The 57,671-nt window shown below is 46.9% G+C and carries 51 protein-coding genes (1 of these 51 cut by a window edge); 39 read left to right on the plus strand and 12 right to left on the minus strand.

Annotation, left to right across the window (positions count from 1 at the left end):
- Together DESLBE_RS00535 and DESLBE_RS00540 are read left to right on the plus strand one after the other, a co-directional pair.
- Nucleotides 1-442 carry the end of a M56 family metallopeptidase gene (locus tag DESLBE_RS00535; RefSeq protein WP_144674805.1) on the plus strand. Its footprint begins 1,805 nt before the window's first position, so only the last 442 of its 2,247 coding nucleotides appear in the window; its start codon lies beyond the left edge, outside the window; it ends in the stop codon at nucleotides 440-442.
- A gap of 63 nt (nucleotides 443-505) precedes the next feature.
- Nucleotides 506-733 (plus strand): tautomerase family protein, encoded by a 228-nt coding sequence (locus tag DESLBE_RS00540; RefSeq protein ID WP_144674806.1) that lies wholly within the window; start codon nucleotides 506-508, stop codon nucleotides 731-733.
- A 140-nt stretch (nucleotides 734-873) separates the two neighbouring features.
- Here DESLBE_RS00540 and DESLBE_RS00545 read toward each other — a convergent pair whose 3' ends face one another.
- Nucleotides 874-1,323 carry a putative toxin-antitoxin system toxin component, PIN family gene (locus DESLBE_RS00545; protein WP_144674807.1) on the minus strand — a complete coding sequence of 150 codons (450 nt, stop codon included), beginning with the start codon at nucleotides 1,321-1,323 and terminating at the stop codon, nucleotides 874-876.
- The gene (locus tag DESLBE_RS00550) at nucleotides 1,307-1,501 is read right to left on the minus strand and encodes a hypothetical protein (protein WP_144674808.1); all 195 of its coding nucleotides are present in this window, start codon (nucleotides 1,499-1,501) and stop codon (nucleotides 1,307-1,309) included. The genes DESLBE_RS00545 and DESLBE_RS00550 overlap by 17 nt, the downstream gene beginning before the upstream one ends.
- Nucleotides 1,502-1,748: 247 nt before the next feature.
- Here DESLBE_RS00550 and DESLBE_RS00555 point away from each other — a divergent pair, with 247 nt between their 5' ends.
- The 12 genes from DESLBE_RS00555 (at nucleotide 1,749) to DESLBE_RS00605 (ending at nucleotide 13,065) form a co-directional block, all read left to right on the plus strand.
- Nucleotides 1,749-3,710, plus strand: a complete 1,962-nt coding sequence (locus tag DESLBE_RS00555; protein WP_144674809.1) for an ABC-F family ATP-binding cassette domain-containing protein — start codon at nucleotides 1,749-1,751, stop codon at nucleotides 3,708-3,710.
- 35 nt (nucleotides 3,711-3,745) lie between these two features.
- Nucleotides 3,746-3,898: a hypothetical protein gene (locus DESLBE_RS26410; protein ID WP_015944478.1), complete on the plus strand. Its 153-nt coding sequence runs from the start codon at nucleotides 3,746-3,748 to the stop codon at nucleotides 3,896-3,898.
- Between the two features lie 70 nt (nucleotides 3,899-3,968).
- The gene (locus DESLBE_RS00560; protein WP_005812681.1) at nucleotides 3,969-4,481 is read left to right on the plus strand and encodes a VUT family protein; all 513 of its coding nucleotides are present in this window, start codon (nucleotides 3,969-3,971) and stop codon (nucleotides 4,479-4,481) included.
- A 43-nt stretch (nucleotides 4,482-4,524) separates the two neighbouring features.
- Nucleotides 4,525-5,226 carry a 7-cyano-7-deazaguanine synthase QueC gene (queC, locus tag DESLBE_RS00565; protein WP_144674810.1) on the plus strand — a complete coding sequence of 234 codons (702 nt, stop codon included), beginning with the start codon at nucleotides 4,525-4,527 and terminating at the stop codon, nucleotides 5,224-5,226.
- A gap of 14 nt (nucleotides 5,227-5,240) precedes the next feature.
- Nucleotides 5,241-5,834: an HD domain-containing protein gene (locus DESLBE_RS00570; protein ID WP_144674811.1), complete on the plus strand. Its 594-nt coding sequence runs from the start codon at nucleotides 5,241-5,243 to the stop codon at nucleotides 5,832-5,834.
- Nucleotides 5,831-6,262, plus strand: coding sequence for a DUF188 domain-containing protein (locus tag DESLBE_RS00575; RefSeq protein ID WP_144674812.1), 432 nt, complete (start codon nucleotides 5,831-5,833; stop codon nucleotides 6,260-6,262). The genes DESLBE_RS00570 and DESLBE_RS00575 overlap by 4 nt, the downstream gene beginning before the upstream one ends.
- An 88-nt stretch (nucleotides 6,263-6,350) precedes the next feature.
- The gene (locus DESLBE_RS00580) at nucleotides 6,351-7,862 is read left to right on the plus strand and encodes an IMP dehydrogenase (RefSeq protein WP_144674813.1); all 1,512 of its coding nucleotides are present in this window, start codon (nucleotides 6,351-6,353) and stop codon (nucleotides 7,860-7,862) included.
- Between the two features lie 229 nt (nucleotides 7,863-8,091).
- Complete coding sequence (locus tag DESLBE_RS00585; protein ID WP_144674814.1) at nucleotides 8,092-8,430, plus strand: iron-sulfur cluster assembly accessory protein; 339 nt, start codon at nucleotides 8,092-8,094, stop codon at nucleotides 8,428-8,430.
- Nucleotides 8,431-8,480: 50 nt separating this feature from the next.
- Nucleotides 8,481-9,056: a hypothetical protein gene (locus DESLBE_RS00590; protein ID WP_243131200.1), complete on the plus strand. Its 576-nt coding sequence runs from the start codon at nucleotides 8,481-8,483 to the stop codon at nucleotides 9,054-9,056.
- A 214-nt stretch (nucleotides 9,057-9,270) separates the two neighbouring features.
- Complete coding sequence (locus DESLBE_RS00595; protein WP_144674816.1) at nucleotides 9,271-11,109, plus strand: LTA synthase family protein; 1,839 nt, start codon at nucleotides 9,271-9,273, stop codon at nucleotides 11,107-11,109.
- A 271-nt stretch (nucleotides 11,110-11,380) separates the two neighbouring features.
- Complete coding sequence (locus DESLBE_RS00600) at nucleotides 11,381-12,295, plus strand: N-acetyltransferase (protein WP_144674817.1); 915 nt, start codon at nucleotides 11,381-11,383, stop codon at nucleotides 12,293-12,295.
- Nucleotides 12,296-12,408: 113 nt separating this feature from the next.
- Nucleotides 12,409-13,065: a hypothetical protein gene (locus tag DESLBE_RS00605; protein WP_144674818.1), complete on the plus strand. Its 657-nt coding sequence runs from the start codon at nucleotides 12,409-12,411 to the stop codon at nucleotides 13,063-13,065.
- 146 nt (nucleotides 13,066-13,211) lie between these two features.
- Here the strand turns inward: DESLBE_RS00605 and DESLBE_RS00610 are convergent, their stop codons facing one another.
- Entirely contained in the window at nucleotides 13,212-13,625 is a 414-nt protein-coding gene (locus DESLBE_RS00610; RefSeq protein WP_018306166.1) for a type II toxin-antitoxin system death-on-curing family toxin, read from the minus strand.
- Between the two features lie 2 nt (nucleotides 13,626-13,627).
- On the minus strand, nucleotides 13,628-13,798 hold the full coding sequence (locus tag DESLBE_RS26415; RefSeq protein WP_018306165.1) for a hypothetical protein: 171 nt from the start codon (nucleotides 13,796-13,798) through the stop codon (nucleotides 13,628-13,630).
- A gap of 338 nt (nucleotides 13,799-14,136) precedes the next feature.
- Between DESLBE_RS26415 and DESLBE_RS26420 the strand changes: the two genes are divergently transcribed.
- From DESLBE_RS26420 to carB, 6 genes are all read left to right on the plus strand, one after another.
- Complete coding sequence (locus DESLBE_RS26420) at nucleotides 14,137-14,865, plus strand: hypothetical protein (protein ID WP_243131201.1); 729 nt, start codon at nucleotides 14,137-14,139, stop codon at nucleotides 14,863-14,865.
- A 120-nt stretch (nucleotides 14,866-14,985) separates the two neighbouring features.
- On the plus strand, nucleotides 14,986-15,318 hold the full coding sequence (locus DESLBE_RS00625) for a hypothetical protein (protein ID WP_144674820.1): 333 nt from the start codon (nucleotides 14,986-14,988) through the stop codon (nucleotides 15,316-15,318).
- Between the two features lie 17 nt (nucleotides 15,319-15,335).
- Nucleotides 15,336-15,968, plus strand: a complete 633-nt coding sequence (locus DESLBE_RS00630) for a hypothetical protein (protein ID WP_243131202.1) — start codon at nucleotides 15,336-15,338, stop codon at nucleotides 15,966-15,968.
- Nucleotides 15,969-16,224: 256 nt separating this feature from the next.
- Nucleotides 16,225-16,725: a hypothetical protein gene (locus DESLBE_RS00640; protein ID WP_144674822.1), complete on the plus strand. Its 501-nt coding sequence runs from the start codon at nucleotides 16,225-16,227 to the stop codon at nucleotides 16,723-16,725.
- 251 nt (nucleotides 16,726-16,976) lie between these two features.
- Complete coding sequence (gene carA / locus DESLBE_RS00645) at nucleotides 16,977-18,083, plus strand: glutamine-hydrolyzing carbamoyl-phosphate synthase small subunit (RefSeq protein ID WP_144674823.1); 1,107 nt, start codon at nucleotides 16,977-16,979, stop codon at nucleotides 18,081-18,083.
- Nucleotides 18,073-21,312: a carbamoyl-phosphate synthase large subunit gene (gene carB, locus DESLBE_RS00650; RefSeq protein WP_144674824.1), complete on the plus strand. Its 3,240-nt coding sequence runs from the start codon at nucleotides 18,073-18,075 to the stop codon at nucleotides 21,310-21,312. Before carA ends, carB begins: the two co-directional genes overlap by 11 nt.
- A 177-nt stretch (nucleotides 21,313-21,489) precedes the next feature.
- Here the strand turns inward: carB and DESLBE_RS00655 are convergent, their stop codons facing one another.
- Nucleotides 21,490-22,014, minus strand: a complete 525-nt coding sequence (locus DESLBE_RS00655; RefSeq protein WP_011460015.1) for a CarD family transcriptional regulator — start codon at nucleotides 22,012-22,014, stop codon at nucleotides 21,490-21,492.
- A 244-nt stretch (nucleotides 22,015-22,258) separates the two neighbouring features.
- Here DESLBE_RS00655 and glgB point away from each other — a divergent pair, with 244 nt between their 5' ends.
- The 7 genes from glgB to DESLBE_RS00690 all read left to right on the plus strand — a co-directional run bounded on the left by glgB (nucleotide 22,259) and on the right by DESLBE_RS00690 (nucleotide 35,951).
- The gene (glgB, locus tag DESLBE_RS00660; protein ID WP_144674825.1) at nucleotides 22,259-24,205 is read left to right on the plus strand and encodes a 1,4-alpha-glucan branching protein GlgB; all 1,947 of its coding nucleotides are present in this window, start codon (nucleotides 22,259-22,261) and stop codon (nucleotides 24,203-24,205) included.
- 58 nt (nucleotides 24,206-24,263) lie between these two features.
- Nucleotides 24,264-26,699, plus strand: coding sequence for a glycogen/starch/alpha-glucan phosphorylase (locus DESLBE_RS00665; RefSeq protein ID WP_144674826.1), 2,436 nt, complete (start codon nucleotides 24,264-24,266; stop codon nucleotides 26,697-26,699).
- Nucleotides 26,700-26,736: 37 nt separating this feature from the next.
- Nucleotides 26,737-27,933 (plus strand): glucose-1-phosphate adenylyltransferase, encoded by a 1,197-nt coding sequence (locus tag DESLBE_RS00670; protein WP_018306154.1) that lies wholly within the window; start codon nucleotides 26,737-26,739, stop codon nucleotides 27,931-27,933.
- 14 nt (nucleotides 27,934-27,947) lie between these two features.
- Complete coding sequence (gene glgD / locus DESLBE_RS00675) at nucleotides 27,948-29,066, plus strand: glucose-1-phosphate adenylyltransferase subunit GlgD (protein ID WP_015944465.1); 1,119 nt, start codon at nucleotides 27,948-27,950, stop codon at nucleotides 29,064-29,066.
- A 4-nt stretch (nucleotides 29,067-29,070) separates the two neighbouring features.
- Entirely contained in the window at nucleotides 29,071-30,507 is a 1,437-nt protein-coding gene (gene glgA / locus DESLBE_RS00680; protein WP_144674827.1) for a glycogen synthase GlgA, read from the plus strand.
- An 11-nt stretch (nucleotides 30,508-30,518) separates the two neighbouring features.
- On the plus strand, nucleotides 30,519-34,160 hold the full coding sequence (locus tag DESLBE_RS00685) for a bifunctional glycogen debranching protein GlgX/4-alpha-glucanotransferase (RefSeq protein ID WP_144674828.1): 3,642 nt from the start codon (nucleotides 30,519-30,521) through the stop codon (nucleotides 34,158-34,160).
- Nucleotides 34,161-34,358: 198 nt separating this feature from the next.
- Entirely contained in the window at nucleotides 34,359-35,951 is a 1,593-nt protein-coding gene (locus DESLBE_RS00690; protein ID WP_144674829.1) for a glucose-6-phosphate isomerase, read from the plus strand.
- Between the two features lie 217 nt (nucleotides 35,952-36,168).
- Here DESLBE_RS00690 and DESLBE_RS00695 read toward each other — a convergent pair whose 3' ends face one another.
- From DESLBE_RS00695 to DESLBE_RS00715, 5 genes are read right to left on the minus strand one after another with little or no spacing between them, the layout of a single operon-like run.
- Nucleotides 36,169-37,185 carry an ABC transporter ATP-binding protein gene (locus tag DESLBE_RS00695; protein WP_144674830.1) on the minus strand — a complete coding sequence of 339 codons (1,017 nt, stop codon included), beginning with the start codon at nucleotides 37,183-37,185 and terminating at the stop codon, nucleotides 36,169-36,171.
- A complete protein-coding gene (locus DESLBE_RS00700) occupies nucleotides 37,185-37,973 on the minus strand; it encodes an ABC transporter permease subunit (RefSeq protein WP_144674831.1) in 789 nt (262 codons plus the stop codon). Before DESLBE_RS00700 ends, DESLBE_RS00695 begins: the two co-directional genes overlap by 1 nt.
- Complete coding sequence (locus DESLBE_RS00705; protein WP_144674832.1) at nucleotides 37,966-38,820, minus strand: ABC transporter permease subunit; 855 nt, start codon at nucleotides 38,818-38,820, stop codon at nucleotides 37,966-37,968. The genes DESLBE_RS00700 and DESLBE_RS00705 overlap by 8 nt, the downstream gene beginning before the upstream one ends.
- A complete protein-coding gene (locus tag DESLBE_RS00710) occupies nucleotides 38,810-39,640 on the minus strand; it encodes an alkaline phosphatase family protein (protein ID WP_144674833.1) in 831 nt (276 codons plus the stop codon). Before DESLBE_RS00710 ends, DESLBE_RS00705 begins: the two co-directional genes overlap by 11 nt.
- Nucleotides 39,637-40,740, minus strand: a complete 1,104-nt coding sequence (locus tag DESLBE_RS00715) for an ABC transporter substrate-binding protein (protein ID WP_144674834.1) — start codon at nucleotides 40,738-40,740, stop codon at nucleotides 39,637-39,639. The genes DESLBE_RS00710 and DESLBE_RS00715 overlap by 4 nt, the downstream gene beginning before the upstream one ends.
- Before the next feature lie 576 nt (nucleotides 40,741-41,316).
- Here DESLBE_RS00715 and DESLBE_RS00725 point away from each other — a divergent pair.
- From DESLBE_RS00725 to DESLBE_RS00780, 12 genes are all read left to right on the plus strand, one after another.
- The gene (locus DESLBE_RS00725; RefSeq protein ID WP_144674835.1) at nucleotides 41,317-42,828 is read left to right on the plus strand and encodes an L-lactate permease; all 1,512 of its coding nucleotides are present in this window, start codon (nucleotides 41,317-41,319) and stop codon (nucleotides 42,826-42,828) included.
- A gap of 204 nt (nucleotides 42,829-43,032) precedes the next feature.
- The gene (locus DESLBE_RS26845) at nucleotides 43,033-43,206 is read left to right on the plus strand and encodes a hypothetical protein (RefSeq protein ID WP_243131203.1); all 174 of its coding nucleotides are present in this window, start codon (nucleotides 43,033-43,035) and stop codon (nucleotides 43,204-43,206) included.
- 264 nt (nucleotides 43,207-43,470) lie between these two features.
- Entirely contained in the window at nucleotides 43,471-43,671 is a 201-nt protein-coding gene (locus DESLBE_RS00735; RefSeq protein ID WP_144674836.1) for a hypothetical protein, read from the plus strand.
- Nucleotides 43,662-44,636, plus strand: a complete 975-nt coding sequence (locus DESLBE_RS00740; RefSeq protein ID WP_172625340.1) for a polyprenyl synthetase family protein — start codon at nucleotides 43,662-43,664, stop codon at nucleotides 44,634-44,636. The genes DESLBE_RS00735 and DESLBE_RS00740 overlap by 10 nt, the downstream gene beginning before the upstream one ends.
- A complete protein-coding gene (locus DESLBE_RS00745) occupies nucleotides 44,623-46,992 on the plus strand; it encodes a sensor histidine kinase (RefSeq protein WP_144674837.1) in 2,370 nt (789 codons plus the stop codon). Before DESLBE_RS00740 ends, DESLBE_RS00745 begins: the two co-directional genes overlap by 14 nt.
- Nucleotides 46,993-47,034: 42 nt before the next feature.
- Nucleotides 47,035-47,676, plus strand: coding sequence for a response regulator transcription factor (locus DESLBE_RS00750; RefSeq protein WP_144674838.1), 642 nt, complete (start codon nucleotides 47,035-47,037; stop codon nucleotides 47,674-47,676).
- Nucleotides 47,677-48,335: 659 nt separating this feature from the next.
- Nucleotides 48,336-48,701: a lactococcin 972 family bacteriocin gene (locus DESLBE_RS00755; RefSeq protein ID WP_041272354.1), complete on the plus strand. Its 366-nt coding sequence runs from the start codon at nucleotides 48,336-48,338 to the stop codon at nucleotides 48,699-48,701.
- 114 nt (nucleotides 48,702-48,815) lie between these two features.
- Entirely contained in the window at nucleotides 48,816-51,140 is a 2,325-nt protein-coding gene (locus DESLBE_RS00760) for a DUF1430 domain-containing protein (protein WP_172625341.1), read from the plus strand.
- Entirely contained in the window at nucleotides 51,137-51,787 is a 651-nt protein-coding gene (locus DESLBE_RS00765) for an ABC transporter ATP-binding protein (protein WP_202980541.1), read from the plus strand. Before DESLBE_RS00760 ends, DESLBE_RS00765 begins: the two co-directional genes overlap by 4 nt.
- A gap of 51 nt (nucleotides 51,788-51,838) precedes the next feature.
- On the plus strand, nucleotides 51,839-53,815 hold the full coding sequence (locus tag DESLBE_RS00770; RefSeq protein WP_144674840.1) for a hypothetical protein: 1,977 nt from the start codon (nucleotides 51,839-51,841) through the stop codon (nucleotides 53,813-53,815).
- Nucleotides 53,812-54,420 carry an ATP-binding cassette domain-containing protein gene (locus DESLBE_RS00775; RefSeq protein ID WP_144674841.1) on the plus strand — a complete coding sequence of 203 codons (609 nt, stop codon included), beginning with the start codon at nucleotides 53,812-53,814 and terminating at the stop codon, nucleotides 54,418-54,420. The genes DESLBE_RS00770 and DESLBE_RS00775 overlap by 4 nt, the downstream gene beginning before the upstream one ends.
- A gap of 167 nt (nucleotides 54,421-54,587) precedes the next feature.
- Entirely contained in the window at nucleotides 54,588-55,058 is a 471-nt protein-coding gene (locus DESLBE_RS00780; RefSeq protein WP_144674842.1) for a hypothetical protein, read from the plus strand.
- A gap of 224 nt (nucleotides 55,059-55,282) precedes the next feature.
- On the opposite strand, the gene DESLBE_RS00785 is transcribed toward DESLBE_RS00780, so the two are convergent.
- Both DESLBE_RS00785 and DESLBE_RS00790 read right to left on the minus strand, forming a co-directional pair.
- On the minus strand, nucleotides 55,283-56,431 hold the full coding sequence (locus DESLBE_RS00785) for a glycosyltransferase (RefSeq protein WP_144674843.1): 1,149 nt from the start codon (nucleotides 56,429-56,431) through the stop codon (nucleotides 55,283-55,285).
- Between the two features lie 91 nt (nucleotides 56,432-56,522).
- Nucleotides 56,523-57,191, minus strand: a complete 669-nt coding sequence (locus DESLBE_RS00790; RefSeq protein WP_144674844.1) for a VTT domain-containing protein — start codon at nucleotides 57,189-57,191, stop codon at nucleotides 56,523-56,525.
- Nucleotides 57,192-57,671: the final 480 nt, after the last annotated feature.

Consider the following 57,671-nt stretch of genomic DNA (forward strand, 5'->3'; position numbering starts at 1 on the left):
AGCAGTTGATTTTGTGGGGCTTGATGCCGAGGGCAAACTGATCATTGGAACTATGAATGTTGCTGAGATTAAAGAGAAGAACATCCAAGAAGGGGTAGGATTTTCCTCACCCTTATACAATATGGGGACGCCTTTAGTCAGGAATGGACAGCCTGCCGTCTCCGGGAACGGCGGCTGGGGGATAGCCCCTCGCACCGGAATCGGCCAGCGTGCTGACGGGACCCTTATTTTGCTGGTGATCGATGGACGTGATCCTGACTGGAGTATCGGAGCAACCCTAAGAAATATGGCGAATGTCTTTTTAGAGTATGGTGCTGTGGAAGCGGTTAATTTGGATGGCGGCTCCATGGTGGAGATGGTTTATGAGGGCAGGGTTTTGAATAAGCTTAGGAATATTTTCGGCGAGCGACCTATCCCCACCGGATTTGTGGTGATGCCTTAATTGAAGAAAGTTACAAATATTGTGTTCATTAACACTCAATAACATGACAAAGGAGGATGTATTATGCCCCATATCGCAGTCAGCCTTTATCCCGGACGGGATCGTGATACCAAGCTGGAGATTGCCAACAAGCTGAAAGACTTGATGGTAAGGGAACTCAATTTTCCACCTGACTCGATTTCAGTGTCGGTTGTAGAAATTGAACCGGACAGTTTCGTGGATACCATTCAACAAAAATATGATGGCAAGGATTTATATATCTCTTCTCGTGCTGTGAAAACATCGACATAGCCAATTGCATTTAATAAGCTGTTTGAAGAGCGGACCGACTTCCTGTAAAAGATTCGGTCTGCTTTTTCGATGGATGGACTTGATCTTTAAGATTTGCAAAAAAAGCAATAAGAAAAACCTCCGTATTGGAGGTCCTGGTCTTATTTAATCAAACCCTCATAAATAGAAATAAAATCTTCAGCAGATAAAATTCTTAATCCCTTGATTTGAACAGCATGAATACCGCTTCTAAAGTCGTTACTAACAAGAAAATCGGCTTCGCCTTTAATTGCTGTCTTTAAAAACATTTCATCAAATACATCATTAAGTGCTGGACACTCAGCTTCTAATGTATTTACGGAAATAGCATCCAGGAAAATATCTGAAAGATCGTGTAGATAATCATATCGCTCTTGTTTATCATCAATCAAAAATGTTACTGCATTTTTAATGACATAGAATAATTCACCGATAGTTTCCTGAGAGAAAAGTAAGGTAATTTTATTATTGTTAACTAAATCCATTACAGCATCACAGTAAAAATATTTGTTGGAGAACCAGGAATTAATGAATATATTAGTGTCAATAACAGCTCTAATTTTCCTTTTCATACCTCTTAATACCTGTTATCTTTCTAACATCTTCAATTGTTAATCCTTTTTTTGTCATGGCTTCCTGAAATCCTTGTTTCATCTTTGCCATAGGTGGAAGGTTTACTTTCGTATCAGGTTTTGCTAAGGGCTTCATTTCTGTAGCCTCCTTACCCTTACGTTCATCTTTCTTGCCCATATATTACCACCTTCCAAGTGTTTCTACAAGACTTTATGTCTAGTTTTCCCAACGTAGAAGAGTGTAATCCGTTTAATAGCAAAATGAGAAAAAATGAAATTGCTTGTGTTTTTATGATTGGTGCAATGGGATGGATTTGCAGTTCACTGGAGCTCATAGAAATGATATACTTAAAATTAGTGTGTATAAAACATGGCTCGGTATATCTGCTGCCTATTTATATTATTAAACTATAAGGGGAATCAAAATGAATCTGTTAACTGCTGAGTCCCTAACCAAGAGTTATGGAATTAAGCCTTTATTCCAGGATATTTCCTTAGGCATAGAGGAAGGTCAAAAAATTGGTATTATCGGGGTCAACGGAACAGGGAAATCCACCTTGCTGAAGATTCTGGCCGGCTTGGAGCAGCCGGATCAAGGGCAGATCACGACCAATAATGAGCTGCAGTTGGAATATCTTCCCCAAGAGCCCGACTTCGATCCCGAGGCTACGGTATTGCAGCAGGTTTTTAAAGGCAATTCCCCGCTCATGAAGCTGCTTAGGGACTATGAAACGGCCCTGGAGCAGCTGAATCAAGATCCCAACAGCGAAAGTTACCAAAATACCCTGCTCCAGCTAGGGCAGAAGATGGACAGCCACAATGCCTGGCAAATCGAGAGTGAGGCTAAAGCCGTTCTCACTAAGCTGGGGATAACCCAGTTTGATATTCCCGTCGGGACACTGTCCGGAGGACAGCGTAAACGGGTGGCTTTAGCCGGTGCACTGATTCAGCCTTCAAATGTATTGATTCTGGACGAACCTACCAACCATATCGATAATGAGATGGTGGATTGGCTGGAGAATTACTTGCATAAGCTTAAGGGTGCTCTTTTGATGGTCACTCATGATCGCTATTTTCTTGATCGGGTGGCGAATCGAATTTTTGAACTGGATCGGGGAAAACTTTATGCATATCCAGGGAATTACAGCCGTTTTTTAGAATTAAAGGCAGAGCGGGATGAGCAGGAGGAAGCCACTGAAAGGAAACGGCAAAATATCCTGCGCAATGAGCTGGCCTGGATTCGCCGGGGAGCCAAAGCACGCACCACCAAGCAAAAAGCACGCATTGATCGGTTTGAACAGCTTCAAGCTGATCAGCCTGAAGAGAAGACCGGAAAAGTGGAAGTTTCTGCAGGAGCAGCCCGGTTGGGAAAAAAGGTCATCCAGTGTTCTCATCTGCGTAAATCATATCCCGGCTCAGGGACGGTTATTGATGATTTCAGCATCATCCTGGCTAAATATGATCGCATCGGAATCATTGGCCCCAACGGCAGCGGCAAGTCAACCCTGTTAAATATTTTGGCTGGGCGGATGCCAGCCGATGCCGGAGAGATCGAATGGGGACCCACAGTAAAGCTGGGGTACTTTGCTCAGGAATACCGGGAGTTTGAACCACAGACCAAGGTCATCGATGTGATTAAAGCCGTGGCGGAAGTGCTGCCAACTTCTGATGGAGGGGTCCTGACGGCCTCGCAAATGCTGGAACGCTTCCTTTTCACTCCTGCCCAGCAATGGACTCCCGTTGAAAAGCTCTCCGGAGGAGAGAAGCGGAGACTTTATCTGCTGCAGGTTTTGATGAGCTCCCCTAATGTGCTGCTGCTGGATGAGCCGACCAATGATCTGGATATTCAAACCCTTAGTATTCTTGAAGATTATTTGGAGGATTTTCCCGGAGTGGTGATCACGGTATCCCATGACCGCTTTTTCCTGGATAGGGTGGTAGATCAAATTCTGGCCTTTGAGGGCCAAGGAAAAACCCATTCCGCCATCGGGAACTATACAGACTATAGGGAACAGCTGGCCAGGCGGATTGCGGAGGAGCAGTCCTCAGGAGAAGCCCTCTCTAAGACGCAGAAGCTGAACGGCCAGAACTCGAGGCTGGGTGAAGCTGAGGCTGCCGGGCATCAGGCCAGGCCAAAAGAGCGCCCGGTGAAAATGAGCTATAAAGAGCAACGGGAGTATGAGCAGATTGAAGACAGAATTGCCGGTCTTGAGGGTCAATTGGAACAAGTGGATCAAGATATGGCGGAAGCGGGAAGCAATTACGGTAAATTGAATGAGCTGATGAAAGCAAAGGAAGACCTGGAGAAGCAGCTGGAAGAATCTCTGGAGCGCTGGACCTATCTCAGTGAACTTGCCGAGGAGATTGCGGGCCGTAAAGCCCCCTAAGAGTAATGGAGCAAAAAAACCGGAGGTATATGGCAATGGATAAAAATATAGAGCTAATGAAAAAGCTCATCGAAGAGAAGAAGAAAAAAAGTGCTCAGCAAGGCGGACCCAATAAGGCTGCTGCTAAGTTAGGGCAAGCCCGCGGCGGGATCAAGAGCCATAAAAAAGGCGGGCTTTTTGATAAGTAGATCTGGATATTGCCCGTGGATTGACATAGGGTTTATAATAGTTTGATAGAAAAATGGAGGAGTGGGTATCATGCTCATTGTACTAGCATATTTGGCGGCCAATGTAGCAGCTAATTTGTCGGTAACCTATTTTGGCCCGATCTCAACACCGATTAATGCATTTTTGCTGATTGCGTTTGACCTGGTCGCCCGGGATAAGCTCCATGAGCAATGGAGCCGCAAGCATCTCTGGCCGAAAATGCTTCTTTTGGTGGGAACCGGTGCTTTATTGTCCTGGTTTATCAATCGCAATGCCGGGCCCATCGCCGTGGCCTCGTTTATCGCTTTTTTGCTTACCGGTATTACGGACACTGCCGTTTACCAGGCTTTAAGGAAGCATCCCCGCTTTGTCAAAGTCAACAGTTCCAATGTTGTTTCCGCGGCGGTGGATTCCATCGCTTTTCCGACCTTGGCCTTCGGGATGTTTATTCCCTATGCTGTGTTTGGGCAATTTTTTGCCAAGGTTTTCGGGGGTTACATTTGGTCCCTGATTCTGTTCAGAAAAGACAGGCCAAAATTGGATGATGGCTTAAAGACTACCTGATCTTAAAAGCCACTTGAATTATAAGGAGAGAAGGAGCTCAGTCATGAAAAAAGCGGTAGTATTGCTCTCAGGCGGTTTGGACAGCACGACCTGTATGAGCGTTGCCCATAAGGCCGGGTATGAGTTGTATCCTTTATCCTTTGATTATGGACAAAGGCATCAACGGGAATTGGAGGCAGCCAAAGCGGTCGCCCAATACTATAAGGTCAAAGAGCATCGGCTCATTAAGATTGAACATGTGGGAGGCAGCGCCTTAACGGATGCCTCCATTCAGGTTCCTGATTACGCAGAAGATGGCCAAATCCCCGTGACCTATGTTCCCGCCCGCAATATTCTTTTTTTAAGCTATGCCTTAGGTTACGGAGAGGTTATCGGAGCGGAGGCCATCTTTATCGGGATCAGTTCCGTGGATTACAGCGGCTATCCGGATTGCCGGCCGGAGTTTTTGCAGGCTTTCCAGAAGGTTGTGGACGTAGGAACGAAAGCAGGGGTGAGCGGCCAAACCATTGCCATCAAAGCGCCGCTGCTTTATCTTTCCAAAGGGGAAACCATCCAATTAGCTGCGGAGAATGGCGCTCCCCTGCATCACACCACAAGCTGTTACCGCGGCGGCGAAAAGGCCTGCGGAACCTGTGACAGCTGTACCTTAAGACTCAAGGGATTTGCTGAAGCAGGTATCAAGGACCCCATAGACTATGTGAATCAAGGGGACAGGTCCTGTTTTTCAACACCCCTGGAAGATTAAGGAGATGCAGTGCAATGATCAGCGAAAGAATGGAAAGGCAGCTGGATTTCATAGTAGCCATCGACGCCTTAAAGGATATAACCCGGCAGAGCATTACCACCGGCAGCAGGCGCCAGGAGAATGATGCGGAACATTCCTGGCATTTAGCGGTGATGGCGATGATTCTCTCCGAATATGCCGAGGATCAGACCATCGATATCGCCAAGGTGATCAGCATGGTGCTGATTCATGACCTGGTGGAGATTTATGCCGGAGATACTTATTGTTATGATGAGAAAGGGTATGAAGATAAGGCAGAAAGGGAGCAGGAGGCGGCAGACCGCTTATTTAATATGCTTCCCGAGGATCAGGCCCAATGGATGATGAGCCTTTGGCAGGAGTTTGAAGAGATGGAAACCAAGGAAGCGGCTTTTGCAGCGACTTTGGACCGTTTCCAGCCCTTATTACTGAATTACAATACAGAGGGTCACACTTGGCAAAGACCTGGAATCACCAGTGAAAAAGTATTAAAGCGCACTGAGATAGCCAAGGAAAAAGTCCCCCAACTCTATGAATATATCGAAAGATTGATTCAGAGGTCTATTGAAAGAGGAATGCTCAAACCATGAAGATTCTGATCGATGGTGATGCCTGCCCGAAAGCTGTTCTGCAGATCTGCCTGAAAAAGGGCCGTCAATATGGTATCCCCGTGTGGACGGTGGCTAGTTTTAACCACGAGATTGCCTCGGATCATCATATTGTCGTCGGCAACGCCCCCCAGGAAACGGATCTTAAAGTAGTGAATTTGAGTGAAGCGGGGGATATTATCGTGACTCAGGATATCGGTCTGGCAGCCATGGTATTGGGCAAAGGAGCCAGAGCCTTGAGTCCAACCGGTAAGGAATACCGCCCTGAATCAATAGCTGATTTATTGGAAGAAAGAGAGCTAAAGGCTAAATACCGCCGCTCAGGAGGAAGAACTAAAGGTCCCGGCAAACGAACTCCTGTTGAAGACCAGCTTTTTGAAGAAATACTGCTCAGGTTGCTGCAGGGATAATGATATTTTTTCGAAAAAGTACTTGTTTTTATTCAGTTGATAATGATAAGATAAAAGATAAAAGTTTTACGAATCAGGAGTGATAGAAATGGCATTATTTTTTGACGAACCTTCACGGACTTTTGGAGAATACCTCTTGGTCCCAGGATATTCCTCTACCGCTTGCGTACCTGCCAATGTAAGTTTGAAAACACCGGTAGTTAAGTTCAAAAAAGGGGAACAATCCTCCATCATCATGAATATTCCCCTTGTCTCGGCTATCATGCAATCCGTCTCCGATGATAAAATGGCTATCGCCCTGGCGAAAGAGGGAGGGATTGCCTTTATTTATGGCTCCCAGACCATAGAAAACCAAGCCCAAATGGTATCCCGGGTAAAGAACCATAAGGCCGGCTTTGTCATCAGCGATTCCAATGTGAAGCCGGAGGATACTTTGGCAGATATTTTAGCTTTAAAAGAAAAAACAGGCCATTCAACCGTTGCTGTCACCGATGACGGCACTGCCAACGGCAAATTAGTAGGTCTTGTAACCAGCCGCGATTACCGGGTGAGCCGGATGCCCACCGATACCAAAGTCGGAGAATTTATGACCAAATTCGAGGATCTGATCTGTGCTGATGAAAAGACTACTCTTAAAGAAGCCAATGATATTATTTGGGAACACAAATTGAACTCTTTGCCTCTCATCGACAAAGACCAGCATTTGAAAACCATGGTTTTCCGCAAAGACTATGATTCCAATAAAGAGAATGAAAATGAGCTTTTGGATGACTCCAAACGCTATGTGGTTGGTGCCGGGATCAATACCCGGGATTATGCTGAGCGCATTCCTGCTTTAGTCAACGCCGGAGCGGATGTTTTGTGTATTGATTCCTCGGAAGGCTTTACAGAATGGCAGAAAATAACCATCGACTGGGTACGTGAGCATTACGCCGATCAGGTTAAAGTGGGTGCCGGCAATGTGGTGGATCGGGAGGGCTTCCTCTTCCTGGCCAAGGCTGGGGCTGATTTCGTTAAAGTCGGCATTGGCGGCGGTTCTATTTGTATAACCCGGGAGCAAAAAGGAATTGGCCGCGGGCAAGCCACAGCCGTGATTGAAGTGGCCAAAGCCCGGGATGAGTATTTTGCAGAGACAGGGATCTATGTCCCGATCTGCTCCGATGGCGGAATTGTTCATGACTATCATATGACTTTGGCTCTGGCTATGGGGGCCGACTTCATTATGTTGGGACGGTACTTTGCCCGCTTTGATGAAAGCCCGACCAATAAAGTCAATATCAATGGCAGCTATATGAAGGAATACTGGGGTGAAGGCTCTAACCGGGCCAGAAACTGGGAGCGTTACGACATGGGCGGAGACAAAAAACTTTCCTTTGAGGAGGGCGTCGATTCTTATGTGCCATATGCCGGCAGTTTAAAAGACAATGTAACCCTCTCCTTAAATAAGGTTCGCTCCACTATGTGCAACTGCGGCGTTCTAGCGATCTCTGATCTGCAGGAAAAAGCGAGAATTACTCTGGTTTCGGCGACCAGCATTGTGGAAGGCGGCTCCCATGATGTGGTGCTCAAAGATAATAATATGGTGGAATATATGAAATAAACACAAATACTCCGGCAACGAACTTCGGATGGCTGATCATCCGAAGTCCGTTTTTATGTAAAGGGTATCTTTAAAACATCCTTTCCCTTTGCTGGTTAGAAATGCTATAATTAACCTAAGACATAATGGAGCTGTATTATACATGGCTTAATCCGCAATCTACAAGCACAAAGCTTAAAAGCGTATAATAAGGAAGTTCGTCCCCAGCGATCATAAGGAGGTTGTGAATATGGTTAAGATTTCAGAGCTTGCGGCTCAGAAAGTTAAGGAAGTGCAGAAGACACAGAATAAGGAGAAGTGCTATCTTCGTCTTTACCTGGCGGGATTTGGCTGCGGTGGCCCAAGTTTTGGGATGGCCTTGGAGGATGCCAAAACCGAATTGGATGTTCTGGATGAAGAACATGGGGTATCCGTTATTACAGCCAGCTCTCTTTCCGAATATCTTGAAGATGCTTTCATCGATTTTGTGGAGAATGAAGAAGGCAGTGGTTTTGAAATCCGCTTGGCGAAAGATTTTGGCGGTCAAGGCTGCGGCAGCAGCTGCGGTGGTTGTGGCGGAAGCTGCTAAGCAATTAAAGTGCATGAGATGTGAAGAGAGCTCTATGTGGGGCTCTCTTTGTGTTTATTGCTGTTGAGAAAAGGAGCAGAAATATGAAAAAAGCAATAGTGTTTATAACTTTATCACTTATAATTCTTCTTTTAGCCGGTTACCAACCGAATAAGTCAATAGGTGTAAGTAATATTGAGGGGCTCCTTCTGGAGCTTTATCAGGTTGAAAACACGAAAGATTATCAGGAACTCCGTGAAAAGCAAAACCAGTATTTGCAGGAAGTAAGCGAATTAATGCCAACAAAAACAGGAATACTGACAATGGCCCCGGAGGACTTTGAGGAATTATTTAAACCCTATCTCGCAAAGTATAAAAGATACTGCACGGAAGCTGCCTGGCAGGGGTTGCTTAAAAACAGATATATAAGCAAATTTGACCAGCTGGCCTGGGAAGAAGAGTGCCGGTTCTATGTGAAAGATATTGAGATTAAGAAAGACCAGGGCAGACAATATTACTACACGGTAGAAGTCGAGAAAAGAGCAAAGGATGGAACCAGTCAGGAGAAGAATGGCGAAGGAATTGTACAGCTGAATGAGGAAGGGTACGTAGATCTCTTTAAGGTGACGAAGAGAGTCGATTTTTAGGCGTTGCGGGGCAAGATTGGCATCTGCCTGGCCGAAGCCAAATAGTACGTTATTGCTAATAATCGGCTGGGAGAGGGCGGTAGGATTTGATATCTGGACGAGAGCCAATTTTAACTGACCGGGAGGGTATGCTATAATGTTAACTGTCTTTACATTTTCGTTACACTGTTTTTAAGATATGTTTACACAATAAAGTTTATTATAAGGTGATGCAATGCCCGTTCTTCAATACGAATCCATCAAGAGAAACCTCCGCCCAATTATAGACCTTGTACCGGATCCTTTTTGGTGGGGATCCTTTATTATTGGCTATATTAAAGTTATTGCTTTTATGGGATTGACCACATCATGGAACAACTCCTGGGAATTTTACTTTGTGAATAATTACGCAGTATCCAGCGTTATTGCTCTTTGCTTTACCCTCTTATTCTTTTCCGCCCCGTTGCTTTTCAAGGGAAGAAGCCGTCTCTGGGTAACCTGGGTCTTCAGCGCGATTCTGGCCTTTTTGTTGTTCGCTGATTTAGTTTATTATCGGGGATATGGTGATTTTCTTACCTTTCATCTCATTGCCCAATTGGCCAATCTTGAAGACCTGGGCGGTTCAATTGTATCTCTGATTTATTTACCCGATGCTCTTTTTTTCATCGATTGCTTAGTGGGCCTCCTCCTGCTTATCGTGAAAAGAGAGCTAGGAAAGGAAATCAGACGGCAAACCCCCTGGTTCCTGCTTATCTGTGTACTTGCTGTGGGGTTCATTTATTCAGCTCATTATCGCTATGACCGGGTGGAGAATGGACAAAACCAGATTGTTTTCCGCATCTGCTGGACTCCCACCGATACGATGAGAAATTTATCGCCTGTGGGCTATCATTTCTATGAGGGCTATGTTTATTTTAAGGAAAATCAGGTCATTGAGCTGACTCCTGAACAGGAGGAAGAGATCGAAAATTGGTATGTACAGCATCAGGAAGATTCACCTGCTGATCAGTATCAAGGAATATTTGCGGGGCAAAACCTTATCCTCTTACAGGTGGAATCCTTAGAGAATTTTGTCATTAATCAAAGCTACAATGGTCAGGAAATAACTCCGACGCTGAACCGGCTTTTGCAGGACAGCATCTATTTCCCCAATTTCTATGAGCAGGTATGGAATGGAACCACTTCTGATGCTGAGCTCCTGACTAATGCCTCCGTATATCCGGTAAGGCGGGGGAGCACCTTTTTCAGATATCCGCTCAACGAGTATAATTCCCTGCCTAAGCTGCTTGCTGAAAAAGGATACACTACCCAAGCCAGCCACCCCGATAATGCCGGTTACTGGAATTGGGTTCAGGCTTTAAGCGCCATGGGTTTCGCCAATACATTGGATATTACGGATTTTGTTATGGATGAGAAAATCGGTCTGGGATTAAGTGACGGGAGCTATCTCCGGCAAATGCTTCCTATCCTTGAGCAATCTGGGCAGCCTTTCTATGATTTTATTATTACCATGACCAGTCACGGCCCCTTTGATCTGCCTCAAGAGTATCGTGAACTGGAAATTGAGCCACAGCTTGACCGGACAAAATTGGGGGGGTATTTCCAGAGCATCCGTTACGTAGATAAGCAGATCGGCATGTTTATAGAATCCCTTGATCAAAAAGGACTTCTGGACAACACTGTGATTGTGATCTATGGCGATCATGAGGGGATTCATAAATATTACAATGATGAGCTTGCCGGTATCCAGCCTCAGGAAGATTGGTGGATGGCAAACGATCGCAAGGTACCCTTAATTATCTACAAAAAAGACATGGGCCCCAAGATTATTGAGACCACAGGGGGGCAGATCGATGTTTTGCCAACGGTCGCCTATTTGATGGGCATAGAAGAAGAAAAGTACGCAGGGACGGCACAGGGCCGCAATCTGCTCACGACCCAAAGAGATTACGCCGTTTTGGCCGACGGAACCTTTGTCGGCACCAGCAAGGAACTTGAGGACCATGCCATAAAAGGACTGTCCCTTTCTGATTTAATCATTCAAAGCAATTATTTTGACCAAAAGGAAAAATAAAGAATTGCAGTTTATTGATAGAATCAGTTCAGGAGGAAAACAAATGGACATTCACAATGAAGTTCTCCAACAGGATATAAGTAAAGGGGAAAAGCCGTAGAATTTTAGTGTTCTACGGCTTTTTCCATGATTAAAACTGAGTTTGGGGATGATTGTTTGTCGGCCTTTCAAATATATGGATAATTTAGAGGAGTATTTAGGAAAATGTTGAATTATAAAATTAAAAGATAAGGCGTGGTGGGAATAGCTTAAGATGAATAGGAGCTGTACTATGAGTGAGATAATTATCAGAAACCTAAGCGAGGAATCGATGGAGGAAACGGTGAAATTTATCTCGTCGTGTCAGACGCTTGACGAGAGTTTTATTGCCTGGTTGGGCTATTCACCTGAAGAAATCAAATCACAACTAATGGACCTCACGCCATCGTTTACAGATAGTTGTTTGATAGCCATAGACGGAGGTGTAATCTGTGGTTTCTTAGGAATTTATATATCGGAAGAACAGTCTGCTCTTAGATTATTGGGGCCGTACGTATCCAAACAAAAAAGCTGGACTGAAATTGCTTTAAATCTGTTAGCTGCCTCTAAGACCAAAATACCCACAACTATCAATCTGGCAAAGGTAGCTTTTTATGAGGCCAATGTGAATTGCAAGCGAGTGTACGAAGCAAACCATTTTAATGTATATAATGCAGAAAAGACTTTAATAAGGGATAAAAAAAGCTTGAGCAATGTATCGGAAGTGGGCAATCAAAAGATAAATATTCGTTATTATACATCAAGTGACTTTGACGATTTTATTAAGCTTCATCCTGAAACCGCCTATTTTACCGGGCCAGAGGTAGTTAACAGGTTAGACGACTATAATCAGTTGATTGTGGCTGAGACGGACAATCATGTCATTGGCTATGTTTATTTGGAAATGCTTAGAGGGGATGGATATGCAGAAATCTGTTTCCTGAATGTTTCTCCTGAATTTAGAAGCAGGGGAATCGGCTCGCGATTAATTAACCAAGTAATACGGGAAGCTTTTAAAAATGATTGGGTTAACCACATTCAGATATCTGTTCGTGTCAACAACAAAGAGGCCGAGCGACTTTATACAAGAATGGGTTTTAAAGAAGAAAATGTAATCATAGCCTTGCAAAGGGAGCTGAACGTATACCCTTGGGGCGAATTTGCATAAGGAGTATTTCCGAGATTATCTTTGTCACGGCATTTGCAAAGGGTGAATTTTCAGGACCCCTCTATCTGCTGGTTTTTGCAGGCAGATAGAGGGGTGGAGCATGGGTAAAACAAATGCAAACGAAAAAAGTTGTAGTATTACCTATTTACTATAGAGAATGTCAAATGCCATTTTTCCTGATTGACCGGAAATACGCCGATTTTAGAGTTGATTATGAGCAGGGGTTTAATGAATTAGCTTCAATATTTGGGATTAAAGAAACACGAGCAATAACACAAGATAATTGGAGAAAGTTTACTAAAAATAGAAAGGTCAATTGGAAATTATATAAAACAAGAGAATTTGAACAGTTAGTGACCGCATTAGTGGATAGAGCTTATGATTATAATTGGTCTGCTTGGGTTGGTGGTACTTCAAATGAATACTCTATAACTCTATATTGCTCTGTTAAACAGGAAAATGAGTATATACACAAACATATTTCAATTAAACTACTTGGTGAAAATAATGCTTATATGGCCAGCTTCAAAAATCAAGCAAACCCCAACAACATTAAAGTAAGTGATTTTGATACTTATATTGGTAACTCCGTAAATGCATGTGATGAATATGTATGGAGATTTATGGATGATTTTAATTCTGCATTTGGGATTCCTCAAGAAAGACCTAGTTATTTTACTGAACGATTTTCTAGAGGAAATGAGATTCATGAAGCAGCAAAAGAAATGATTAGAAAATTCAATTGGTACAAAGGAGATAAGTTGTATTAATTAAAAGCAGAAAAACTTCCGCTAACACAGCATTTTTTAACACTTTGAAAGTGCTGGACGCATCGGGGTTACCTAAACGTTAACTGAAAGTTCCTAACATGGGTTTTCAGGTCAATAAAAATACAGATCTCTATAATGAGATCTGTTTACTTAGAAAATCGCTCTTTTAGCCAATGTGACAGTTCGAGGATATAGGTGTCTAGTGCCTCGCCGGCTAATTGGGAACAAGATATCTGAATAGCCTTATCATATGCTTCGTCATCATCGATATAATCTGAGTATCCATTGATTTTTAGAAGGATTGTGGCTGCATAAAAGCCAACTCTTTTATTACCATCTACAAAACAATGATTTTTCGTGAGGAAATACCAAAGCATCGCTGCCTTTTCAAATACTGAGGAGTATTTGTCATGATCGAAATGGGGGTATTGCTGGTCAAGGATACTCCGGATTTTTGACACAGAATCCCCGTACAGTTCAAAACTCCCGCCAAAGGATTTAATGGCCTCTTCGTGAATTGAGAGGATATCCTCTATATAAAGGAGTTCGATGTCATTCATAACTATTCCGCAAGTTTCTTAAGTAGCTTGGAATGCTGTGATGTAACTTCCTTAAGTGACTTAGCAATTTTTCGTTTATGCTCACTTGAAGAGTTTGGCTGTGCGCCGTTTTTAGGTTCTTTTGGAATAGCCATATCAACATCTCCCTCAGATTTAGCTCTATCTTTATCCATATTGTACCACCTTTCGTGATTTGGAACAATTATTAGTATTATTATTCAAACTAAGGGGATATAGTCTTAAGACTATAAAACATAATGTCACATGGAGCATATACAAGGCGTTTGAAAGGGGGAACTTTTCATAGGCGATATCATCATGGTTTATATTATACCTATGATCATCTTGTTTATAATTTACTATAAGGTGTTTCGTATTGCAGACGATGTGAAGGAAATTAAAAGAATGCTCGAAAATAGTGGCAAATCCGAAGCAAATAAAAAAGAGCCTGAATAGACCCCTTTAATCTTTTTTACTCTACTGATTGCTCATGCAGTGGGAGGCGGCAATAATGAAGCCAAAACAAGGGCTAAAACCCACAGGGACGTTTTTTAATTCTTGCCGAAAAGGCATAGGAAGTGTTTTGAACTACAAAAGGTCGGCTTTGGGGATCATGATTGCTACGGCTTTCATCTGTATAGGAGTGTTGGGAATTTATGCTGTAAATCCCAAGGTACATAACAATGCTGATGCTTCCGATGAGATGGTCGGCTCAGCACAGCAGATATATCAAAACCGGACAGAATATGCCGGTTCTGACAGCGGCGAAGTAGCAGAAGCAGCAGTCCCCGAGTCTGCCATTTATTCACCGGACGGTAATTGGGCGGTATGGCCAAATGTCCAGGAAGATTTGAAGGATGAGAACGGGCTGCTCTACAGCATCCACCAAGTCCTGCTTTATCATACCCAAACCGGAAAGGTCACAGTATTCGTCGATATTGCCGGGCGGGATTTTGACTTTCTCTGGTCAGGGAACAGCAGATTTCTGGCCGCAACCTACTCAGGAAGGGAATGGAAGCATTTCAGCATAGTGGATACTACAACGCTTACCGAGGGGCCAGGCCCTCATATGGCCTTTGTCATGGAGCAATTTAAAGCACAGGGGGAGAGATTGGATTATACGGTTAACGAAGCCCGTCCTGATCCCAGCCGAATGGTTGCAAGGCAGCTTAGAAATCCTCATTTCCTACCAATGGCGCGATACATCTTACATGACACAAAGCGGCACCTTTGTTTATGACGTTGAATCAGGCCAAATATTCGGCCTAATCCAAAACGCCCCATTTCAAGCCGGCTAAGGAGACTTATGCACTGCAGCAGATTATTTTCCAAACGGGAATTTAGGTAGGGGGATGTTAGTGTGTTTGTAGTGAACGGTGCTGATTATACTATCCTTGTTAGCGGAGCTATGGGAGCATTATTGTTTTTCGCCATTCAATTTATTCTCTGCTTCAAGGCAAAACGCATTACTGTGAAGTGCATCCCTATCTATTTGGCTCTCTTAGGTGGAGCATTTTGCTTAGCTCTTTGGGCTGGGCTATTGGATTCTTATTCAGCCGGAGCAATATCGGGCAATCAGCTTGCAGCATATATCTGTGGCATTGTGGTTGGAATAGCCTCATTAGGAATAGTTATAGCATGGATATTATACGGAGTTATTTCCCGAGCTCGCAATAAGCGAGAGATTAGGTAGGAATGGAGGGGAAAGATTTGAAAGCTAGATTATTTTGGGCCATCCTCATTGGCATTGCGTTTTTCACGACGGGATGCACTAAATCAACGGATCTAGATGACCTAATTGGCATGAGCAAAGATATCCAAGAGCTTTATTACGAAGAGCGTAATTCTGGAGAAATCATTTTTGACGGCAAGGTCTGGGCTAAAGATAATCAATTTAAATATGAAGTAACGGTCTACGACAATAATAAAAAGATAGACACTCTCGGCTTGCTGACGGATAATTCGGGTAAGAGGACAACATATCGGATTCCAAACCCAAATGCATCCAGTGCCCCATCAACGGGAATATCGGGAACATTTCAGGGAATAAGAGAGGATTCGTTTTTAAGATATATCGATAGGATCGATCTGGAAAAGGCAGAAATTGTGGGGGCGGAAGAAGTAGAAGGAAGGCAAAGTGTCATTGTCAAGACAAACACAGCTAATGGAGTAGATCCATCTAAACTATGGATAGATAAAAAAACAGGAGTCCCAACTAAGATCGAATTCGCGGAGAATGAGAAGATGGTGACCTCATTGACGTATAAGAACATAAAAATAGGTCCCGGCTCGGTTTCTGATCAAGAATTTGCGGTTCCTGAGTCGGCAATGATTTTAGAATAAGAAGGAAACTTACAAAGTAATTTAGATAAAGAGAGGGGAAATCGAGATGAACCCGATACACACGGATTTCACATTATTAATACAGACGATTTCTTTCCTGGTCCTTGTGTTATTCACTGGCTTGTTGATTAGCATTCCATTCGTTTTAAGGAAAAGAAAAAAGGATCAGGATATCCTTGAGAAGCTGGATAGGGTTATAGACATCCTGGAAAGAGAAAAGAACAACAGCAATCACCATTAGAGATTCAGGGGGGAAATGGTGAAAAGAAGCAAAGCTTTTATGCTTTTTCTAAGTGTGTTGGTGATTGCTTTCAGCCTGGCTCTGTATAAATTCTATCCTGTCTCAGAGGCTCTTTATTATAATGAGAGTATTTCCGTTTCCGCAGTCAAACTTTTTATGACGGAAGAGGAATTGCTCAATACCATGGATGAAAAAGCGGAGTTTGTCTATGGAATGGGAGGGAATGGCTGGAGATTCAGCGATAGCGGGATTTTTGTGATGACATCATCCCTTGGATTATTCAAGAACAGAGTAGCATTGATTGATACGGAGAATACCTCACATAGCATCTTGGGAATTAAAGCAGGCGACAATTGGGATTCGGCTGTAACCTGCTTGAAAAAGCGCGGATTCAAAGAGTTCAGCCATGACATCTATACAAAGGGTAATGCGGAGATTCAACTTTCTGGAGGAAGTAAAATCAGTGGATTAAGGATTAGAATCGCAGACCCGGCCTATAAAGGTGTACAGTTTTAGCAAAGAAGTAGTTTAAGAGTGTGAGGTTTCGTTGCACTCCGGCTAAAGAAAAAAAGAACCGTGACAAAGGCCTGATTCCTGTTCAGCAGGGATTAGGCTTTTGTGTTGCAGCCAAGTCTATCCTATCCAATCAGGACCCAAGGGAAATTTCTTTAAAGCCATTGAATAATTATACGTTGAAAAGTATAATTATTAGGTAAAACATTGAGAAGCCAAGGGGGAGCGCAGGAATTATCTGAGGAGGGGTTAGATTGCAGGCTGCATTAGTATTAGAAAACGGAAAAATATTCATGGGAGAGTCCTTTGGCGCCGGTGGTGAAATTCGGGGAGAGGTGGTTTTCAATACAGGAATGACCGGCTATCAGGAAGTCCTCACTGATCCTTCCTATAAGGGACAGATGGTATGCATGACCTATCCGCTGATCGGCAACTACGGCATCAATGCCTTGGATCATCAGTCCTCCCAGATCCAGGTCCAGGGATTTATCGTGAAGGAAGCGGCGCGCAATCCCAATCATTGGCAGCTGGAAAAGAATATCTCCAGAGCCTTGGCTCAGGCAGGGGTTGTCGGAATCAAGGGTATTGATACCCGGGCCTTAACCCGCATTATCCGGGAGCATGGCGTGTTGCGGGGAATGATTACCACCGAGCTTGGGGAACTGGACCAAAAAGCTCTGGAGTTGAAGAATTGGAAAATTCCTCAGGACGCAGTGGCTCAGGTGAGCACCAGAGAGACCTATACGTTGCCGCCACTGGGCAAAACAGACCCGCAGAAACCTTTTCAGGTGGTGGTGATAGACTTTGGCATTAAAGGCAGTATTCTCAGAGCCATGCAGGAAGAAGGCTATGCCCTGACCGTGGTGCCTTACTCTGCTTCAGCCCAGGAGATTCTTGAGCTGAAACCGGATGGGGTGTTTCTCTCCAACGGTCCCGGGGACCCTAAGGATGTGGCCGTTGGCATTAAGACCATCGATGGATTGGTGAATAAGCTCCCTGTCTTTGGTATTTGCCTGGGGCATCAGCTCCTGACCTTAGCTTTAGGCGGGGACACCTATAAACTGAAATACGGGCACCGGGGAGGGAATCAGCCTGTTCAGGATTTACGCACCCAAAAAGTCCATATCACTTCCCAAAACCATGGCTATGCCGTGGCGGCAGAGAGTTTGGCCGATACCCCTTTGGAGGTCACCCATCTCAACCTGAATGACCAGACCGTAGAAGGTGTCCAGCACAAGGAGCTTCCCGTATTTTCCGTGCAGTATCACCCGGAAGCCGGGCCAGGCCCCAACGACTCACTCTACCTCTTTAAAGAATTTACCACCCTGATGACAGAATGGAGGATACATCATGCCACTTAATCCAGCCTGGAAAAAAGTACTCGTCATTGGCTCAGGTCCCATCGTCATCGGTCAGGCGGCAGAATTCGACTATGCCGGCACTCAGGCCTGCAAGGCTTTGCGGGAAGTTGGCATCGAAGTTATTCTGGTGAACAGCAATCCGGCCACCATCATGACCGATGAACAGATGGCAGATCGCATCTATCTGGAACCCCTTCTGCCCAAGAACCTGGAAGGAATCCTGGCTCAGGAACGGCCTGATGCTCTCCTCCCCACCTTAGGCGGGCAGACGGGATTGAATTTGGCGATGAAGCTCCAGGAAGAAGGAATTCTGGAGCGTTACGGAGTTGCCCTGATCGGGTGTAACGCGGAAACCATCTATAAGGCAGAAGACCGGGAAGCTTTCAAGGAAACCATGCTGGAAATCGGTGAACCCCTTGCCGAAAGTGCCATCGTCACCAGTCTGGAAGAAGGTCTGGCCTTTACCGCCCGCCGGGGATATCCGGTGATCATCCGTCCGGCTTACACCTTAGGGGGTACAGGAGGGGGCTTTGCCAAAAATGAAAAGGAGCTTCTCGAGGTGCTTCACCGGGGACTGCAAGCCAGCCCCATTCATCAGTGCCTCTTAGAGCGCAGTGTGGCGGGCTGGAAAGAAATTGAGTACGAAGTAATGCGGGATGCCATGGATAACTGCATTGCCGTCTGCAATATGGAAAATATCGATCCGGTAGGAATCCATACGGGGGATAGTATCGTTGTAGCTCCCTCACAAACCTTGACCGATGGCGAGTATCAAATGCTGCGCTCCTCTTCCCTGAAAATTATCCGGGCCCTGGGTGTGAATGGAGGCTGTAATGTTCAGTTTGCCCTGGACCCGGAGAGCAGGGAGTATGTGGTTATTGAGGTAAACCCACGGGTCAGCCGCTCCAGTGCCTTGGCGTCCAAAGCTACCGGCTATCCTATCGCCAAGATGGCCGCTCTTTTAGCCGTGGGCTTCACCCTGCCGGAACTGCGCAACCCGGTTACCGGTCACACCAGCGCCTGCTTTGAGCCGGCTCTGGATTATGTGGTGGTCAAATTCCCCCGTTGGCCCTTTGATAAATTTCCGGCGGCGGATAATCGCCTGGGGACGCAAATGAAAGCCACAGGCGAAGTTATGGCCATAGACAGGACCCTGGAGGGAGCTTTGCTGAAGGCTGTCCGTTCTCTGGAAATCGGAGCGATGGGCTTAAGAATTGCCGACTCAGGGCGTTGGACGGAGATGGAGATCGAACATAAGCTGGCCCAGGCGGATCATGAACGCTTCTTTGCCATTGCCGAAGCTTTCCGCCGGGATTGGACCATTCTCGAAGTCCAGATGCTGACTAAGATCGATCCCTTTTTCCTCAACAAGCTGAAAGAGCTGGTGCTTTTGGAACGCCGCCTGGGGAGTGAGCCCCTTACCCTGGAGCTGCTGCGGTCAGCCAAAAGCCAAGGGTTTTCCGACCAGGCCATCGGCCGCTTAAGAGGCGTAACCCAGGAAGAGATCCGGCAGGAACGGTGCCGCTATGACCTGAAGCCTGTCTACAAAACAGTGGATACCTGTGCTGCCGAATTTTATTCCTCTACACCCTATTACTATTCTACTTATGAAGAAGAGGATGAAGTGGCAGTTCATTCCGGTCCTAAAGTCATTGTTCTGGGCTCGGGACCGATTCGGATCGGACAAGGGATAGAATTTGACTATTGCTCCGTTCATGCCCTTTGGGCCTTACAAGAGCTGGGAATTGAGTCCATCATGATCAACAATAATCCGGAGACGGTTTCTACGGATTTCGATACGGGAGATAAGCTTTATTTTGAACCCTTAACCTTAGAAGATGTCCTCCATATTATTGAGAAGGAAAAAGCTGACGGTGTTTTGGTCCAATTTGGAGGCCAAACGGCCATTAACCTGGCGAGTCCGCTGCAAAAAGCCGGGGTAAGGATTCTGGGCAGTCAAGTCGATGCCATCGATAAGGCCGAAGATCGGGAACGCTTTGCCCAGCTGCTTCTTGAACTGGGAATTCCTCAGTCGGAAGGCTGCGCAGCGACCTCAGTCAGTCAGGCCAGGGCTATTGCCGAAGAACTGGGCTTTCCGGTGTTGGTCCGGCCTTCCTATGTTATTGGCGGCAGAGCCATGCAGGTGGTGGAAAATTTCGCCGAACTGGAAAGCTATCTTACCCAGGCCATAACCTTATCCCCGGAGCATCCCATTCTGGTGGATCGCTATCTGGAGGGTAAAGAAGTCGAGGTGGATGCCGTTGCTGATGGTGAGATCACGGTCATTCCGGGGATCATGGAGCATATTGAGCGGGCCGGAGTTCATTCCGGAGACAGCCTGGCTGTCTATCCCACCCAAAGCCTCACTCCTGCAGAAATCCAGCAGATTCAGGATTATACCTGCCGCATAGCTAAGGGCATGGAGGTTCGTGGTCTGCTCAATATTCAGTTTGTGGTGGTCAACGGTAAAGTCTATGTGATTGAAGTGAATCCCCGGGCCAGCCGGACCGTACCCATTCTTTCCAAAGTTACAGGAATTCCCCTGGTTGCTTTGGCGGTGCGGGTGGCCATGGGTGAGAAACTGGCGGACCTGGGGTATGCTCATGGCCTGGCCCCGGAGATTCCCTTTGTCGTCGTTAAGGCTCCGGTCTTCTCCTTTGAAAAGCTTACCCAAGTCGAGACCTCTTTAGGTCCGGAGATGAAATCTACAGGAGAAGTTCTGGGTATGGATGTGAATTTTGGCCATGCTTTGGCCAAAGCCTTTGCGGCGTCCCATGTTCCTCTGCCGGAGAAGGGAGATATTTTGGTGGCTGTAGCGGAAAAAGACCGCCCGGAAGCCATCGCTATGACCCGGGAACTTTCCCGGCTGGGCTTTGGGGTAAAGGCTACCGGGAATACAGCTAAAGCGCTGCTCTTTTGCGGAGTTCCTTTAGAAGAGGTAAGAGAAGCCAGCACCGAACTTAAGGAAGCCGTCCGCCGGCAGGAATTCTCCTTTGTTCTCAGCACCCCCAGCAAAGGAGATTCTGAAGAGCGGACCGGGTACTTATTGCGTCGTTTGGCTGCGGAGCACCGGGTACCTTGCCTCACCTCCATGGATACTGCCCAAGCGGTGGTGCGCGCCCTTAAGGAGATCCGCAATCATACTGCGCCGCAAACCCTCCCTTTACAAGCGTATCTGGCCATGAAAGGTTCCACTGTGGCAGCCAGTACGCTGCCCTCGGATGCTTGAGGGACGCGGATATGAGATAAAGCCCCTTGCTGCAAATTCGGAATCGATTACGAATTAGGCAATCGGCATGAAAAACGGGACCTGTCCCCTTGATTCCCCTTGATTCACCTTAAAAAAAGAGCATCGCCGTAGTCCGGCGGTGCTCTTTCTTCATGTACAGCATATTTAACAAAAGTTTCAGCCCAATGCTTCCTGCTTTTCCTTTTCCTCTTTAGCCTGATTGATAACGCTCTGGAGCATTTCCACGGCTTTTTCCATTTCGATGCCTTTCACCTGGACGATTTCACTGGTGACAAGCTGCAAGGCAGTGTGCAGCATGTTATTATCTTCCATTCCCAGTTTGTGGAGATTGCTCTTTCTCGTTAAGTCGCGAATAATCTCGCTCTCCTGATAGATATCGCCGCTCTTCATTTTTTTCTTATTGATATCACGGTAAAAGCGGTTATTGCTTTCAAACATGACGGGGTCCGTATCTCCCTCAAAGAAAAAGCGCAGTACATCATCGACGACCTCGCTGTTGACCACTTGGCGTATCCCTAAATCCTCAGCTTTGCCTACTGGAATCATAATTTCCATATTGACATGAGGAATGTTCAGGAGGTAATACTGCCCTTTAACACCTAAGACCTCTTTTTCTTCAATGGAATCGATTATTCCTGCTCCATACATGGGATAGAGTACCTTATCACCCACTTGAAACATTGAGTCACCCCCCAAAGAATTTCCTGAATTGATTATAACATAAAACTTATTGAATGTAAAAAAATAGTATGATATCATAAATATAAGCAAGATGTCAATATAAAAATTTTGGTTATGTTCTAATGCTCACAATACTCCAGAAGTTGCAGGTAAACCTCCCGGGAAAAGTTGGCGGTTCTAAAGGAAGGTGATCCATCGTAGAATTAAACGCTATGTTTAATTTCAATAACAAAGGAGTTGTATTATGGCTTGGGTAGGAGAGGATAACGCATTGCAGGTTCAAGACATCAAGATGCAGTCAAAAATACAGAAGGACAGCCCTTTGCTCACCCAAGAAGAGATGGTTCTCTTTAATTGTGGTGAGTTTTATTATAGTTACCGCAAACTCGGTGCTCATTTCCTAGAGCATAAGGGGCGGTGGGGAACGTATTTTGCCGTATGGGCTCCTCAGGCCAGGCAAGTCTCTGTAGTAGGAGATTTTAACGGCTGGTGCGGAGTGAACCATTCTCTGCAAAAATGGGAGGAACACGGAATTTGGACACTCTTTATTCCCGGCCTGCCCACAGGGGAGATCTACAAATATGAAATCCTCACTTCTTCAGGGGAGTCGGTGTTGAAAGCGGACCCCTACGCCTTTTTTTCCGAAGTGCGGCCCCATACAGCTTCGGTGATCTATTCCCTGGAGGATTATGCATGGGGGGATCGGGCTTGGCTGGCTCAGCGCAAAACCAGGAATCCCCAGGGGCGGCCCTTGTCCGTCTACGAAATCCATTTAGGCTCATGGCGAAGAACAGAAGACGGACGGTTCCTTAATTATGCTCAACTGGTGACCGTGTTGATCCCCTATGTAAAATCCATGGGCTATACTCATATAGAGATCCTGCCGCTGATGGAGCATCCTTATGACGGCTCCTGGGGTTATCAGATCACGGGATTCTATGCCTGCACCAGCCGGTATGGCACCCCCCACGATCTGATGTACCTGATCGACCAATGCCATCAGGCGGGAATCGGCGTGATCCTGGATTGGGTCCCGGGCCATTTTTGCATGGATGCCCACGGTCTGGGCAAATTTGATGGAAGTTCCCTCTATGAGAGAGAAGTTCATGAGCAATGGGGTACTTATAAATTCGATTATTCCCGTTCGGAAGTCCGGAGCTTCCTGATCTCCAATGCAGTCTTTTGGCTGGACGTCTTTCATGTGGATGGCTTGCGGGTGGATGGAGTGAGCAGCATGCTCTATCTGGATTACGGGAAAGCAAAAGGAGCCTGGCAGCCCAACAGATATGGCGGCCGGGAAAATCTGGAGGCCGTCGGCTTTATAAAACAGCTCAATGCAACCCTTCATGGCCTTTATCCCGACGCCTTGCTCATAGCCGAAGAAGCTACGGATTGGCAGGGGGTGACCGGGCCTCTTGATCAGGAAGGACTGGGGTTCACGTTTAAATGGAATATGGGCTGGATGAATGATACCCTCCGTTATATTGGCCTGGACTTCAATGAACGCAGATCCTTTCATCAGCTCTTAACCTTTCCCATGATGTATGCCTATGCCGAGAGCTACATTCTCCCCTTGTCCCATGATGAGGTGGTCCATGGCAAAAAGTCCTTACTGGATAAAATGCCGGGAGATTACGGACAGAAGTTTGCAGGTTTAAGGGGACTAACCACCTATTTCATGACCAGTCCCGGCAAAAAGCTGCTCTTTATGGGGGGAGAGATCCCTCAGTTCATCGAGTGGCGGGAAGATCGGGAGCTGGACTGGTTTCTTATGGATTATGAGATGCATAGAAAATACCATGGCTTTGTTCAACAGCTCAATGGGCTGTATTTGCGGGAAAAGGCCTTATGGGAAATCGATGGGGACTGGACCGGATTTGAATGGATCGATGTCCATAACCATGAACAGGGAGTGATAGTCTTTTGCCGCAAGGGAAAGTCCTTTCAGGACAGGCTGGTGGTTCTGATCAATTTTCAGCCTTATAACCATGAAAGGTATCGAATCGGCGTGGAAATGGCCAAGGGTTACCGGGAAATACTGAACACCGACTCGACAGACTTCGGTGGATGGGGTATGACCAATCCCGGGCTTTTAAAAGTAGAGGGAGTACCGTGGCATGGCCGGGAATTTTCCCTGGAAATTCGGGTTCCTGCTCTGGGTGCCATGATATTAAAGCCCGAACTTGCATAATTATTGGAATGGGGAATAAATATTGCAGTACTTCGGTTTTGAAGGAGAGAAAAACAGGATGTTCTCAGACAAAAATGGTTTTAAAGATGCCTATCTGGAGAAATTCGCCGAAATCAAGGGGAAATCCATTGAGGAAGGAACTCTCTGGGATAAATACCATACCTTAGTGGTGCTGCTCAGGGAAGAGATCAGCCTTAGCCGCGCCTTTATCAACTATGCCGATCCCAAAAACCGTCCCGCCAAGCAAGTCTATTATTTTTCCATGGAGTTTCTAATTGGCAAATTGCTGCATAATTATCTTATTAACATCGGCATTCAGGATATCGTTGCGGAAGGTTTGGAGGAGCTGAATATTGACCTCCAGGAGCTTTTGGCTCAGGAATGCGATGCGGGGTTGGGAAATGGGGGGCTGGGGCGTTTAGCGGCCTGCTTCCTGGATTCGATGGCCTTTCTGGGCATAGCCGGCCATGGCAATGGCATCCGCTATAAGTATGGGCTCTTCGAACAGAAAATCGTCAATGGCTATCAAACCGAGGTGGCCGACCATTGGCTGAAGAACGGTTACCCCTGGGAAGTGCGCAAACCGGATAAATCCGTGGTGATTAAGTACAAAGGGAAAGTGCGGGTAGAAAACATTAATGACCGGCTGGTATTCCATCATGAGAATTATGAGCCGGTGCTGGCCGTTCCCTATGATATTCCCATCGTCAGCTATGAAAATCCTTTTCTGGTCAATAATCTAAGATTATGGAGCGCCGAACCTTTATCTTCCGAATTGGACCTGGCCTTATTCAATCAAGGCAACTTTACGCAGGCTCTGAGCAATAAATCAGAAGTGGAGGCCATCTCGTATATATTGTATCCAGAGGACAGCAATCTGGCCGGAAGAGAGCTGCGCCTGAAGCAGGAGTATTTCTTTGTGGCGGCGGGACTGGCAACGATTGTGCGCAACTATAAGAAAAACCATGGTTCGCTCAGAGGCTTCTCCCAGGGGGTGTCCATCCATATCAATGATACCCACCCGGCCCTTTGTATTCCTGAGTTAATGCGGATTCTCATCGATGAAGAAGGAATGGATTGGGAGGAAAGCTGGAATATCACCGTGGATGCCATTTCCTACACCAATCACACCATTATGCCGGAAGCCTTGGAAAAATGGCCTTTGGACTTATTCAGGAATCTCCTGCCCAGAATCACCATGATTATTGAAGAGATTGACCGGCGTTTCAAGGAGAAGCTTTTAAGACGGTTCTTTAACAGCGAGGAACTGTTCAGGAGCACCCCCATCATCAAAGAGGGACAGATCTATATGGCCAATCTGGCCATGATTGGCAGCCATTCCGTAAATGGGGTGGCTAAGCTGCATACAGAGATTCTCAAAAAGCATGTCTTCAAGGATTTTCACCGGATCTTCGGGTATAAATTCACGAATTTAACCAATGGCGTGAACCACCGGCGTTTTCTCTTAACGGCCAATCCCTTGCTTTCCGAGCTGATTACCGAGGGGATCGGTCCGGGATGGAAGACCAATGCCGGCGAATTGGCAGAGCTGCACCGGTTCAAAGAAGACAGCGCCTTTCTTGACCGGCTGGCTCAGGTGAAGTACCAAAACAAATTGAGATTGGCGGAGATCATTGCCAAGGGGCAGGGAATCCAGATTGATCCCCATTCTCTCTATGATGTTCATGTGAAACGGATTCATGCTTATAAACGGCAGCTTCTCAATGTTCTGAAAGTCATGGATCTCTATAACCGCCTGCTGGCGGATCCTGGGTCGGTTCAAGGGACGTATACCTTTATCTTCGGCGGCAAAGCGGCTCCCGGCTACCATTATGCCAAAAGCATCATCAAACTGATTCATGTTATAGCTGACAAAATCAATCAGGAGCCGAGGATCAAAGAGCAGCTGAAAGTGGTTTTCATGGAGAACTTTAATGTGTCTTCAGCAGAGAGAATCTACCCTGCGGCAGATCTCAGTGAGCAAATCTCCACAGCGGGCAAAGAAGCCTCCGGCACCGGCAATATGAAGTTTATGATGAACGGGGCCCTGACCATCGGCACTTTGGACGGAGCTAATGTGGAGATCAGGGAGGCGGTGGGCGAGGACCATATCTTTATCTTCGGACTGACGGCCGAGGAAATCCTTGCCCATAATCTGAACAGAACCTATCGCTCCTGGGATGAATACCATGCCAATCCACGCCTGGAGAATATTCTGGAACAACTGATTTCCAAGCAGTTTATGGAAAATGATTGGGAATTCCGCACCGTCTATGATTCCCTGCTCCTCTACAACGATGAATTCTATGTACTCAAAGATTTTGCAGCTTATATGAAGACCTTCGGGGAAGCGGCGGATCGTTATGCAGCGCAGGAGCAATGGCTCCGGTCCTCTTTGCACAATATTGCGGAGTCGGGAGTCTTCTCCACAGACCGAACCATCAGGGAATATGCCCATCAGGTTTGGCGGGTGCGCTGCCGCAGAATGGACTAAGGAAGCAGAATGGAGTGAGGAAAAAGGAGGTGGAATCATGAGAAAGAAAGAATGCATCGCCATGCTGCTGGCGGGAGGGCAGGGAAGCAGGCTGGGCTGCCTGACTCGTAATATTCCTAAACCTGCCGTATCTTTTGCCGGCAAATACCGGATTATCGATTTTAGCCTCAGCAATTGCAGCAATTCCAATATTGACACAGTGGGGGTTTTGACTCAGTATAAGCCCTTTGCCTTGAATACCTACATCAATATGGGTTCCGCTTGGGATCTAAATTGCTTAAATGGAGGAATCCATATCCTTCCCCCCTTTGTCGGTGAAGCTCAGGGAAGCTGGTACAAAGGAACTGCCAACGCCATCTATCAGAATATGGATTTTATCAATTTTTACAACCCGGAGTACATCCTGATCCTCTCCGGTGATCACATCTACCAAATGGATTATTATGAGATGCTGTCCTACCACAAGCAAAAGCATGCGGAAGTCACTCTCTCCGCCATTGCTGTGCCTTGGGAAGAGGCTTCCCGTTTCGGAGTTATGGTGACGGATGCCGGGGGCCGGATTATCCGGTTTGAGGAAAAGCCCCCCCGTCCGGAAAGTAATTTAGCTTCCATGGGCGTCTATATCTTTAATTGGGATGTGCTTAAGGAAGCTCTGCTGGAAGACGAGAGGGACCCTCAATCGGATCATGACTTCGGCAAGAATGTTCTTCCCCGGCTTTTGCAGCAGGGGAGACGGCTTTACTCTTATCTTTTTCATGGCTATTGGCGGGATGTGGGGACGATTGAAAGCTATTACAATGCCAATATGGAAGTTCTGCAGGAAGAAAGGGTGGATAAGTTTTTCGAGTTGAAGCAGCGGGTTTTCTCCAATGAAGAGATTCTCGCTCCTCAACACCTTGGTGAGCGGGCGAAGATCCACAATAGTCTCATTGGCAATGGGTGCACGATCCTGGGAGAGGTCCGTGACTCCGTCATTGCCTCAGGAGTCTATGTGGGGGAAGGGAGCCTTATTGAACAGTCCATCTTACTGCCCAATTCAGAAATCCATGAGGATGTCCGCCTGCACAAGACCATCCTCGGAGAGAATGCCATTGTCCGGGCTCATTGCCGGATCGGTGATAAAAGGGAAGGGAATCCGCCCCAGGAAGGCATCACCGTGATTGGCGACCATTTGCACATCCCGGAGGGCACCGTCATTAGCGAAGGGGAAAATGTGAGGAAAGACACCGCTTGAAGGGAGGGGGAATAATGACTAATGCCATCGGCATGATTTTTGGCAATCTGAATTCAAGTGCGTTACAAGGGCTGGACCCCAACCGGCCCATAGGAACAGTTCCTTTTGGAGGGCGCTACCGGCTTTTGGACTTTGCTCTCTCCAGTATGGTCAATTCCGGCATCCACACAGTAGGTTTAATCACACCTCAGCAGTACCGGCCTATGCTGGATCATTTGGGGGCCGGCAGGGACTGGTCTTTGGACCGCAAATCGGGAGGTTTGTTTTTCCTCCCCGGAGTTATTCATAGTCTGAACCATACCGTTCATTTTAGCTTGCAGGATATTGCCGTCAATATTGATTTTCTGGAGAAAGATTGTGCGAAGAATATCATCATCAGCAGCTCCGACCAAGTATTCAACCTGGATTTCCGGCCTGTTTTAGAGGAGCATGAACAGGCGCAAGCGGATATTACTTTGGTTTATAATCAATCGGTTCATCCCCCGGAGGGGAGCGAGCGGATTTACTTAAGGATGAATGCCCATAAAAAGGTGACGGCCATGTCGAAAAGCAAAGAAGTGGCAGGCTTGCAGAGCCCCTGGAACTACTTTATCGATATCCTGATTATCCGGCGGGAGCTTCTGCTGCAGATGCTCAGGGGTTATGGCAGCATCGGTACCATTGAATTGAGCGAAGTCATCGCCCATCATCTGGACATCATTAATGTACAGGGCTATTTTTGCGGCGGGTATGTGGGACGGATTCGTTCCGTGCAGGACTATTTCCTTAATAACATGGCTTTATTGCAGGAAGAAGTCCGCCGGGATCTCTTTATTAATACCCGGCCGATCCGGACCAAGATCAGAGATAACCCGCCGACCAAATACGGCAAGCAGGCTCAGGTCAAAAACTCCCTGATTTCCAGCGGCTGCACTCTCGAAGGGAAAGTGGAAAATACCATCCTTTCCCGGGGGGTAGTGATCGAAGAAGGCTGTGAGGTGCGGAACTGCATCATCATGTCCAAATGCGTGATCGGCAAACATTCCGTTCTTGAGAACCTGATTATGGATAAGTTCGTGGAAATCAATGAGGGAAGTGTTTTGAAAGGTCAGCCCAATAAACTGATGGTCATACCCAAAAAAGCCGTTATCTAAAGAAATGTTCCTTTGCTGCTTTGGAGGAGGTGCGCAAATGAAGGTTCTTTTTGCTATAACTGAAGCTGAGCCTTTTGTCAAGACAGGAGGCCTGGGAGAAGTAGGACGATATCTCCCTTTAGCTCTTCAGGAGCAGGGTGTGGAGATTCGGGTCATTCTTCCCCAATACAGCAGTATTCCCCGGAATTATTTGCAGAAGATGAAGACGATTAAAGAATTCACAGTTCCTCTGGCCTGGAGAAATCAATATTGCGGATTAAAGGAATTAAAGTATGAGGGCATCCATTATTATTTTTTGGATAATGAATATTACTTCCGGCGTTCAAGATGCTATGGGGACGGGGATGAAGGAGAGCAGTACGCTTATTTCAGCCGGGCGGTCCTGGAGAGCGTCCGCTACCTGCCTGAGTTCAAACCGGATATTATCCATTGTCATGACTGGCATACGGCCTTGGTTCCCCTGTTTTTAAAAGCCTTTTATGCTCAGGATACCCTTTATTACAATATAAAGACCTTATTCACCATCCATAATCTGAAATATCAGGGGATATTTCCTCGGGAGGTCCGGGAGGATGTTCTGGGGTTGAGTGGAGAGCTTTCTTCTTCAGCCCAGCTTGAATTTTATGGCGGAGTCAATTTTATGAAGGCCGGGATCATGCACAGTGATCAGGTCACCACCGTGAGTCCCACCTATGCCCGGGAAATTCAGCATCCCTATTTTGGGGAAGGCCTCCATGGAGTCATTCAGGGGCGGAAAGATTCCTTGCTGGGGATACTTAATGGTGTCCCCCGGCCTTGGCCTTCCCCAACTTTGGCCGATAAAAGGGAAAACAGGATGAAGCTCCAGGAGCAGCTGAATTTTACGAACAATGAAGAGATCCCCATCCTCAGTATGATTTCACGCTTGGTAGAACAGAAGGGGCTGGACCTGCTTCTGCATGTGCTGGATGAGATCCTGGCCCTGGATATCCGGCTGGTTGTCTTAGGCACGGGAGACGCTCATTATGAGCAGCGCCTGCAAAGGTTTGCGGAAGGGTATCCCGGCAAGTTACGAGTTATATTAGGCTATCAGGAAGAACTGGCCCACAGGATCTATGCCGGGGCGGACATCTTTCTCATGCCTTCCCGGTTTGAACCTTGCGGTATAGCCCAGATGATCGCCATGAGCTATGGCACCATTCCTATCGTTCGGGAGACGGGCGGTTTAAAAGATACTGTCAGGCCCTATTCCCCAATCTCGGGGGAAGGGAATGGATTCACCTTTACTGATTACAATGCTCATGAGCTTCTCTATGCCATTCAAAAGGCGGTGGAGATGTTCCGGAATCAAAAAGATGCTTGGCAAAAGCTTCAGGAAAATGCCCTGAGTTCGGATTTCAGCTGGAACCGATCCGCTGCCCGGTACCGGGATGTCTATGAGAGCTTGTATTATTCTTCGTAAATTTAGGAGAGATGTCTGTGGTATTGGCTTATCATAATTCTCACGATCCCTTCTTCCGCAGCCCCTTTGGGGCTGTTCCATGGGGCGGCCTGCTGCGTTTAAGGCTGCTTATGCAGCCGGAGGATTCTTCTGGTGGGGGCAGTCCGGTTCAGGAATGCTTTTTGCGCTTATGGGTGCAGGACCGGGAGGAACGGCTGCCCATGCTCAGGGTGGAAGAGCCGATCCTGTGGGAGAAAAATAGGGGAAGAACTGTTACAGGGGAAGAGGCTATTACAGGAGACGGGGTCCTTACGGGAGAAGGAGTCGTTTATGAGGTGGAATATCCTCTTCCCCATGAACCGGGAATCATCTGGTATTACTTTGTTTTCAGGGCAGGGGAGGAAACCTGTTTCTATGGCAATAATCAGGAAGAACTGGGAGGCATAGGTGAGCTCCGTTCCTCCGAGCCTCCCGGTTATCAAATCACCGTTTACCGGCCTATGGCCTTGCCAGGCTGGTACACCCAGGGCATCATGTATCAGATCTATGTGGATCGCTTCTTTAACGGGGATGAACAGGGAAAAGTTCTCAATCCCCGCCCCCGCTCCCTGATCCATGGGGACTGGTATGATACCCCCTTCTATATTAAAAATGAAAAGGGCGAAGTTCTGCGCTGGGATTTTTTCGGCGGCAACCTTGCCGGTGTGATCAAAAAGCTTCCTTATCTTAAGGAATTAGGGGTGAGTATCCTTTATTTGAACCCCATCTTCGATTCCTCCAGCAACCATAAGTATGACACGGGGGATTATCTTACCCTTGACCCTATGTATGGGGATGAGGAAACCTTTGCCCAATTGATCAAAAAAGCCCAGGGCTTAGGGATGGCGATTATTCTGGATGGGGTGTTCAGTCATACCGGTGATGACAGTATTTATTTTAACCGCTACGGGAGATACCCTGGTCTGGGGGCCTATCAATCCCCGGATTCCCCCTATTACTCCTGGTATCAATGGCAGGGAGAAGGGGAGGAAAAGGAGTATTCCTGCTGGTGGGGAGTGGCCACCCTTCCTGAAGTCAAGGAGCTGGAGCCCTCTTATCGTGAATTTATCATTCACTCTCCCCAGGGAGTTCTCCGGTCCTGGATGAAACGGGGCATTAAAGGCTGGCGTCTGGACGTGGCCGATGAGCTTCCCGATGAATTCATTCAGGAGTTCCGGCAAGGAATGAAAGCCATGGACCCTGACGCAGTGCTTATTGGTGAAGTCTGGGAGGACCCCACCCATAAATTCAGCTATGGGAAGCTCAGGCAGTACTTCTGGGGAGAAGAACTGGATGCCACCATGAATTATCCTTGGCGGAAGATCTTGCTCCAGTACTTTCTGGGGGAGATCGATGCCGGTCAGCTCCATAAAAAGATTATGAATCTCTATGAAAACTACCCGCGGGAAAACTTTTTCGGGCAGATGAATTTAATCGGCAGCCATGATCGCGCCCGGATTCTCACCTTGCTTGGTGAAGCTCCGCCGCCGGAGCAGCTCTCGGCCGCGGAACAGGAGCATTATCGTTTGCCTGCCCCTGCCCGGGAACTGGCTGTCCGGCGGTTAAAGCTGCTGACTTTGCTGCAGATGAGCTTCCCCGGTGTTCCCTGCCTGTACTACGGTGATGAAGCGGGCTGTGAGGGATATCCCGATCCCTATAACCGGGGGACCTACCCTTGGGGAAGGGAAGCTCAGGAGATCCTCCATTGGTTTAAGCGGGTGCTCCGTTATCGCCGGGAATATGAGGTGCTGCGGCAAGGTGAATTTTCTTCCTGGTCCGAGGGGAAAGAGATTTATGCCTTGCAAAGGAAAGGCGAAAAAGAAGAGATTATTGTCCTGGTCAATCGCAGTGCTGAGGAGTCCGCGGAAATGACCTTGAAGCTGGAGCAGAACGTGGGGCAGGTTATTGATATCTTGGCGGGGGAAGAGCCCTACTCAAAAGAGGATGGATCGGAATCCCCCCTTAACGAATATAGTGATCACAGTCTTTCGCTTATCCTACCCCCCTTATCCGCCAAAGCCCTTTTCTGTCAGAAGCATGGTCCAAACTACTATTTTAAACAGGAGCTTATGACCCGTGCCTGCGGCATCCTTATGCATATCTCCTCCTTGCCATCCCCTTGGGGCATCGGCGATCTGGGAGAAGAAGCCTATGCTTTTGTGGATTTCCTGGCTGCAGGAGGGCAAAGCCTCTGGCAGGTGCTGCCTTTGAACCCTTTAGGGCTGGGAGATTCCCCTTACCAAAGTGAGTCCGCCTTTGCCGGTAATCCTTTACTCATCAGTCTTGATTTGCTTATTCAGGCCGGGCTGCTGACCGAAGAGGAAGCCCGCAGGGAATGGGCCGATTATGGCCAAGGGGCCAAAAGGGCTGAAGGACCCGAAGGAGTAGAAAGATCTGAAGGAGCCGGGAGTGAGGGCTTTGCCTGGGTGGAATGCTATAAAGAAAAGCTGCTGCGCAAGGCTTATGGGCGTTTCGGGGAAAAGCTGTCCGAGTCATTGCCTGAGCCATTGCCTGAGCCGCTTTGGGGCTTAAGCGATCCGGCCAGAGGCGGCAAACCTGGGACTAAGGATTATTTAGACCCTCAGGGTTATGACCGGTTTATAGAAGAGAATCAGGACTGGCTGCAAGACTACGCTCTCTATAAGTGTTTAAAGCTCAAGTTCTCCGGCAAGGGGTGGCACCAATGGGAAGAAAGCTATCGCTTGCGGAAGCCTGAGGCCCTGGAGGCTGTGACTGAAGATTATGCCGAGGAGATAAACTATATTTTCTTTGTTCAATATACTTTCGCTGATCAGTGGCAAAGGCTGAAGGACTATGCTCAGGAAAAAGGGGTAAAAATAATCGGCGATCTGCCCATTTATGTGGCCTATGACAGCTGCGACACCTGGGCTAACCGGGAGTGCTTTGCTCTGGATGAAAATAATGCTCCCACAGGAACCGCTGGGGTGCCCCCCGACTATTTCAACCCTGAAGGGCAGAACTGGGGAAATCCCTTATACGATTGGGAGGCTCTCCGGGCCGCCGATTATGCCTGGTGGAAGCTGCGTTTCCGGCAAGGGCTGGAGCGCTTTGATGCCTTAAGACTGGATCATTTCCGTGGCTTTGAGGGCTATTGGGAAGTTCCCCCTCAGGCCGGGAGCGCCAAGGAAGGCCGCTGGCTGAAAGGGCCGGGGAAAGAATTTTTCGAAAGCCTGGTCCGTGAATTGGGGCCTCTGCCCGTCATCGCTGAGGATTTAGGGTGCATTACCCCTGAAGTCAATACCCTGAGAGCTATTTTAGGATTTCCGGGGATGAGAGTGACGCAGTTTTCACCCTTGCAGCAAGAAGGGAATTATGTTGATTATTCCGGAACCCATGATAACGATACCCTGTTGGGCTGGTATCGCTCCCAAGGCTATAGCGATAAGGATTCCCTGGCGCAAGTGGAAAGGACTATCGAGGAGCTTTATCAGGGGAATGGTATCTGGGTCATTCTCCCCCTTCAGGACATTCTTAAACTGGATTCCCGGGCGAGGATGAATACTCCCGGCACAATTAAAGGGAATTGGCAGTGGCGTGTAGAAAGAGGAACCTTAACTCAGGAGGTTTGTGCGCGATTAAGGGATTTGGCGGAAAAGTATGGGCGGTTATCCTGAAAGATGGATCTGAAAGACGGTTCTCCAGGATTTTGATTTACATCGGTCGCTCCCTTCCTGTAAATCAAAATCCTTGGGTCGGCTTTCGGGCCTTATTGGAGTAACTTTCCTGAAAAATCTGGTGACATAATTTTCCTGACGAATTTAGTTGCATGATCTTCCTGGCGAAAAAGTTTTGAGAAGAAAGATATAGAGGAGTTGGTTACCATTACTTCCTGGAAACGTTTCAAGGAGTATTTATATTATGATCAAGAGCTGGAATTGCTTTTAGATATAAGCCGGATGAATTTTAGTGCAGAATTTTTGACGGAAATGGCTGAGCCGATGAGAGAGGCCTATCACCAGCTCCAGCTCCTGGAAAAGGGTGCTTTGGCTAACCCGGATGAGGGCCGGATGGTAGGCCATTATTGGCTGCGCAACCCGGACCTTGCTCCCACTGAGGAAATCGCTCAGGATATTAAAGAGACTCTCAAAGAGATCCTTGATTTTGCGGAGCAGATTCATAGTGGCAGGCTTCAGGGAGAAAAGGGCAACCCTTTTCGCAACATCCTCTTAGTGGGAGTTGGCGGCTCCATTCTCGGCCCCCGCTTTGTCGCCGATGCCCTGGCTTCTTCCCGGGATAAGATGAAGGCCTTCTTTATCGATAATGGAGACCCTGATGGAATCGACCGGGTATTAAGCCGGATTGGCGAGGAATTGCCGGCCACCCTTTGCCTTATTATCTCCAAAAGCGGTGGGACGATTGAAACCCGGAATGGCATGCTGGAGGTAAGAAGGGCTTATGAGGAAGCAGGGCTGTCTTTTCCGGATCATGCTGTGGCCATCACCCAACGGGGAAGCCAACTGGATAAGTTCAGCCAAAAAGAAGGGTGGCTGAGAGCTTTTCCCATGTGGGATTGGGTAGGGGGAAGGACATCTCTTCTGTCGGCAGTGGGACTCTTATCCCTGGCTTTGCAGGGAATTGATGTGGCAGGCCTTTTACAAGGGGCCAAAGACTGCGATGGGCGAACACGGCGCCCGGATACCTTAGCTAATCCGGGAGCGCTTTTGGCTTTAATGTGGTATTACAGCACCCAAGGCCAAGGAGGAAAGCAAATGGTAGTGCTTCCCTATAAGGACCGTCTGGAGCTCTTCACTAAATATCTGCAACAGTTGATTATGGAATCTCTGGGCAAGGAGAAGAATCTTCAGGGAGAAACGGTCCATCAGGGGATAACAGTCTATGGCAATAAAGGGTCCTCTGATCAGCATTCCTATCTTCAGCAGCTCCTGGAAGGTCCCGACAATTTCTTCGTGACCTTTATCGAGGTCTTGAAAGATCGGCAAGGCTCCTCCGCTTATATGGAGGACAACAGCACCAGCGGCGAGTATTTGCAGGCCTTCCTTTTAGGAACACGGGAAGCGTTGACCCAAAAAGGGCGTGAATCTCTGACCATCACAGTCAAAGAGGTCAACGCCTACACCATTGGGGTATTGATTGCCCTCTTCGAGCGGGCTGTGAGCATTTATGCCCTGTTAGTGGGTATTAACGCCTATCATCAGCCGGCTGTGGAGATGGGTAAAAAGGCCGCCGGTCAGGCTATACAATTAAAAAACAACATCGTAGAGTGTTTGAAAAAACATCCGGATAAGAGATTCTCTGTCCATGAGATCGCTCTGGCCATCGGGGAAGAGGCGCACCAGGAGATGGTGTTTAAGCTTTTGCTCCATTTAACCACTAACCCTGAGCATGGGGTGAACATAGCAGCAGGGCATCCTCTGCCGGAGAGCAGGTTTTTTGTGAGCTGTTGATGAGGGACCCCCTACTTTAGCGGATGGGAATGAAAAGGGCTGTCCGAAATAGGTACGCGCGTACCTATTTCGGACAGCCTCTTTGAATAGGAAATCAAGGCGATTTTGGGTTGTTATTTACAAATCTATACTTAAGACGATGTCGGAGAAGATATGCAATCGTTGACATCCAGAATTGGCGCTAACGTTCATTGACAAAGGGGATGGGCAGTTTCAGCTATTGGGCAATAGGCAGGCAGTTGCGCTTTTCCACCACGATATACACATTTTGCTCCGGTTCAAACACCTTAAAGCTGCGGAACAGCACATCCGCCTCCAGTTCAACGCCGTTCACCATGACCGTATAGCGCAGGACATTGCCGTGGGGAATATAGTATTTCACGGTGGCCGGCAGGACATAGCGGTCTTCCTGTTCTGCGGGGGGCTCAAGAACAATGTCGATGGTTTCGGGACGGATGGCAACGGCGGTATCCAGGATAGGACTCTGGATCATCTGGGCGAAGCGTTCTTTTTCCACAAGATTGTAGCTGCCGATAAACTCAGCGGCAAAACGTGTTTGAGGACCGGTGTACAGCTCTATGGGGCTGCCGCTCTGTTCAACGCGCCCTGCGTTGAACAGATGGATCACATCGCTCATGATCAGGGCCTCGTCCTGATCGTGGGTCACAAAAATACAGGTAATGTTCAGAGCTTTTTGGATCTCTTTGATGCGCAGCTGCAGGCTTTTGCGCAGCTTGGCATCGATGGCCGAAAGGGGCTCGTCCAGCAACAGCACCTTAGGGCGCAGTACCAGACTGCGGGCCAAAGCAACCCGCTGCTGCTGTCCGCCGGATAAATGACGGGGGTAGGAGTTTTCCTTGCCGTTCAGCTCCACCATGTCGACGGCATCCTCCACCAGAGTCCGAATCTCGGCGGCGGGGCGTTTTTGCAGGGAAAGGCCGAAGGCAATGTTGTCAAACACATTCAGATTGGGAAACAGGCTGTACTGTTGGAAAACCATGCCGATTTTCCTGTTCTTGGGGCTTTTTTGGGTGATATCCTCCCCGTCCAACAGGATGCGCCCGCCGCTGACCCCCTCCAAACCGGCCAAACAGCGCAAAAGCGTGCTTTTGCCGCAGCCGGAAGGCCCCAGCAGGGTGACCATATTTCCTCTGGCTACCGCCAGGGTAATGCCCTGCAGCACCATGGTTTCTCCAAAGCTTTTTTTTATATTCTCAAACTGTATATAAGACATTATTCCGCTCCTTTCCTTTTCCTTAAAAAGACACTGCCGGAAATGAGCAGGGTTACGACAAACAGTACCACAATCAGCGCACTGGAAAGCTGTCCCGAACGGAAGAGAATTTTGTAAAGGTGCATTTGGGCCGTTTCGTAATAGCTGCCGCCGATAACATTGATCACGACAAAGTCTCCGAACAGGATGGACATGCCCAGCATGGCGGCTACCGTAATGCCGCTGAGAATATTGGGCACGACAATTTTTAGGTAGGCCTGGAGCCTGCCTGCTCCCAGAAGCTGGGCCGCCTCGATGAGCTGCAGGGCATTGACGGCATTCAGGCTGTTGCGGATGCCGCGGTAGATGAAGGGCAGCACCAGCACACAATAAGTGCCTGTAATCATTAAAATCCGGTTGGAAAAGGGCAGGGGCAGCCCCGAGTATAAAGACAAAACGCTGATGGCCAGAATTATGCCCTGCAGCGCATAAGGAATGGTGCAGATGATCTCCACATATTTTCCCCATTCGGGATGGTAGATCACAACCACATACATGGCCATCAGCACAGCACCGATGCACAAGAGCACAGGCAAAATACTGATCACAACCGTGCGTAAAAGAGAGAGCAGGAAGCCGGAGTCGGTAAACAGCTCCCCATAGTAGCGCAGGGTGAACCCCTGGGGCACAAGATTTGTCCACTGGGTGAATACTGAGTATAGAAAGGTCAGCAGCAGAGGCAGCAGCAGATACAGGGAAAAAAGCCAAATCACCGGCAGTGAGCTATATCCTTTTTTTTGTTCAGCCATGGTCATTGCCTCCTGCCCGGTTCTTTTTCAGCACATAGTTGTTAACGGCCACGGCCGCCACCATGAGCAGCATCAGCACTACCGCCAGAGCACTGCCGAACTCCTTGCGCTGCACCACATCGCCCACAAACTGCTCCGATATGCGGATAGGCAGTAAGGAAAAATTGCCGCCCAGCAAAGCATAGGCTGTGGCATAGGCCGCAATGGCGTTGCTGAACAAAATACTGAAGGTTCCCAGCAGACTGGGCAGGAGGACGGGAATCCCCACCCGGAACCAGTAGGTGAAGCTGCCGCCTCCCAGCAGGTTTACCGATTCGCGCCATTCCCTGCGCAGCGCCTCAAAAGCGGGGAGCAGCAAAATCGTGGCCATGGGGATTTGAAAATAAATATAGGTGAGCAGCAGGCCGCTGAAAGAATAGACATTGTAGTTGGCCAGCGCCTCTATCCCCCAGCTTTTGCCCAGCAGGACCAAAACCCCCGCATTGCCCAACAGAATAATGTAGGCGAAAGCCAGGGGGATACCGGCAAAATTGCTGGTCATATTCAAAAGGCTCATAAAAAAGCCCTTGACCTTAGGGGAGGAATGATAGGTGGCCTTAGCACCGAAAAAGGCGGCAGTGATGCCGATCAGCGAGCTGGTCAAAGCCAGCAGAACGCTGTTGAGTACAGCGTCCCGATACAGCTTTTTAGCCAAAATAGCGGCATAGTGCTCCAGGGTAAAGCCAATATCCCCTGCCGGGAAAAAACTGCGGATGACGACGACGGCCAGCGGCACCAGTTCAAAGACCAGGACGATCAGGGCAAAGGGCAGCAGAGCTAAAAGATAGGTTCTATTTTTATGCGCCATGAAAAACCACCTCCAGAGCAGTGATGTCCTGCATACCGGCAGCGGGAAGGAGATCCAGCAGGCGACAGAGAAGAGGGGCGACCAGCAGCTGATCCACCGGCCTTTCCTCATAAATGCCCATTGCAGCCTGAGGGCTGAACAGGTAGAGAGGAACCTCACGCTGGGCAGGAGTATTGCCGCCATGGAGACCGTTTTCGTTCATACCGTGATCCGCTGTGATCACCACTTGATAGCCTTGGGCCAGCCATTGGGGCACGGCGGCGGAAAGCAGCAGGTCCGCCTTCATGGCGGCCACTGCCTGCTCGCGGCTGCCTCCCCGGTGCTGATGGCCCTGGAAGTCGATGTTCATGCTGTGCACCAGTAAAAAATCTGGTTCGCACTGAGCTATCAAAAACAGGGCGTCGGCAAAGAGGTGGCTGTCCGGATAGTCGTCTTCAAAATAGTAAATGCCGTTTTGGATCGGAGAGGGGCTGTTCAACACAAAACGGTCCTGCAAGGGCTGAAACGGGGAGGTAATGAAGAGCTCACATATCCAGTGATAGGCCGCCGCCGCGGTAGTGAGCCCGGCTGCCCGGCACAGGGAAAAGAGGTTTTCAGCTTCCAGAGCACGGGATACAAGGTTGTTGACAATGCCGTGACGGTATACGGATAATCCGCTCAGCAGGGTGGCGTACAAGGGGCGGCTCATGCTGGGCAGCTGACTGATCACCTTGTATTTGGCTGCCTGACCGGATTCAGCCATATGTTCCAAAAAGCCGCAGTTCTCTTTGGCCAGGGTGTAGCCGCAGCCATCCAGAATCACAAAGATCATTTTTTTCATTTGGCGTAAGCCAGAACCTGCTCCTGCCACTGCTCGCCCAAGGTCTTAGTGGTGGTGTCCCAGGCATTTTGATCGCTGATCAGGCGGGCGTTGGTATACTGGGCCTCAGCCAGCAGCATGCTCTTTACATCCGCCGGCAGTTCCACATCGCGCACCGGCTTGGCGTAGCCCCGGGCCAGGTTGATCTGTCCGGCGTCGCTCAATATATATTCCCGGGCCAAAGCGGCGGCATAGGGACGGGTGCTGTAACGGTTGATAATGGTGGTATAACCGCTTTGAATGGAGGCTTCGGCGGGGATATTGATCACAAAATTGGCTTGGGGATTGGCTTTCTTAAACTGATCGCGGTAGTTCAGGGAATTGTAATCCCAGAGAAAGGCCACGGCGATTTCGCCCTTTTCCATGCGGGTCAGGTTCTGCTCTCCCAGGTCCAGGCGTCCCTGCTCCGCCAGCTTTCTGAAATAATCCAGACCGGGCTGGATATTGCTCTCACTCCCGCCATAAGCAATGGCGGCTGCCAGCACGGCGTTTTGGGACTGGGTAGCCTTGGCGACATCACCTACGGATACTTTGTAGTCTCCTTTTAGGATATCGTCAAAACTTTGGGGTACGGTTTTCACCAAATCAGCATTGCAGAAAATGCTGATGGTGCCGTAATAGGCGATAATCCAGTGTCCGTCCTCATCCTTCGCCCAATCAGGAATACTGTCCCAGTAGCTGGTTTTGTAAGGCAGGGCAAGGCCCTTATCCACCGCAATGGGGCCGAAGGATTGGCCCACATCGCCGATGTCCTTGGTGGCGTTGTTTTTTTCGCTTTCAAACAGGGCCAGCTCTTCGGCGCTGGACATATCCGTATCGGTATGTTTAATGCCGTATTCCTTGGTAATTCCTTTCCATGTTTCGCCCCAGTTCGCCCAAGTATCGGGCATGCCGACGCTGTTGACTTCCCCGTCCTCTTTGGCTTTGGCAACCAGTTCTTCTAACGGAAGTGAGTTAAGATCCACCTGGTTTTTGCTTTCCCCGGCGGTGCTGCAGCCGGAAAGCAGCAGCACGGCCACCAGGCCGGCCGCCAACAGCTTCACCTTGTGTTTGCGTTTCATGATTTTTCAGTTCCTCCTCGCATCATTTCATTAAACAGGCTTAGAGCATGGGAATATACAAAGCAAATTATAGAGAGGCAATGTAAAACCTGTGAGCACAGCCAGGTAAAATTCTGGTAAATTTCTGTTCTAAACCGGCAGGGAATGAAAAAGGCTGTCCGAAATAGGTACGCGCGTACCTATTTCGGACAGCCTCCTTTGAAATCCGCTAAGATGCTCTGGGGTGGTGATGGGGTTTTGTCGCGATGAGTGTGGGTCTTATAGCCAATATTAAAAGTCTTTTTTAAATCGGCTGGAGTACCTAATTTTAAGCATTCAGATCCTCCATTAAAGCACTGACGCTGTCAAAGGTTTTGCTCATATTGCGATTGTTATTGACATCATCGTAGGGTACTCTTCTCAATCAGCCAATCAAAGGCATTCTGTGCAGCTTCCACAATCCAGAAAGTGCAGCACCGGTGAAATTACCTGAGAAAAATATCTGGAAAATAATTGATTAAATCTGTAATTTATTCTAAGGTAATAGTATAGGGTAAAAGGCTGGTACTGAGAAGCAAGAGAAGGAGGGGTATTAATATGTTTTTTCACAACTATAATCCATTGAATAATGTGGCCTTGTCAACCGTTGTGGCGGTACTTCCCAGCATCATTCTTCTTTATCTGCTTGCTCTTCTTCCTCACAAAAATAAAGAGGGAGATCCTGTACTGGGGATTAGGGCTCCTTATGCAGCTCTCGGCGCAGCCTTAGCGGCTTTTGTGATTGCTGTTTTCATCATAGGAATGCCTGCGGCCCAAGCCGGCAGTGCATTTTTCTACGGTGCGGCCGCCGGTGTTTTCCCGCTGGGATGGGCCTTTTTTGCATTGTTCTTTTTCTATTACACTACACAAGCCGGAGGCGGACTCAAGATCTTCAAGGATTCGCTGATCTCCCTGGCGTCTGACCGTCGTCTGCAGGTTTTGCTTATCGCTTTTTCTTTCGGAGCCTTTATCGATGGTATTTATGGCTTTGGCTTAGCCATAGCAGTTGCCGGAGCGATGCTGGTGACCCTTGGCTTTCGCCCGGTCCAGGCAGCAGTCCTCTGCCTAATTGCCAATATGGCGCCGACTGCTTGGCGCAGCATGACCTCGGGGACAGTCTTTTTGTGGTCAAAGCCGGACTTCTTCGCATTTCTTCATCATCTGTTCCCGATATTTACGCTTTTTGTTCCGTTCTTTCTGCTGGCAGTTTTTGTGTTTATGGAAAAGGGCAGGTTCAGGGATGTCTTCGACCTTTGGCCGGCTGCTCTTGTTGCCGGTTTTTCCCTCGCTCTGAGTCAATTCGCGCTGGCCCAAGCCAATATGGGTGTTATTATCGATAGTAGGTTTCCCCGTATCAGTTCCGGCTTGATCAGTTTCGTCCTGACCGTGCTTTTTTTATATATTTGGAAACCGCAAAAAAATCCGCAATATGCAAGTGATTCTGGAGAAATACCTTCTTATTCGGCGACTGAAGTTGTCAGAGCTTGGCTTCCCTGGGGGATCTTGGGCGTTGTTCTTTGTCTGTGGAGTTTACCCGGCGTGAAAGCATTCCTTGACGGTATTTTCAGCATCTCTTTGGCAATTCCCTTTCTCAATGACCGTGTGGTTCATGTTCCGCCAATAGGAGACGGTGTGAGTGCCATGCACGCAGTCTTTTCTCTTAATCTTCTCTCATCAGTAGGTTCAGGAGTCATCCTTGCCACCGTCCTGTCCGGCATCTTTATCTTACGCTTCAACGGCGGGCAATGGGCAGAGTCCCTTCGGCAAACCTGGGTCAGCTTAAAAATGCTCATCCTCTTTTTGGCCATAATGTTCGGTTCCAGTTATTTAGCCATGTACGCAGGCCTTGATGCGATAAAGGGTCTGGCCTACACCCAGACTGGCAGCTACTATCCTTTTTTCGCTTCATTGTTTGGGGCCATCAGTTCTTTAATCTATGGCTGTGTCGCGGCCTCTGCCACTTGCTTTAACGCTGCCCAGGAAAGGGTAGTAGCGGCAGGACAGATTTTTCGCTCCGCTTTCTTTTACATGATGATCTTGGCAGTACTGCAAGGCCTGCTATTTCTCTAAGAAATGAAAAAGGCTGTCCGGAATCAGTACGCGCTACTGATTTCGGACAATCTCGTTTGAATAAAATTACTGAAAAATAAGGGCAAGACCGAAAGAGGGCCGGATAAATGGGAGGCGACGATTCGGGGCTACTTTTTTCATGAACTGGACAGTGACCCTGCCGAAGAAGGTCATTCGGAAAACGGCAAAGCAGTCTGGACAGCAATGAAAAAAGAAGAAAACAAGGGGCTTACCTTCTGGCAGGTTCAAAACAGCCTGGTATTGAAAAATCCGGGCACAATACTTGAATTGGGCTGCGAATGGACCATTGAGTTTGCGGTAAACGACCCGGAAGGAGACATTTACTTCACTTATATGTCCTGCAGCAGGAGCCCCTAAAGACGAGTAAGCGCCGCCTCAGCAGATGCTGTCCGATTTAAGGAGCGATATGCCCTTCTACGCTAATGGCAATAAACATTAGTTCTAACCTAGTATAAATACCTGGAAAATAATTTATAAAACCTGGTATTAATACGGATGCGCATTGTGTGAGAGAAATTATATAATGAAAAATACTACGATCTTTATACTTGTTTAATAAAACTCATTTAACTTATAATGATAATGAGAAAATAATACCATTTTAGGAAAGGAGAGGGGAAAATGAATTTCGATCAATTGGCTAAAGTCGTCCACGAACTGGTGCAAAGACAGAACAATGGGGAGACTGAAGCCCTGAAGTCCGAAGCTTTTCAGGGAATGACTATGAGGGAGCAGGAGATAGTTGTTGATGGCTTTTCCAAGCTTCGCTTATCCGGGGATTCTGTCGCCATAGCGATTGGACCTAATAACCATTGGGCTTAACAGCCGATTCTATAAGTGTGGAGCAGCAGATTGCAGGTGGAATAGAACGGTTCTTGGCGGAATCCGGGTCTGCCGGGCATCTTTCAGGTACAGTCTTGGAATGGTTGCGCGCGGAGAATAAGCCAGGTGGGAAGCAGTATCCATGGGGGAATTTGCTTTTTGCCATTGGGGATGTCTTTGGCGATAGTCAAGAGACCATCGTACAGGTTGTTGTGGCTATGGAGCTCTACGCGCTGGCAGCGGACATATTTGACGATATAGAGGATCAGGATAATGATGAGCTGCCTTGGCGGACAATTCCGGCAGCCCAGGCCATAAATACAGCCAACTTAATTCTGTTCCTGTCCTTCAAAGCATTAGCAGCGATTAACGATCAGGCTCGTTATCGCCAGGCCAATGATATTTTTCAGACGATGGGGATTACGGCCTGCCATGGGCAAAATCAGGAGTTCCTTTATGAAGAGCAGGATAGCATAACCATCGATCAATATTTTGATGCAATCGGCAAAAAATCCGGAGCATTAACCGCAGGTGCCTGCAAATTTGCAGGAGTTTTAGCCGGTTGTGATGCTCGACTGACTCCTGATTTGGAGAAATTCGGTCAAAAACTTGGCATCATCAGTCAGATCAAAAATGATCTCCAGGACTTGTTCCAGGTTGAAGCTAAAAGCGATTTGAAACTTGGTAAGAAAACGTTGCCGCTGGTTTATCTGGCTAATATATTAAAAGAGAATAAAGAGAAAACAGAAGAACTGAATCAACTCTGTTCACCGGCACGGCGAGAACTCCTGGAATTCGGTCCAACGGAAACGGACCGTTTGCGCCGGTTCATTATACAAGAAGGGGCCGCCCACTACTGCTCGGTTATATGTGCATATTTTAAACAGGAAGCGGTGGAAATCCTGGATACCATGAACATAACGGAGGAGCAGAAAAGGAAGTTGAGCACACTTGTGGAAAATTAAACATAAAGATTGGGCATTGCTTCTGGGCAATGCTGTTTTTGTTATACTTTGTCTGGTCTGCCTGATAGATCTGTTTAGCTATCCCTATATTGGCCTTACTCTTGAGAATCAAGGAAAGGATTGGACGGTAATAAATATAGATCCCTATGGTGAGGGGGCGCACTCAGGCATTAGGGAGGGTGATATAATTCTACAATTGGATGGTCTGACCCCAGAGTTGCATCCGTCAGTCCGGAAATGGCACGAAGTCGTAGGTGTCTCAGTACTCATCGTGCAAACTCCCGAAGAAGCTGCCCGGACGGTTCACGTGATGCGGCCTTCGCCTGTCAAAACCATATTCAGTGAGATGATACTGATTATTGTGGGCTTATGCTTTTGGCTGATGGGTCTTAACGCTAGGATAAAACGGCCTAACTTGCAGCCGGCTCGGGCCTTGTTCCGCCTTAATTGGCTGGTTGGACTCTTGTTTGTGCTCACACCGGCTTCCAGCAGGGGTTTATGGTTCGCCAAAGAATTGATGTTTGTCGGACTTGCCTTGGCATCACCTTTGCTGGTGCATTTTATGGCGGTCCTGCTTAAGAGAGAGCAGGAAAAAAACTATAGAAGCATTATGGTCTTGCTTTTGATTCTCCCTATATTGATCCTCTTAACCATTCTGCTCAAATGGTCAGGTCTTGTATATGCGGTCAGTGAATTACGGGCTATGTCCTTGATAAGCGCCTTGTTCGGCTTTACAATCGCCTGTATACTGCTGTTTCGCCTATGGGGACTTCCGGCTACCGAGCCGGATAAGAACCAAATTAATCTGATGCTGGCAGGGTTGCTTGCCTCCTTACTGCCGTTTCTGATCTTTACAGCGGTTCCTATCCTGACAGGCCTGGAACCGGTATTGTATTCTAGGTTTACCGCTTTGTTTATCCCTATTCTTCCATTTACTATGAGCTATGCTGTAATCCATCAATATCTTCCTGATTCGCGAAAATTATTACAGGAGGGATCTATTTATCTGATTGCAGGCATGATAACCAGCCTGATCCTGTACGGTTTTCTGTTAGTAAACGGATGGCTGCCCAGCAACGATATTGACAGCTATCTGGTACTTTTTGCCTTGACCATGGGAACGATTGTTTTATTCTTCTGTTTAAACTTTGTTGGGCATAAACTAGCAGAACGCTTCAATACCCTTAAAGACACCGCGAGTAAGGGAGATTGGGCTGAAGATCAGGAAGCCTTGCATCCGGATGATGAAAAGGGTCTTATGGAAGAATTGTCCCGGTGGCTGAAACTGGAAGGGGCACTGGTCTTTATCAAACATAATGAGAGTGTTTTTCTAATAAAAGCCTGCGGAAGATACGATAGCAATCAGGCGGAGCTACAAGCACTGGAGGAATATTATCTGAAGAGATTAAAGACTGTCCAGACAGGGCAGCTGCTTCCTCGTACTTGCGCGGCTGAATTCTACTTTCCCTTTGTCTCAGGGAGCTTTTTCTGCGGATTGTTTCTGGGTTACCGTCGTTCCCGTGTGACACTAAATGCCCAGGAACTGCCCTTGTTCAGTATTATTGCCTATCAGACCTGTCAAAGGCTCAAAGATCTTGGGGATATAAAGTCTTTACGCGATAGGGTAACGACCGGAGAACAAAGACTGGAAGAGCTTTATCTGAGAAGCCGCCCGGTGGCTCTTATCAAACGATGGCTGTTTAAAAACCTCGAAGAAGAAAAAAGGAAATTAGCCCGTGAACTTCATGATGGTCCGTTGCAAAACAGCTTGTATCTGTATCAAAAGCTGCAAGCACTGAATGATCCATCAGCTGGAACGGTAACGATAAATTCCCATGTCCTCTCAGAAATTAAGGACAGAATAGATGATTTGAGCTATGACTTGCGTGCTATCTGCGGTGATTTACGGCCCTCTGCTTTAAAAGAGCATGGGCTTCGGACAGCCCTGGAAGGCTTTATTCAGGAAACAATGAGGAATGAGCTGATTACCATCACGATGGATATAAAGGGCCTATCCCGGCAGGATAGGTTCGAAGAAGATATTGAGCTGGCGGTCTTCCGGCTGGTGCAGGAAGGAATCCGCAATGTGCTCAAACACTCCGGTTCCGGCAACGCCGAGATTACCATTGTCAGGCGCGACAGGGAAATAAGAGTGGAAATCAAAGATGACGGCAAAGGCTTTGATCCCACGTTAATCCAGGAAAACATGCAGGACGAATTGCAGGCCGACAGCCGCTTTGGGCTTATTGGTATGAAAGAAAGAGTGGAAGGTCTCGGAGGGGAATTTACGATAATCTCCGGCTCCGGTCAGGGGACTGTGGTTCGTGCGGCTTTGCCATACAGGAAAGGTCGATGAGGATCATGAAACGCACGCTGTACGCGAGAGGAGGAAGGAAAGATGGATTCGGTAATCAAGGTCTTGGTTGTGGACGATCATAAATTATTTGCCCAAGGGGTGGTGTCCTTATTGTCTTCGGAACCGGATATAGTTGTCACAGATGTGGCTTCCAGCGCCGAAGAAGGCTTAAGGCTGGTAAGAAGCGCTCTTCCACATACGGTTCTCCTCGATATCAATCTTCCGGATTCCTGCGGGGTGGACATTATCGCAAAGATCAAGCAGATAGATCCCGATATAGGGATCGTGATGCTTACTGGACTCAGCCCTCTGGGGCATATCGACGCGTCATTGGCTCAAGGAGCTTCAGGCTTCCTTTTGAAAGATTGCACCAAAGAAGAGATGATTACAGCCATCCGTAAGGCGGCGAAAGGTGAAGGTTACTTTTCACAAAGCATGGCACCTTATCTGAAAGAGGAGTTAGTTCGCACTCCGCAACAAGACTCCCACGACGATAAAATGGCATCGCTGACTTTGAGGGAGGTGGAGATTTTTAACTTGGTCGTTACCGGTTTGCGCAGTAAAGAGATAGCTGAAAACCTGAGAATTACCAAGCGCACTGTCGATTTTCATATTGGCAATATATTGTTGAAACTAGAGGCGAAATCACGTATGGAAATTGTATTGAACTATAAGAAGGATTAGTATTGGCGTGAAGAAAGGGAGCGAGCCGAGCATGGGTGTACTCAAAGTTTCAGGCTATGGCATTGGAGTGAATAGCTCGAATGCTTTTTTGTTTTTGCAGATAGAGGCTACCTGTTATAATTCTGGGATAAACCAGGTATAAATACCTGGAAAATAATTTGTAAAACCAGGTATTAATACGGATGTGCATTATGTGGAAAAAGACTAGAATAAGAAGTAATAAAAGACATTTGTTTACATTAAAGTGCTTTGTTAAATATTTTAAGTAAGCAAGCGGAGAAATAGTATGGTCAATTCGCGCTATCTTGGCAGATGATAATTGTTATCATATACAAAAATACGAAAGTTGGGTTGGTAAATATAAAATAGTTTGAACATAAGGGGCCTCTTTGCGTGGATTAATTGTATGTTCCTTAGTTTAATACGTCTATCAAGAGTTTTTCTTGATACCAATGCCTCAAGAGTGGTCAGTTGACCCTACGCAATAATCGTGGTTGTTGAATTACAAAACTCTCACGAAATAGATCGAGTATAACTATGGTGTCGACAGGTAAGTAACTGAGGTAATGGTATTTAGAATATTTGGAAAGGTGGGTGATAGAACAAGAAATAGGGTTTAGAGTAGGCAAAATGAATCTATATTTATGGAGGGATTAATTATGTTGAAAAAACGCTTCCTTGGTGCTTTGGCAGTGGCTACGCTTCTAACTTTATCGTTTGGAACACCGGTGATGGCTCAAAGTGGTTCGGCAGTATTCACTAATGAAGGCGTAACTCCGTTTGCAATTTCATATCCTGGAGGTGGAACTTGGGACACCGGTACTAAAACATCTGGTGCCCAAAAGCATGTATGGTCACATTATCTTCATCCTGATAATTGCCATTCCGCTACAGCTAAATTGGATACTCAAACAGAAAAAGATGTTAAATCGGCTGGGAGTTGGGCTAAAGCAGACGTATATGGCAATCCGAGCTATACAGGATATACATTTTGGGATAATAACGCCACCGGTTGCTCAAAATAGCCCAAATTATTGTTAATTACCAATACCATACGCCGCTCTTCCGAAAGAGTGGCGTATGGTATTAGGCGTTTGGGCACAGGAATTTCCCTTAGGGTATTCAAAGGAGATATTGCTTTGAAAAAGATATTAGCGTTTTTACTTATTTTGGCTTCTGTCTTTTCTTTCGTTACAACTTATAACCAGATAGATCAAGAGGAACTAAAAACAGTAACAGAGGTAGAAGAGGGGCTGGCAAAACGGTTTGAAATCCCTTATGGTTTTCATCCCGCTGTCCCGGATGAGCTGTACCCGCTGTTATATGAGACGGCCCTTGAATATGAGGTTAATATTTTTAGAACCAGTATCCATGAGCTTGAGGGTGCTCAGCCAGAGATGCTCAAATACATATTGCTCACAGGGGACACTCATTTCTTTCATGACTTCAGGCTTAAAAGCGGCAGTTTCTTGACAGCCCAAAACACACAGCAGGGGGATGCTTTCTTATCCTCGGCGGACACTGGAGAGAGCAGCCAGAGGGGTATCATCCGGGATTTCGGGGGCAATAACCTGCTCGTCATCAAGCCACTCAAGGCCGCTTATGAATATCTGCCTGTCTATGGGCAGTATTATGCTGAAGCCGCTGACGAGAAAGCCTTCGAGGCTTTCTTAGCAGGCTTTACCGCTAAGGTCAATGAGTTCCATAAAAAGCACGGGACAAACATCTCCTACTCCCCTGAGATCTTTCAGCAGCAGAATCATTCCGAGGGAGCGGAAGTCGGAGCCCGGACAGACTTCTTAAACTATCAAAAATATATGCTCTTGCTCATCATGCTGATTTTGCTCGTGTACCATATTTTCTATGAGTCCAAGCGGATAGGGATCCTGAAGATGCATGGACTGTCCAACATCAGCATCTGGTTTATCATAGCCGGAAAGCTGATCACTTTTGTTTTCCTTGTATCCCTTGTAGTGTCCCTGCCGGTTGCCTTATGGATCAAAGATACCACCGCCCAGTTTGTGGGCAGCGCTATCCTTGCTCAGTTCAAAACCTATGGTATTGCGACGGCGATTTCGCTTATTTCATATGGCTATATCTCCAGGATCAAGGTCAGCGACGCTGTCAAAAACCGCAAGGATACCCAGAGCATCTTTGTTCTGAACACGCTGCTCAAGGCGGGCTGCTCCATCATGGTGATCCTGATCGGCCTATCGCTCTGGGGCCAGTATATTGAGCTCCGCACCAAGGGAGAGGAACTGAAAAATTGGGAACTCAGCAAGGATTACGGAGTTTTTTATCCTGTCGTGGTCGGATATGATCTGGAGGATTTGAAGAAGGGTTTCCGCTATACTACGATTGCTTTAGCCGGGGAGCTTTATCCCACTCTCAATAAAATGGGGGCCTTATTTATCGAGGCCGATAGTTATGAGGAAAGCAGTCTTAATTATTATTTATCCAAAGATTGGGAGGGGATACTCTCGATAAGTGTCAACCCCAACTACCTGCGGGAATTTCCTGTCTATGACGTACAGAACAATCCTGTGCAGATATCAGAGGACACAAGTGACTGGATTCTGCTGGTCCCGGAAAAATATCGTCACCGGGAAGCTGAGATTATGAGCTATTTTCAGCAACAAAGAAGGGGTACTCAAGAACCGGGGGGTATCTATGGGGCTGAAGAGACTTATTTTAATAGGGAAGTTCCGGACAGGGTGAGGAACCAAGAGATCAGAATCATCTGGCTGGCTAATGACCAGGAAATATTCAGCTTCAATCCGGAGGTGTTCCCCGCGGAGAACAATGTGATCCTGGACCCCATCATCCAGGTGGTAACGGAGAAAAACAGTCTCGGTTTTGACCGGGCCAACATCATAAACGGCGGTGGGGGGGATGATCCGCTGAAAATGAGACTGATCGACAGGGATGCGGCGCTGACCTTAAAGACACTGGAGCCTGAACTTAAACGCTTGAAGCTGGATGATAATGTAAAGTACCTAATCACAGTGGATCAATATGTTGCGGAGAAAGTATATTACCTGCAGGAGTGGATGAAAGAACTCGTGCTGACAAGCCTGGGGCTGCTGGTGGTTTTATTGCTGCTTGTAGTGCAGAATCTGACCCTGTTTTTCAACAAATATCAGCGCAAGTTCATAGTGCGCAGATTATTCGGCACCGGCTTTTTCAGAACGTATAAGGAATATATTGGGCTATTCGCGGCAACGTGGTTAGTTCAGCTGCTGATTTGCTATTGGGTGAATAAAGGAGCAATCGCCTATTTTTTGGAGTTGGCCTCTAGGGTGTCCTCAGTGGCGAGTGCTGTGAGCGAAGTCAGCGGAACAGCGACCATCAAGCTGGTGGTGGTGGCGGCAGGGCTGATATTGATCGAGCTTGCTGCTTCTGTTATAGCCCTTGTGCTTATCGAGCAGAGACATCGGGTTAAGGTCTTAAAGGGGGGGAATTGAACGGTATGAAAGCTGTGTGTGAATTAATCAATATCAGCAAAAGTTATGGGGATCACCGGGTCTTAAATAATTTGAGCATGACGGTGGGCGAGGGTGAAATGGTGGCCATTATGGGAAAAAGCGGCTCAGGTAAAACCACAATTCTGAACATGATGGGGCTGCTTGAAAAGCCGGATAGCGGCACCATTAAACTGTTTGGTGAAAAAAGCCCCCGGATTGGCTCAGCCAAAGCCTATAAACTCCTCAGGACCAGACTTGCTTACCTGTTTCAGAATGGTGCTCTGATTGATGACGAGACGGTGGACTATAATCTTGAAGTCCCGCTGCTCTACGTCCCAAAAACAAAGAGAGAAAAGCAGGAGATGAAAACAACTGTATTGAAGAAAATGGGGTTGAGTATTTCTCTTAAACAGAAAATATATGAGCTTTCAGGAGGAGAACAGCAGAGGGTTGCCATAGCAAGGATACTGTTAAAGTCCTGCGATCTGATCTTTGCCGATGAACCGACAGGCTCATTGGATTCTGATAATAGAAATGAAATCATGAGGATTTTAAAAGATCTTAATGAGGCAGGGAAAACAATCATCATTGTTACTCATGACCAATATGTAGCAGAAGCATGTGATAGAACAATAAAGTTAGCATGAAACATTCTTTAGTTCAGTAGTTCTACAATTGATAGAAGGGCTTCTATAATTATGAAGAAAATAAAACTGATCATCATATCCTTGTTAATCAGCATGGGCTTTCTATTTAACGGGGAACTGTTCGTTCTTTATCTGGACTACTTTCAAAACTCCTATTACCAGTCGGGCTTTGATTTTGTGAATATGGATGCCACTATCGAGGAAGAAGAAGTCATCCAGGACTTTCTTCAGGCGGGAAAGACCTATGATGTGGATTTCTTTTTTTTAGACAGTACAATTGTCTCGGCATATAACAAAGAGATAACGATATTTGGTACACCAAATGCATTGAAAACCCTGCAAGCCAAAGGAATTCCGGAAGGGAAGCATAAAAGCCTTTTTATGGGAGAAATGCAAGTTAGGTATGCGGATTTCAGTAAAATTAAGACGCTGGAAAAGTTCCAAGACTGTTATTACATCGGAGATCCATCCCAAGAGGAAGCCATGCGCTTATTCAAAGCAAGCCTGGTCGATAAATATAGCGGCAGCCTCCCGAAATTGTTCAGTTCAGACAAAGAGATCTGGCTGAATCTATTTTCAGTGTGGTCGATCATTTTTGGTTTGATTTTGCTGCTGACGATTTATGAAATCATCAGTTTGAAGAAGGAGATCATGGTGAGGATCACCCTTGGAGAAGATGTCAAAGCCCTTTTTGCCAAAAATGCTTTGGCCGATATAGGTATTCTGATCAGTGCATTTATTATCCTATCGTTCCTATTAAGCTACTTATCCAACGTCTATTTTAAGATAGAGGCCCTGGCCCTGGCTTTCGCCGTGTTCATGATGGTCAATACTCTGATCAATGGAGCTATTTTGCGGGTTGACTTTAAAAAGGATATGGTTGCCAGACGCTCCGGCGGCGGGCTGTTGACCGCCAACTATAGCTTGAAAATCCTGACTACTATTCTCACCATCATTATACTATCCAGCAATTTTGCTATATTGACGCAAGGGTATCTAATGTATAAGCAAGGGGATTTTTTCTCTGCACATAAGGATTACAGTTACTATCAATTAAATTACAGAGTGAATAATTACTTAGGCAAAACAACATCAGACACAGGGATGATGAATCAGGAATTCTATCGACGATTTCAAAAGTATTCATTACAATACAACGATTTGACAGCCAATTTCAGCAGTCCTTACCCTGTTGTTTTAATCAATAGGAATTCGTTTGAAGAAATTTCAAGAGTGAACCATGCCTTGACTGAAGCTGTGAAAAGTGCCGACGATGATTACTATATCCTGCTCCCACACGGTATCTCAGAGGATTCTCTGGAATATACCATTGCGGAAGAAATATTCATTACTTTTTTGGGAAGAAATAATAATTCAAATATTATAACCAAAGCGTATGATAACGATGTGAGTTTAGTGGGCATTCATAATCAGCCGTATAAATATGTAAGCTGGCCCATGGAGAATCCGATCATATTATTCAATAATACGCTTCAACAAATTGATGAATCTCAAGCAAGTAAAACCATGTACTATGCCTATAGTACGATGTACAATATCCCCGAACAGGAATTCAATCAGTTCATCCAGGAGTATCAGCTGTCCGATCAAATTATGGCCCAATCCAATGTTTTTGATATCTATGAATACAATTGGGAGATTGCCTCACGCAATGCGAAATTAGTCCTTATTTTGTCGATCTTCCTGCTGGCCCTGGAAATCGCGCTGATCAGCCTTATTATTAAATTGGAGTATCAGTTCAACGCCATGGAACTGGCCTTGAAAAAAGTGCTGGGCTACTCACGTTTGGCCAGAAATAAGCGGTTAATACGCATCACATTAGTTGTTTTTCTGCTGAGCCTTATCTTGGCCTTATTGCTCAGAGGGCTTCTGGAGATTGACGAGGGCGTTGATCTCATCTGGGGAGGACTGATTTTGCTGACGGTAGAGTTGGTAGTTATCATGAAGAAGGCAGGTATGATGGAAAAAAACCATGTACCGTCCATTCTAAAAGGAAGGGTAGTATGATTGAAGGAATTAACATCACCAAAAGGTTTGAGGAACTGACTCTGTTTGAAGACTATAATTTTCGCATCGAGGATCAGGAATTTGTCTGCTTTTCCGGTGCCAGCGGAACAGGAAAAACCACCTTACTCAACATGATCGGTTTAATCGAGCCGATTGACGCCGGGAGCTTGAGAATTAATAGCATCGAATACAGGACGAATAAGCAAAAAATGGAGTATTTTCGCTCGGTGGTCGGATTCTTATTTCAAAATTTCGCGCTGATCGAGAACAAAACAGTTAAACAGAACCTTGAGCTAATCAGGAGGGGCAGTCGCACGAGTTATACGATTGAGGAAGTGTTGGAAAGAGTCGGGTTAAAAAGTAAACTGTACAGCAAAGTGTATACCCTGTCCGGCGGAGAGCAGCAACGGATAGCGTTGGCCCGTTTATTTCTAAAAAAATGCGAGATCATTTTAGCGGATGAACCCACTGGCTCTCTGGACGCCAAAAACGCTCAAATCATTATGGATATGCTGCTTTCGCTGAATGCTGAAGGTAAGACAGTCATTATCGTGACCCATGATCAAAAAATTAAGGATCGGGCAGGAAGGGTTATCGAACTATAGAAGATTCCCTAGGTTATGGCCTTGTAGTGAATGGAGCGAGTGTCTCTTTACCCTAATTTTACTTCCATTATGAACATAATTATCCAGAAGTGATTAAACATCGGATGATTTACTTACGATAATATTTATATAGAGGATAATTTAAAAATATATACAGGAGTGATTCTATGAGAGTTAGCATGGACTATAATCCATTGTTGTACTCAAGAGCCAATATAAATCTGAGTGCAAACCAAAAGGCTGATGTTTTCTTTAGCCTTCTGGAAAAATCCGCCCCAGAACAAAAAGAGCATGTGGCTACCGACATTTGGGAAGAGTTATCCAAAAGCTATAATATAAGAAATGCATCTTTCAGGGAGATTCAAGAGATATCCGCTAAACTCTATAAGGCAGGGCAAATATCCTTGTTTGATCACGGAAGGCTAACCTTCGAACCTATGTTGGCTCCGCCTGGAGCCCTGAAAGTTAATATACATATGACCCCATTTAATGCGGATGGTAGGAAAGATTGGATTGCAGAATATGAGCATCGAGCTCAAAGCGATCTGAAAACCGGCAACCCTATGGGTTATGTTCAAAATCAGAAGGTTGTTGAAAGTCTTAGGCATTTTTTAATGATTCAGATGAATAACTGTTAAATCATTTTAAAATTGTATTTTGAAAGATGACAATATCTTGAAAGAATATCGCTACTCAATTATTAGAAGGTGGGATGTATATGAAAATAAACGACTTAACCTCTGCAAGAGTAATCTCTAATAATAATCGTTATGGTCAACATGATCGGATTAAATGTGGCGATTGACACCGGTGTTTGAGAATACCATCCTCTTTATCTGCGGTATTGTTCTGGCCATTGACCCTACCCAACCTTTCGGACCCTATTCCGCTGGCGAAACAGCCCAAGCAAATAATCCGCAGCAGTCTCCGCAGTGCGCCGGGGCAGTTTCGCGGCCGCATGACTCATTACCTTGATTTCCTCCGGATTTTCCAGAAGATGAGTCAGAATTTGCAGGAGCTCCCGTTCGGTAGTGGCAATCTTGCCTGTTCCAATCCTTCTTAAAAACTCTGAGTTTACTTTTTCCTGACCGGGGATAGGCTTGTAAATCACCATGGGCAGCTGCTTGGTCAACGCTTCTGACACGGTCAGGCCCCCTGCTTTGGTTATCATAAGATCGGAAACTGTCATCAATTCTTCTACATTCTCCACAAATTCGAAGAGCAGCACTCTGTTTTCCGCTTTTCGGACCAGCGGTTCCAGGGTACTGTATAGTCGTTTATCCCTGCCGCAAACGATCAGCAGCTGGACAGGAAGTTTGTTTTGCATGATCAACCGGCAGATGCCTGCGGCGTTATCCAGAACCCCATACGCTCCTCCCATGACCAGTATAGTGGGCTGATCCGGATCGAGCCCGAATCTTCCGGCCAGCTCTTCCCGGTCCAGTTTGATTTCAAATTTGGGACTGACTGGTATTCCAGTAACCTTAAGGCACCCCGGATCGATGCCCCGTTGAGCCAATCCATCCGCAACCTCTTGTGAGCCCACCAGGTACAAGTCTACACCTTGATGAACCCATTGATTGTGAATGGCATAATCGGTTACCACAGCAGCCAGGGGAACGGTTAGGAGCCGTTTTTCTTTCAACTGAGCCAAAACGCCGGCTATGGTCGGATAAGTGCAGACAATAAGATCCGGCTGCACAGAATGGATATAGCTGATAAACTCCTGGCGCCCCAAACCATTTAAAAAACGCTGGAACAAGGAATCCGGCGGGATATCCGATGTCCTGTAATAGAATTCCCCCCAGAGCTTGGGAGTATATTTGATCATATCAATGTAGGCGGTTTTAATCACCAAATGAAAGGCTTTATTCAAAAATGCTCCGAAATCGGCGTGATAGATCTCAGTGTTGGGCCTTTTAGCCCAGATTGCCTCAATAACCGCCTCAGCAGCCCTGATATGGCCTGCACCAAAGGCAGCGGAAATGACTAACACCCGTAAATTGCTCATATTGCTCAACCTCCTGCAATGAAATTAAAGTGGCAGCCATTTCTGTAAAAGATCTCCTTTGCTGAGCCTTAGCAGCTTGGAATAGTTACGATCAACCGACTTTGAGGGATTTTCGGTTAAGCAGATAGCTAACGCTCCAGAAAATAAGAATTGCTGCTCCGCCGATCACCAGCCAAATCCACATCTTGGCTGTAATCCCCAGATAGACTAAAGCAGTTCCCACATAATAGGGAATGATGGATAAAGCAGCTGTCCAGAAGTAGGGCCACAATTTAATCGACGGAATCATTCCGGCAGCGTAATTGACGATGAAGGCCGGGAGCGGCAGCAGCCGGGCGATAAACAAACCCCAGGTTCCTTTATCGTTAACCCAGCTATCCACCAGCTTAAACCGCTCCGGAGTCAGAAGCTTTTTAAAAAAGATCTGCCCGTAATGCCTGGCTGCAAAAAAGATAACCAAGGTACCCAGATTGCATCCCAGCCAGGCCAGAAATGTCCCAAGGTATATGCCATAGATCTTCAGGAAGACTACAACCAGGCCTTCCGAAGGAATGGGGGTCAGGCAGAAAACAGCCATGAGCATAACGGCGAGCAGCATTCCCGCCGCTCCTAAATTCTGGATGACAGCCGAAAGCTCAGAACTCCGGTCAAAATAAAGAAAAGCCACAAATAAAGTCAGAAAAACCCCGGTAATCAGGAAAGCGGCGCCGGAACCTTTAGTTTGCAGGTTTTTTACATTTAAGAGCTTATTCTGCATCATCAGCCTCCCGCTGTTTTAATCACTTACCTTATATTAATATGGCTCGTTCCGCTTTCTTAATTCTTATTAAACTGGTTTGGATCAATATGTTAATCTTCTGCTGTATGTAAAACGAAAAAGTGAAGTAAAAAGTTTCATTTCCACATTAATACAATATCATGGCTAAAACATTTTGTATCCCTTGTATCATTAATTAAAAGTAAAGTAAGGGTAAAAAATGCAACCTCCTGTTTTCTCAGGGGGGGGCTGCCGCCACCCAGATAGATTCCTCCGTGGGTAGGGAGGACTGCTTCGCTGCTTTGCCGGAAGTAAAAGGGCTGTCCGAAATAAGTACGCGCGTACCAATTTCGGACAGCCTCTTTGAATAAAAATCTAGCAAGATGCTTTAGGGTGTTATTATAAATTTATAAAGGGTTTTCAGACAGTGGAGGGAAAACCATACAAGAATACGCTTTCATGTTTCTCAGCGACCGGGGTCAT

Origin of the sequence: Desulfitobacterium sp. LBE, assembly GCF_007830365.1 — a bacterium.
Classification (GTDB): domain Bacteria; phylum Bacillota; class Desulfitobacteriia; order Desulfitobacteriales; family Desulfitobacteriaceae; genus Desulfitobacterium; species Desulfitobacterium hafniense.

Excerpts from the sequence above, each read along its gene's own strand:
- DESLBE_RS00540 (WP_144674806.1), top strand. The coding sequence starts at position 506 with ATGCCCCATATCGCAGTCAGCCTTTATCCCGGACGGGATCGTGATACC.
- DESLBE_RS00545 (WP_144674807.1), bottom strand. The coding sequence starts at position 1,323 with ATGAAAAGGAAAATTAGAGCTGTTATTGACACTAATATATTCATTAAT.
- DESLBE_RS00550 (WP_144674808.1), bottom strand. The coding sequence starts at position 1,501 with ATGGGCAAGAAAGATGAACGTAAGGGTAAGGAGGCTACAGAAATGAAG.
- DESLBE_RS00555 (WP_144674809.1), top strand. The coding sequence starts at position 1,749 with ATGAATCTGTTAACTGCTGAGTCCCTAACCAAGAGTTATGGAATTAAG.
- DESLBE_RS26410 (WP_015944478.1), top strand. The coding sequence starts at position 3,746 with ATGGATAAAAATATAGAGCTAATGAAAAAGCTCATCGAAGAGAAGAAG.
- DESLBE_RS00560 (WP_005812681.1), top strand. The coding sequence starts at position 3,969 with ATGCTCATTGTACTAGCATATTTGGCGGCCAATGTAGCAGCTAATTTG.
- queC (WP_144674810.1), top strand. The coding sequence starts at position 4,525 with ATGAAAAAAGCGGTAGTATTGCTCTCAGGCGGTTTGGACAGCACGACC.
- DESLBE_RS00570 (WP_144674811.1), top strand. The coding sequence starts at position 5,241 with ATGATCAGCGAAAGAATGGAAAGGCAGCTGGATTTCATAGTAGCCATC.
- DESLBE_RS00575 (WP_144674812.1), top strand. The coding sequence starts at position 5,831 with ATGAAGATTCTGATCGATGGTGATGCCTGCCCGAAAGCTGTTCTGCAG.
- DESLBE_RS00580 (WP_144674813.1), top strand. The coding sequence starts at position 6,351 with ATGGCATTATTTTTTGACGAACCTTCACGGACTTTTGGAGAATACCTC.
- DESLBE_RS00585 (WP_144674814.1), top strand. The coding sequence starts at position 8,092 with ATGGTTAAGATTTCAGAGCTTGCGGCTCAGAAAGTTAAGGAAGTGCAG.
- DESLBE_RS00595 (WP_144674816.1), top strand. The coding sequence starts at position 9,271 with ATGCCCGTTCTTCAATACGAATCCATCAAGAGAAACCTCCGCCCAATT.
- DESLBE_RS00600 (WP_144674817.1), top strand. The coding sequence starts at position 11,381 with ATGAGTGAGATAATTATCAGAAACCTAAGCGAGGAATCGATGGAGGAA.
- DESLBE_RS00605 (WP_144674818.1), top strand. The coding sequence starts at position 12,409 with ATGCAAACGAAAAAAGTTGTAGTATTACCTATTTACTATAGAGAATGT.
- DESLBE_RS00610 (WP_018306166.1), bottom strand. The coding sequence starts at position 13,625 with ATGAATGACATCGAACTCCTTTATATAGAGGATATCCTCTCAATTCAC.
- DESLBE_RS26415 (WP_018306165.1), bottom strand. The coding sequence starts at position 13,798 with ATGGATAAAGATAGAGCTAAATCTGAGGGAGATGTTGATATGGCTATT.
- DESLBE_RS26420 (WP_243131201.1), top strand. The coding sequence starts at position 14,137 with ATGAAGCCAAAACAAGGGCTAAAACCCACAGGGACGTTTTTTAATTCT.
- DESLBE_RS00640 (WP_144674822.1), top strand. The coding sequence starts at position 16,225 with ATGGTGAAAAGAAGCAAAGCTTTTATGCTTTTTCTAAGTGTGTTGGTG.
- carB (WP_144674824.1), top strand. The coding sequence starts at position 18,073 with ATGCCACTTAATCCAGCCTGGAAAAAAGTACTCGTCATTGGCTCAGGT.
- DESLBE_RS00655 (WP_011460015.1), bottom strand. The coding sequence starts at position 22,014 with ATGTTTCAAGTGGGTGATAAGGTACTCTATCCCATGTATGGAGCAGGA.
- glgB (WP_144674825.1), top strand. The coding sequence starts at position 22,259 with ATGGCTTGGGTAGGAGAGGATAACGCATTGCAGGTTCAAGACATCAAG.
- DESLBE_RS00665 (WP_144674826.1), top strand. The coding sequence starts at position 24,264 with ATGTTCTCAGACAAAAATGGTTTTAAAGATGCCTATCTGGAGAAATTC.
- DESLBE_RS00670 (WP_018306154.1), top strand. The coding sequence starts at position 26,737 with ATGAGAAAGAAAGAATGCATCGCCATGCTGCTGGCGGGAGGGCAGGGA.
- glgD (WP_015944465.1), top strand. The coding sequence starts at position 27,948 with ATGACTAATGCCATCGGCATGATTTTTGGCAATCTGAATTCAAGTGCG.
- glgA (WP_144674827.1), top strand. The coding sequence starts at position 29,071 with ATGTTCCTTTGCTGCTTTGGAGGAGGTGCGCAAATGAAGGTTCTTTTT.
- DESLBE_RS00685 (WP_144674828.1), top strand. The coding sequence starts at position 30,519 with ATGTCTGTGGTATTGGCTTATCATAATTCTCACGATCCCTTCTTCCGC.
- DESLBE_RS00695 (WP_144674830.1), bottom strand. The coding sequence starts at position 37,185 with ATGTCTTATATACAGTTTGAGAATATAAAAAAAAGCTTTGGAGAAACC.
- DESLBE_RS00700 (WP_144674831.1), bottom strand. The coding sequence starts at position 37,973 with ATGGCTGAACAAAAAAAAGGATATAGCTCACTGCCGGTGATTTGGCTT.
- DESLBE_RS00705 (WP_144674832.1), bottom strand. The coding sequence starts at position 38,820 with ATGGCGCATAAAAATAGAACCTATCTTTTAGCTCTGCTGCCCTTTGCC.
- DESLBE_RS00710 (WP_144674833.1), bottom strand. The coding sequence starts at position 39,640 with ATGAAAAAAATGATCTTTGTGATTCTGGATGGCTGCGGCTACACCCTG.
- DESLBE_RS00715 (WP_144674834.1), bottom strand. The coding sequence starts at position 40,740 with ATGAAACGCAAACACAAGGTGAAGCTGTTGGCGGCCGGCCTGGTGGCC.
- DESLBE_RS00725 (WP_144674835.1), top strand. The coding sequence starts at position 41,317 with ATGTTTTTTCACAACTATAATCCATTGAATAATGTGGCCTTGTCAACC.
- DESLBE_RS26845 (WP_243131203.1), top strand. The coding sequence starts at position 43,033 with ATGAAAAAAGAAGAAAACAAGGGGCTTACCTTCTGGCAGGTTCAAAAC.
- DESLBE_RS00735 (WP_144674836.1), top strand. The coding sequence starts at position 43,471 with ATGAATTTCGATCAATTGGCTAAAGTCGTCCACGAACTGGTGCAAAGA.
- DESLBE_RS00750 (WP_144674838.1), top strand. The coding sequence starts at position 47,035 with ATGGATTCGGTAATCAAGGTCTTGGTTGTGGACGATCATAAATTATTT.
- DESLBE_RS00755 (WP_041272354.1), top strand. The coding sequence starts at position 48,336 with ATGTTGAAAAAACGCTTCCTTGGTGCTTTGGCAGTGGCTACGCTTCTA.
- DESLBE_RS00770 (WP_144674840.1), top strand. The coding sequence starts at position 51,839 with ATGAAGAAAATAAAACTGATCATCATATCCTTGTTAATCAGCATGGGC.
- DESLBE_RS00775 (WP_144674841.1), top strand. The coding sequence starts at position 53,812 with ATGATTGAAGGAATTAACATCACCAAAAGGTTTGAGGAACTGACTCTG.
- DESLBE_RS00780 (WP_144674842.1), top strand. The coding sequence starts at position 54,588 with ATGAGAGTTAGCATGGACTATAATCCATTGTTGTACTCAAGAGCCAAT.
- DESLBE_RS00785 (WP_144674843.1), bottom strand. The coding sequence starts at position 56,431 with ATGAGCAATTTACGGGTGTTAGTCATTTCCGCTGCCTTTGGTGCAGGC.
- DESLBE_RS00790 (WP_144674844.1), bottom strand. The coding sequence starts at position 57,191 with ATGATGCAGAATAAGCTCTTAAATGTAAAAAACCTGCAAACTAAAGGT.